Origin of the sequence: Amycolatopsis sp. cmx-4-61 (genome assembly GCF_046548775.1) — a bacterium.
Classification (GTDB): Bacteria; Actinomycetota; Actinomycetes; order Mycobacteriales; family Pseudonocardiaceae; genus Amycolatopsis.
The window spans coordinates 505550-559901 of sequence record NZ_JAEBEI010000002.1; the positions used below are offsets into that span (position 1 = coordinate 505550).

Here is a 54352-nt window from a genome sequence, read left to right on the forward strand (position 1 = left end):
GAGGCCCGCGACCTCGCCGGCACCGACGCCGAACGCACCTACCTCACCCGGAGGATCTCCGAACTCGTGTCGGTCCCGGGCGAGCCCGTTCGTCGGGCCGGGGAAGCCCGACCACCGGAGGAACACCCATGACCACCCTCGCCGTCCCCGGCGCCACCCTCACCTACGACGTCGACGGCCGCGGCCCGGTGCTGCTACTGATCCCCGGCGGCCCCGCCGACTCGGCCGTGTTCACCCCCATCCGGCCCCTGCTGGCCGAAGACCACACCGTCGTCACCTACGACCCGCGCGGCCTGTCCCGCAGCCCCCTCGACGGCACCCCGGGCGACGACCCCATCGGCGACCACGCCGACGACGTCCACCGGCTGCTCACCGTGCTCGGCCCCGCCGACGTCCTGGCCAGCAGCGGCGGCGCGCTCACCCTGCTCGAGCACCTGCGCCGCCACCCCGGCGACGTCCGCACGGCCGTGCTGCACGAGCCGCCGGTCACCCGCTACCTGCCCGACGGCGCGCTCGACGGCCCCGACATCCCCGCCCTGTTCCGCGACCAGGGCCTCGAAGCCGCCTACGCCGCGTTCATGAAAGTCGTCGGCGTCGACCCCGCCCCGCCGCTCGACCCGCGCGCGGAAGGCAACTTCGCGTACTTCTTCGGCCACCTCATGCCCGCCGTCGGCGCCTACGAGCCCGACCTCGGGGCACTCCGGGCGAGCCCGGCCCGGCTGGTGGTCGCCGTCGGCGCGCAGTCCGCGCACCTGCCGGTCCACCAAGCCGCCCACGGGCTGGCCGCGGCCCTCGGCGTCGCCATCGAGACGTTCCCCGGCGGCCACGGCGGGTTCGCCACCGATGCCCCCGCCTTCGCCCAGCGCCTGCGCGAAGTCCTGGAAGGATGCTGACATGCAGTACCTGCTGATGATCGCCGGCGACGAAACCGCCGAAGAACACCGCACCGACGGCTGCGGCGGCTGGAGCGAGGACATGGCCCGCCGCGGCAAGGTCCGCGGCGGCGGCGGCCTGCGTCCGCCGTCGGAAGCCACCACCATCCGCGTCCGCGACGGTGAAGTGCTGCTCACCGACGGCCCGTTCACCGAGGCCAAGGAACAGATCGGCGGGTTCGTCATCCTCGACTGCGCCGACCTCGACGAAGCCCTCGAACTCGCCGCCCGCCACCCGGCCGCGACCTACGGCAGCATCGAAGTCCGCCCGATGCTCGGACCGGAGGACTTCGCCTGATGCCCGTGGCCGTTCAGCGGCCCGCCCACGGCACCCTGTTGTTGCGGCTGCGGGACTAACCACGCCGGGTGAGCACGGCGGCGACCAGGCACCCGAAGCCCGCCGTGCTCACCAGCGCGCGCACGACGTTCCACCGCACCCACACCGCCTCGAACGCCGCCCGCGCCGCCGCGTAGTCGTCGCCCGCGCCGTCGAGGGCGTTGTTCAGCGGAACGTTGACCACCCCGGTGATCACCACCATCGCCACCAGGCACCCGAACCCCGCGAGCACCCACGCCCGCGGCCCCGGGGAGACGAACACCGCCACCCCCGCCAGCAGCGGCGCACCCAGGAACGTCGACAGGAACACGGGGTTCACGATCGCGACGTTGATCCCGCGCATGCCCTCGACGAACGTCCTGTCGTCCCCGCGCGCCAGGCCCGGCAGCACCGAACACGCGTAGGCGTAGAACAGCCCCGCGACCAGCCCCGCCGCGACCACCGCGGCCACCAGCACCACCGTCGACATCGGTTTCCCCTTCACCGCGGCCGGACCCCGGACGCCACCAGCCATGTTCGTCGTCACGCCGTTCAGTCAAGCGGGCCGACGTGAGACTCTCCATGGTCGACGGCCTCGATCGCATGTTCCAGCGTCTACAGTCGACCGCATGGACCCGCTCGCCGCGCTCCTCGACGGCCCCCGCGCGCACGGCGCGTTCCTGCTGCGTTCGGTGCTCACGCCGCCGTGGTCACTGCGGATCGAGGACCGGGCGCCGCTGACCGTGGTGTCGGTGGTGCGGGGCGACGCGTGGATCGTGCCCGAAGGCGGCGAAGGCGTCCCAATGGGCGAAGGGGACGTCGCGATCGTGCGCGGCCCGGACCCGTACCTGGTCGCCGACCACCCCGCGACCCCGCCGCAGGCGCTGATCCTGCCCGGCCAGGAGTGCCGCACCCCCGACGGCGGTCACCTGACCGAGCTCGCCGACGTCGGGATCCGCACCTGGGGCCACGGCACCGACGGCCCGGTCGTGCTGCTCACCGGCACCTACGGCACGGCGGGCGAGTTGAGCAAACGGCTGCTGGCCGCCCTGCCGCCGGTGCTCGTCCTGCGCGCCGCCGACTGGCCCACCCCGCTGATCGGCCTGCTGGCCACCGAGATCGGCAAGGACGTCCCCGGCCAGGAAGCCGTCCTCGACCGGCTGCTGGACCTGCTGCTGATCGCCGCCCTGCGCGCCTGGTTCGACCGGCCGGACACCGGCACACCGGCCTGGTACCGCGCCCACGAAGACCCGGTCGCCGGCCAGGCCCTGCGGCTGCTGCAGCACCAGCCGGCCGAGCCGTGGACGGTCGCCAAGCTCGCCGCCGACGTCGGGGTGTCCCGCGCGGCGCTGGCCCGCCGGTTCGCGGCCGCGGTGGGCGAGACCCCGATGGCCTACCTCACCGGGTGGCGGCTCGCGCTGGCCGCGGACCTGCTGCGCCAGCACCCGGACACGACGATCGCCGCGATCGCCCGCCAGGTCGGTTACGGCAGCGCGTTCGCGCTCAGTGCGGCGTTCAAGCGCGCGTTCGGCCTCAGCCCGCAGCACTACCGGGCCGGGTAGGCGTTACTTCAGTTCCTCGCCCAGCCGGTCGAGCCAGTCGCCGGTGCCCTGCTCGCGCCACTCCGGCTTCTCGGCGCCGTCGAGGAAGGTGTCCTGCTCGGTGAGCACCAGCCGCGTGCCGTCCCCTTCGGCGAACAGCTCCACGGTCGTGGTCGAGACGGTCGCGAGCGCGCCGTCGCCGGTGAGCGTGCCGGAGAAGACGATCCGCTGCTCGGGGACGATGTCGTGGTAGGTGGCGGCGAAGGTCAGCACGCCGCCGCTCGGGCTGCGGCCTTCGACGGCTTCCCGGCCACCGGCGCGGAAGTCCAGCTCGTGCGTGCCCGCGGAGACGAACCAGCGTTTCTTCGCCTCCGGGTCCGCCCAGGCGGCGAAGACCCGCGCCGGCGGCACCGGGTAGGTGCGTTCCAGGCTGAACGTGCTGTGCAGGACGGTCATGACGTGCTCCCTTCCGGAGTGTCCGGCCCGGCGAGGAAGTCGCCGAGCCGGTCGAGCCTGCTCTCCCACGTGGTGCGCTGACGTCCCAGCCACTGCTCGCCCGCGCGCAGCATCGCCGGTTCGATCCGGCAGGTGCGGACGCGGCCGGTCTTCTCCGACCGCACGAGCCCGGCCGTCTCCAGCACCTGCAGGTGCTGGACGACCGCGGCGAGCGACATGGGCAGCGGCTCGGCCAGCTCACTGACCGACGCCGGGCCCCGCACGAGCCGCTCCACCAGCGCCCGCCGCGTCCGGTCGCCCAGGGCGCGGAACACCAGGTCCAGCGACTCCTCATGGTTAAGCATGTACTTAAGTTAGCTCGGCTCCGGCAGACGGTCAAGTAGTTGCTTAAGTATTTCCGGCAGGTCCGGCGTCTGCCGCAAGGTCGCAAGCACCTGGGCGAGTTCGCGCTCCGCGACGTCGGCCCGGCTCTGCGCGGCCCGCAGTTCGGCCCCGAGAGCCGTCGTGGTTTCGTGCATCGACCGGACGGTCTGCTCGTGTGCCGACTGCAGTTCCGCGAGCCGCCGGTCGGACCCGGCGCGCGCCGCCTCCATCGCCTTGGCGTGGTCGGCGCGGAGGGCGGCGAGCGCGTCCTCTTGCGCCGCCATGGCCTCGGCGTGCTCCTTGCGTGCCGCGTCGAGCCGTTCCCGGACGGTCTCGGCGCGGGTTTCGGCCGCCTCCGCCCGCGCGGTGGCAGCGTGGCCACGGCCCCGCTCGTCCTCGAGCGCGCTACGGGTGGCGGCCAGTTCGGCGGTCAAGGTGGCGATCACCGCGGCGCGTTCACCGGCGAGAGCCGCCGACGCGTCGGCGCGATCGGCGACGCGGGCGAGTTCGTCACGGACCGCGGCCAGCTGCCCCTCGGCCCGCTGCTGCTCTTGCACGGCCGCGCGCCGGGCGGCGAGTTCCTCATCCCGCTCCCTGAGCGCAGCCGCTTTCGCCTTCTCGGCCGATTCCGCCGCCGCGAGGGCGGTTTCGACCGTGTCCCGCGCCTGGGCGGTCTCGGCTTCCGCGCGGCCGCGCTGCAGGCGGTGTTCGTCGGCTTCGGCCAGGGCGGCGTCCCGTTCGGCCAGCGCCGTGGCCGTGGTCGCCTCGAGCTGGTGGCGCAGCGTCGTGAGGGTGTCGACGAGCCCGCGGGCCGGTTCGAGCACGCGGTCGACCTGGTCCGCGAGGGCGGTGACGGCGGTGTCGTCGAGTTCGGTGTCGCTCTCCCGCAGGGACTCGGCGTCCGAGAGCACCGCCTCGGCGTCACGGCAACTGAGGTTGCGCCGCCCCCAGGTCTTGCCGTCCTGGCAGAACCGCGCCCGGCTGCCCCGACCCACCGCCGGCGGCAGCGGCGCCCCGCACCTCCGGTACTCGCACACCCGCACGTGACCAGCGTCTTCCGTCATGAGGCGGACCCTATCAAAGCTTCTGATTAGAACTAGAAATACCTGTTCTAAATCTAAAGATTGAAGATGAGTCGCTTGAGTTTGGATAAGGTCACATATCGCAACTCAGATGGAGACAGAAGAGCCAGGCGCGCAGCGCGCGGCTCAGCGTGCGCGCGGAGCCGCGTAACGCAGGCCGTCGAAGAGCAGGGCGGTGATCTGCCTGGCCTCGTCGAGCCATCCCTCCGTCACGCGCATGGCGCAGATGCCACCCAGGGCCCGCAGCAGGGTCGGTCCGGTGACGTCGCCCCGGATGGCGCCCGCCGCGCTGCCGGCGTCGAGCAGCCGGGTGAGGGCTTCGCCCATGCGGGTGCGGGCGTCGCGGAAGACCGGGGAGTCGGTCGCCATGATGCTCTCCAGCACGACGGACATCCCCTTGCCGACGGCGGCGTGGTCCACGAGCAGCAGCAGGAACCGCCGCAGGGCCTCCTCCGGGGCGTGCTGGTCCAGCAGGTCCGCAGGCGCGGCGCAGAGGCTGTCGACCTCGGCGCGGTACACCTCCTCGATCAACGCCTCCCGGGTCTCGAAGTGGCGATAGAGCGTGCCCACGGCGACGCCGGCGCTGCGGGCGATGTCCTCCACGTGCGCGTCGGTGTCACCGCCGAGGAAGGCCTGACGGGCGGCGGACAGCAGTGCCTCGCGGTTGCGGCGCGCGTCGGCGCGCAGCGGACGTGCTGACGGCAAGGAAACCTCCGTAAGGTGAGTCCGGTTCAGCTTACGGTAGGGTATCCGGAGTCTGGTTCACCTTACGAAGGAGACGTGCCATGCCGAACATCGACGAGGGCCTCGAGGGCCTGCGCGTACTGGTCACCGGCGGCAGCCGGGGTCTGGGCGCGGCCACCGTGCGCCGCTTCGTCGCCGCGGGCGCGACCGTGCTGACCGCCTCCCGCACGCGGCCCGAGGAGAACAGCGGTGCCGCTTTCCTGCCGGCGGACCTCTCGACCCAGCAGGGTGTCGCCGAGCTCGGCCGGCGTGTCGTCGACCAGGTGGGCGGAGTGGACGTGCTCGTGAACAACGCCGGCGCGGCCAGCGCCCCGGCGCCGACGCTGAGCCGGTCCGACGAGTCCTGGCGCGCGGACCTGGAGATGAACCTCCTCAGCGCCGTGCGCCTGGACCGGGCCCTGGTGCCGGGCATGGTCGAGCGTGGCTCCGGCGTCGTCGTGCACGTCTCCTCGATCGCCAGCCGGCTGCCCCAGCGCGCCGACGCGTCCTACGCCGCCGCCAAGGCCGCGCTCAACACCTACAGCCGCGAACTGGCCACCGAGGTCGGCGCGCACGGGGTGCGGGTGGTCTGCGTCCTTCCCGGCTTCGTCGTCACTGACGGCGCCGACGCCCACCTCCGGCGCATGGCCGAGGAGCAGGGCGTCACCGCCGAGGAGGTCACGCAGCAGCTCCTGGACCACCTCGACGTTCCCCTGGGCCGCCCCGGGGCCCCGGAGGACGTCGCCGAGATGATCGCCTTTCTCGCCTCCAGCCGGGCCAAGTGGCTCACCGGGGCGCAGTTCCGCGTCGACGGCGGCATCATCCCGACCGTCTGAGCACACCGGCAGTCGCGGGTACGCCGGCCCGGCCGGGCTGAGGTCCTCGACGCCCGTGCGGCCCGAAACCGAGTCAACGCAGAATGGACGAGCGCTTCCGCTCCAGCAGAGCGCGCTCCGCGGCATTGCCGGTGAGCGCGATGGCCGCCGTGTAGGCCGCGGCTGCCTCCGCCGGCCGGCCCACCCGGTGCAGGAGATCCGCCCGGATCGCGTGGAACAGCGGGAACCGGGCGAGGTCGAGGTCCTCGACCAGGGCCAGCGCGACCCCGGGGCCGTCGACCTCCGCGACCGCGACTGCCCGGTTCAACTCCACCACCGGTGTCGGCGTGACCGCCAGCAGCTGGTCGTACAGCGCCTTGACCTGGGCCCAATCCGTCGGTGCGTCACTGTGGACCGCCTGGATCGCCGCCTGGATCTGGTACGGGCCCGGCTGGTTGCGGCGCAGGCAGCGGCGGACGACCTCCTGTCCCTCGGCGATCAGGTCCGCGTCCCAGCGCGCCCGGTCCTGCTCGGCCAGCAGCACCACGTCGCCGGAAGGGCTCGTGCGGGCTTCGCGGCGGGCGTCGATCAGCAGCATCAGCGCCAGCAGGCCCCAGACCTCGGGCTCGTCCGGCATCAGCCCCGCCAGCACCCGGGCGAGCCGGATCGCTTCGCGGCAGAGGTCGGCGCGGACGAGCTCCTCCCCCGCGCTGGCCGCGTACCCCTCGTTGAAGATCAGGTAGAGCACGGCGAGCACCGCGGCCAGCCGGGCGGGCAGGTCGGCGTCGCGCGGGACGCGGTACGGGATGCCCGCGTCGCGGATCTTGTTCTTCGCCCGCACGATCCGCTGGGCCATCGTCGGCTCGGCGACCAGGAACGCCGCCGCGATCTGGGCGGTGGTCAGGCCGCCGAGCAGCCGCAGCGTCAACGCCACCTGGGCGGGGCGGCCCAGCGCCGGGTGGCAGCAGGTGAAGATCAGCCGGAGCCGTTCGTCGGGCACGGCGCCCTCCTCCACGAGCTCGGTCTCCGCGTGCAGCAACGCCGCTTCGGCGTGTTTGCCCGCCCGGGCGGCCTCGCGGCGCAGCCGGTCGATCGCCCGGTTGCGGGCGGTGGTGATGATCCAGCCGGCCGGGCTCGGCGGGAGCCCGGCCGACGGCCACCGCCGGACGGCTTCGGCGAACGCGTCCTGCACGGCTTCCTCGGCGATGTCGATGTCGCCGAACACCCGCACGAGCACGGACACGGCCCGGCCGTATTCCGCGGCGAAGACGTCCTCGACCCTCATTCGCGGAACGGCCGCACCTCGACCGGCAGCGGGGCGACGACGTCGGCGAGCCGGCCACCCCAGGCGAGCGCGGCGTCCAGATCGGGGGCGGTGATGATCGTGAACCCGCCGAGGTGTTCCTTTCCTTCGGCGTAGGGCCCGTCGGTGACGAGGGTCTCGCCGTCACCGGCCCGCAGCACGGTGGCGCTCGACGGCGGGTGCAGCCCGCCGGCGAACACCCACGCCCCGGCCGCCTTCAGGTCGGCGTTCAGGGTGTCGAGCTCGCGCGCGATGCCGTCCAGCACTTCCGGCGGCGGGGTCGGGCCGTCGGGCTGGTAGACGCTGAGCAGGTACTGCTTCACGGTGGTCCTCCTCGGATCGGGTGTTCTCACCGCTGACACGAACGGGCCTGGCGCGGATCGACACCGTCTCGGGACGGATTTTCCGTGGACCCGGCCGGACGGATCAAGTCGTCCGGATTCGCGCGTCCGACACGCGACGACCGTCACCGTCCGCGGTACCCGGCCCGATGAGGTGGCCGACGCCCTGGACGGGTTCCTGCCCGGGGAGATCGACATCCCGTAACCTCGGCGCGTGCCCGACCTGGAACCGGTGATCGACTCCGCGCTCGGCCCGCAGGACCGGCTGGCGCTGCTGGACGAAGCCGCCGCCCGGCACGTCGACGAGCAGCGGCCGCCCAACACGCTCAAGGCCTACGCCCAGGACTGGCAGGTCTGGCAGGACTACACCGCCGAAGCCGGGATCCCGCCGCTGTCGGCCACGATCGGCGCGCTGACCGGGTTCGTGGTGTGGCTGGAACGCGGCCGCACGCTGCGGCCGGGCGAACGGGCCGTGCCCGAAGTCCCCGAACGGGCCGCCCCGGCGGCGCCCTCGACGATCGAACGGCGGCTCACCGGGGCGCTCGCCGGGCTGCGGCACCACAAGGTGATCGTCGACCCCGAAGCCAGCCGCGCCGCGTGGCGGGCGCTGAAGGGCTACCGGCAGCGGCTGGCCCGCGAGGGCATCCGACGCGGTCGCGGCAAGGCCACCATGGTCACCCTCGCCGACCTGCGGGCGATGTCGCGGGCCTGCCCGGACACCCTCGCCGGCGCGCGTGACCGGGCGATGCTGCTGATCGGTTTCCCGATCGCCGCCCGCTGCTCCGACCTGGCGAACCTGCTGGTCACCGACGTGCAGCCGGTCGACGACCGCGGGCTTTCGGTGACCGTGCGGCACGGCAAGAGCACCGGCGACATGGTCGTCCCGCGGCGCGAAAGCCCCGACACCGACCCCGTGCGGGCCTGGCACGCCTGGCGCTCCGGCGCGGGGATCACGGACGGGCCGGCGTTCCGCCGCGTCGACCGGCACGGCAACGTCGGCGAGCCCGCGCTGAGCACGACCGGCGTCAACCAGATCCTCACCCGGGCCGGTGTCCGCGCGGGCCTGCCGTACCCGGTGACGGGGCACTCCCTGCGGTCCGGGTTCGCCACGGAGGCCCGCCGCGCCGGCGCCGACGACCTCGCGATCGCCGACCAGGGCCGCTGGGTGCGCGGCAGCCGGGCGCTCTACGAGTACATCCGCCGCGTCGACCAGTGGAACGACAACGCGGCGGGCGCACTCGACCTGTGATTCACGGTGCGGACCGGGTGGCGCCGACGACTTCGCCGTCCAGGCGGGCCAGCCAGCTGCCGCAGACGCAGCGCACGTAGTCGAGGCGGTGGGTGACGGGCTGCGCCGCGGCCGCCGGGAGTTCGGCGAGCGGCCAGCCGCAGCGGGGGCAACGGTTCCGGTCCATGCCCCGATCGTGCTGTAATGAGTCAGTGCACTTCAACCCTTACGGCGGGCCGGCCGCGCTGGTGGCCGCCGACCTGGTCAACGCCGGTTCCGCGAGCGAGCTCCTCGGCGGGATGGTCCGCAACGGCATGGCCATCACGGCACTGACCGACGGCGAAGCGGCCCGGATCGGGGCGTGGGCCGCCCGCCTGCGGCCGGTGTTCGCCGCGGACGCCGCGGCCCGCCCGGACCTGGTCAACGAGCTGCTGGCCGAAGCGGCGTGCCGCCCGCACATCACCACCCACGACGGCAAGCCACCCCACCTGCACTACTCGGCGGAGGACGCCGGCCCGGTCGGCCGGGTCCGCGCCTACACCGCGGGCGGCCTGGCCCACCTGGTCTGCGAAGCGCCGGATCGCCTGGGCATCTGCAGCCGCGAAGGCTGCGAAACGGCGTACGTCGACACCTCCCGCAACGGCCGCCGCCGTTTCTGCTCGACCCGGTGCTCGACGCGCGTCCACGTCGCCGAGCACCGGGCGCGGCAGGTCAGCGCCTGAGCTTGCGGGCGCGCCAGGCGAAGACCGTCGGCGTGGGTGCACCGCCTTCGGCGAACCGCTCGAACACCAGGCCCGCCTCGAGGACGGCGCCCAGCAGCTCGGGCAGCGGCCAGTGCGTGGCACCGACCTTGTCCCGCAGGCCCTGGTCGCTCCACGACTCCGTCGTCCAGCCGGTTTCCCGGTAGCCGGGCCGGATGACGACGGCGCGGCTGTCGGTCCGGTCGGCGAAGCCGCCGCAGAAACACGGGTGCACCCCGACGTGCACGAACACCCCGCCGGGCGCCAGCACCCGAGCCGCTTCCCGCAGCACCGCCGGGTAGGCGGGCATGTCGGTGTGCACCATGATCGCGACGACCGCGGGCACCGCACCGGTCGCGATCGGCAGCGCGGTCGCGTCGCCCCGCACGACCGGCAGGCGCCCCGCGGCGTGCCGCAGCATCCCGGCGGAGACGTCGACGCCGAGCGGGGTCCGGCCCAGCTGCCGGAGCCGCTCGGCGTGGGCACCGGTACCCACGCCGAGCTCGAGGCACGCTCCGGTGCCCGGCCCGAGCAGCTCCCGCAGCACCGGCCCGAACTCCAGCGGGTCCGCCCGCCAGCCGGGGACGAGCGTGGTTTCGTACCAGTCCGCGATGGCGTCGTAGGAGCTCACCCTTCCCGTCGTACCGGCCGGTCGCGGTCCGGTCCACGGATTTCGCGGCCGGTGGACACGGCCGAGCCGGCGGCTCAGTCGAGCCAGGTGCCGGCGTCGGCGTCGAACTTGCGGTCGGGGTGCGAAGGATCCGGGACCACCGAGACGTCCAGGTCCCAGCTCGGCAGCGACTGGGTGCCGCCGCCGGGCAATTGCACGCTGATCGAGGCCAGTCCCTGGATCCACTGCCAGGCCGTCGCGGCGGGGAAGCCGGACTGGCCGATGTCCGGTTTGCGGAACACCCCCGGGTCCGTCAGGGCCTGGTCGTGGTGGTGCAGGAACTGGTTGATGTTGAACACCCAGCAGACCAGGTCCGGGTTGTCCCGCTGCAGCTGCGCGGCGGTGTCCTTGAACGAGCAGTAGACCCCGGGCAGGTACGACGTCTGGTCGGACCGGATGGTCGCGCACCAGGCGTTGACGTAGGCCAGGTCCTCCGGGGGCAGGGTGCCGCCGATCTCGATGTCGAGGTAGATCCGGGGCGCCCCGCTCAGGTCGGCCTCCGCGCCGCTGGTGAAGCCTGCCTGGTCGGCGAGCTGCGCCGCGAGCAAGGCGTCCCGGCGGCCCTGTTCGGCGGTCCGGACGTGCGACACCCCGGCGGTGGTGATGCTGGGGTGCTGCTGGCCGACGAAGATCGGCGCGATGCCCCACCCCGGCGCCATCGCGCGGAGGTCGGCGAGGTGGGTCATCCAGCTGCGGTTGCCCTGTGAAGGCGCCGGGGCGAGGTAGAACCCGGTCCACAGCAGGTTGGTGTTCTGCATCAGGCCGTTCATGAAATCGTTCCCCGGGTACTGGAGACGATCGATACCGGCGAAGGACATGGAAGACCTCACAATCGTGAAGGGCAGGCCCGACCGTCGCGGATCGGGCGGAGAAGGGGTGCCGGATCTCCCGGGTGAGCCCCGTAGACGAGGTCGACGGGGCTGCCGTCGGGATCCGGGATCGTGAACGGGCTGATCGGCAGCGAACGGTTCACCGACGCCTGTACGGGCAGTCTCAGCGGCATTCTCCCGATCCTTTCCACCGAAACCGGTACGGACTAGTCGAACAGGCCGCTGAAGAAGTCGCCGATGCCGCTGACGACGTCGCCGATGGTGTCCTGCACCGGTTGGGTGGTCAGCAGCGAGGACAGCAGGCCGCCGAGCAGCACCGGGAGGATGGCGGGTTCCACCCCGCTGTCGCCGGCGAGTGCGGCGGTGGCCCGGCCGTGGCGGTCGATTCCCGCCGACTGGCGCGGCATCCGCAACGCCGGGGTGGACGGAAGTGTGGGGTGCGACATGAGTTTTCCTTTCCTGGTCAATAGAGCACGAACGGGTCCTTCGAGGACTGGCAGGCGAGCCAGTCCTCGAACGTCTCGGCGTCGCCGCAGGGATCGGTGATCGCCGCGCGGACGCCCGGCGGGTTCGCGGCGTGGCCCGGCGGCCGGGTGCGGTGGACCCCGCCGGCCGGCCGCGGGAGCCGGAGTTCCGGTGCCGGTGTCACGGCCGCTTCGCCGCGGCGAGGGCCTTGAAGCACATGTCCCTCGCGGGACCGCGCAGCTTGCGGCAGTCGGCGCGGGCGGCGTCGAGGCCGGGGCCGTCGCGCAGGCTCGCCGGTGCCGCGGTGCCGTCGCGGTCGATCCCGCGCGCGATTCTGGGCAGGGCCAGGGTGGGGTGCATCATCTTCTCCTAACTCCCGACGAGGAACTGGTGCGAAGGCGCCAGGCTCACCGGAGGACTGGTGCTGACGTCGAAGGTCTGCAGGTAGGCCACCCGGGACCGGCGGTCGTTCTCCGGGTCGAAGTAGGTGATCTTGACGTCCCAGGCGTCGGCGTCCGGCCGCGCGTAACGGCTCTTGGTGACCGTGATGTCGTCGAGGGCGTAGAGCACCTCGGGCTCGTCCGCCCGGCGCGGCGTGAGCCTGCCGGACAGGAAGCCGTTGGCCAGCTCGCGCGTGAGCTCGAAGGCGTTGGTCGCGGCGTAGTTGAGCGCCCGGTCGGGCGAGCTCTGGCCGAGGTTGCGGAACTGGTAGTAGACCTTGTCGAGGAAGGCCCGCACGAGGAGCCGGACGGTCTGTTCGTCCGGGCGGCCGGCGTTGCGCGCGTCGTAGTCGTGGTTGATCGTGTCGATCAGGTTGTCCAGCAGCACGGCTTCGTTCCAGGTGTAGAGGCCCTGGGCGTGCACCTCGACGACCGGCACGACCTGCCCGGAGAACAGCCGGACCGTGCGGCCGGTCAGCGTGCCCGGCACGGACACCCGCGCGACGTAGCTCGGGTTGTCCGGGCCCAGCGACTGGCCGACGATCGCCTCGCGGAACGTCTTGTGCACCACGGAAACGGGCGGGTAGCCGGCGCCGTCTTCGCCCCCTTCGGTCCGCGGGCCGCCCCAGGCCATGCCGAACGGCGTTTCGGCCTCCAGCGCGTAGATCGGCATCCGGCCGTCCAGGTTGCACGTCCAGATCAGCTTGTCCGAGGCCCACGGGTTTTCCGCGAGGTAGCGGAACAGCTGCGCCGGGTCGTACGGGTTGCCGGGAACCAGGTGGTCGCCGACCGGGGTGACGTCCATCTGCTGGATGAAACCGTCGCGCCGGGCTTCGGAACCGAAGTCCCAGCCGATCGTGCCGATGGCGTAGACGTGGGCCGGGCCGGGGCGGCACTCGCAGGCGTCCGGTCCGCCCGGGGTGTCGGCGCAGGCGGCGCGCACGCCGCCGTCCTGCGGTGGCGGGGTTGCTTCGGGCTGTTCCACGGTCGTCTCGCTTTCCATCGGAGGGGTGAAGGCCGCCGGCGCGTCGATGACGCCGGCGAAGTGCCGGGGCGTGTCGCCGCCGGCGGCGGTGCGCACGAGGAGGTCGCGGAGCGCGGCCGGGGTGAGGTCTTCGCCCCGGCTCCGGGCCTGCGTGCGCAGCAGACCCGCGATCCCGGCCACGATCGGCGTGGCGAAGCTGCTTCCGGACAGCCGCACGGTGCCGCCGCCCGGCCGGGCGCCTTCGATGCCGTGGCCGGGCGCCAGGACGCCGGTCCGCCGGTACGGCGCGCCCCAGTTGTTCGTCGGGAGCGGGACGCCGCCGTCGGTGCAGGCGCCGACCGCGAGCACGCCGTCGTCGGCGGCCGGGACTTGCACGGAGTCGTCACCGTCGTTGCCGACGGCGGCGACCACGAGCACGTCGTGGGCGTCGCACAACCGCAACGCGTTCGCCAGCAGCGCGTCGGGCTCGCCGTCCGGGGTGCGTTCGCCGCCGCTGACGGTGATGATGTCGGCGCCCGCGGCGACGGCCGCTTCGATCGCCCGGGCGAGGTCGAGCTGGGACAGGCGGCCGCCGTCGTCGCGGAACACCGGCACGATCAGCCCGCGGCACTCCGGGGCGATCCCCGCCACCGGCGAGCCCGGCTGCCCGAAGACCAGGCTGGCGACGTGGGTGCCGTGCACCGACATCGCGCCCTGGCTCGCGGGGTCTTGGACCAGCGTGTCGAGCACCTCGAGGTCGGCGCCGGCGAAGCAGGGGTGGGACAGGTCGACCGGGCCGTCGAGGACGGCGATGCAGACGCTCCCGGCCGAGCCGGGCGGCATCGCGGGCAGCGGGCCCACGGCGTTCCGCACGTTCATCGCCACTCCTTCCGCTGGGGTCTCACCGGGCAGAGCCGTCCACGGTGGACGCTGATACGTCGGATTTCCGGCGGAGTCGCGGCGGTTCCCCGGGCACGGGCGGGCGACGGGGCCGGGCTGCCTACACTGGACACATGAGCAAGCGCTTAGTGACCCTGGGGGACTCGTTCACCGAAGGCGTCGGCGACGACGATCCCGCCGCCCCGCACGGCGTGCGCGGCTGGGCCGACCGCGTCGCCGAGCAGCTCGCCGCGGGCGAGCCGGACTTCCGGTACGCCAACCTCGCCATCCGCGGCAAGCTGATGGCGCAGGTCCTTGGCGAACAGCTCGAGCCGGCGCTGGCCATGGCGCCCGACCTCGTCACCCTCTACGCCGGCGGCAACGACCTGATGCGGCCCAAGGTCGACATCGACGCGCTGATGGTCGACTACGAGGCCGCCGTGGCGAAGATCCGCGCGACCGGGGCCCGGCTGGTCCTGTTCACCGGGGTCGACGGCGTCGAGGACGCGCTGTTCCGCAAGATGCGCGGCCGGGTCGCCATCTACAACGAGTTCGTCCGCGCGATCGCCGCCCGCCACGACGCCCTGCTGGTGGACATGTGGGCCATGCGGCAGCTGCGCGACCGGCGGCTGTGGGCGCCCGATCGCCTGCACCTCAACGCCTACGGCCACACCGAGGTCGCCATCGCCGTCCTCGCCGCCCTCGGCGTCGAACACCCGCTGTCCGGCACCGAGCTGGGCCCGCGCGAGGTGCTCAGCCCGGCGGCGCGCCGCAGCCAGAACCTCAAGTGGGCGCAGGAGCACGCGCTGCCGTGGGTGCGGCGCCGCCTGCGGGGCGAGTCCTCCGGCGACACGCTCACCGCGAAGCGCCCGGTGCTCGCGCCGGTCGGCTCAGCCCCGGTCGCCCGCTGACGGGCGGAGGCCGTCGAAGAGGATCGCCACGGCCCGGTCGCGCAGGGTGGCGTCCGGGCCGGCGTACTCGGCCGCCCGCGCGACGCCGATGGTCACCGGGATCAGCTCGCCGACGACGAGGTCCGGCCGGACCGCGCCCGCCTGCTGCGCGCGGGAAAGCAGCACGCCGAGGGCCGACAGCAGCCGCCCGCCGATGTCGGACTTGCCCACCGGCACCGTGACACCGGCCGCGGAGAGGGCCTCGAAGTAGGCGTTCTTCGCGCTCGACATCTCGACCCAGCTGGTGAGGAACGCGAAGAACGCGCCGCCCGGGTCGGCGGACTCCGCGGCGACGGCCGTCTCGGCCTCGTCGACGAACCGGCTCAGCCGGGCGTGGAGCACCGCTTCGAGCAGCGCCTCCTTCGTCGGGAAGTGCCGGAACACCGTGCCGATCCCGACTCCGGCCACCCGGGCGACCTCCTCGGTCGGCGCGCCGGTGCCCTTGGCGGCGAACACGTTCTCGGCCGCCTCCAGCACGCGCGCCCGGTTGCGCCGGGCATCGGCGCGCAACGGTTTCGGCTCGGCGGGATCGACGGCGGCGGGGCTCACCAGCCGATGGTACTGCGCTGCTGGTGAGCGGCCCGGCCGCGCGGCCACGGTCGCGTACCGGACGGGGCCCGTCTCCTCCCCGCCGGGCCGGGTGGTGACCGGCGGCCCCGCGACCGCAGTCGGCCGCCCAGGTCACCGAGCCTGATGGTCACCGGCCCGGGCCGCGGCCGCGCGACCGGTGGCCTACCGCGCGGGGTTCGGCCTCCGTCCCGCCGGGTCGGTCACGGGGCCGGATCGGGCAGCGTGTCCAGCAGGCGGGCCAGCGCCCGCGGTACGTGGGAACGCCAGCCGCCGCCCATGATGCGGCGGGAGATGCGCTGGAACTCGTCGTCCGGGTCGAACCCCTCGTGGCTGAGGAACAGCCGCGTGCCGGTGCCCTCGGGTTCCAGCCGCCACGTCACCGTCCACTGCGGACCCCAGCGGATGCTGAGCCGGCGTTCGGGCTCGACCGCCAGGACCTCGCACGCCACCGGGCCGCCGGCGAACCCGGCCGCGGGCACCGGCTCGGCCAGCAGCTCGAACCGGTGCCCCACCACGGGTTTGATGTCGTTGGGCATGTTGATCCAGCGTTCGAGCAGGTCCGGTTCGGTCAGTGCGCGCCACACCTTGCGGGCCGGGTGGGCGAGGAACTGGTCGACGTGGATGGCGGTCGGGTCGTCCTCGCTCACAGGTCTTCCTCTTCGTCCAGCAGGTCGCGCAGGTTGGCGAGCTTGGTGCGCCAGAAGCGCTCGTACGGGGTCAGCCAGTCCGCGACTTCCGCCAGCGGAGCCGCGTCGAGGCGGTAGACGCGGTTGCGGCCCTGGCGCTGTTCGGTGACCAGACCGGCCTCCCGGAGCACCCGCAGGTGTTCGGACAGGCTCGGGCGGGCCATGTCGAAGCGTTCGGCGATCGCGCCGGCCGGCATCGGGCCGTCCAGCAGCAGCCGCAGCACCTCCCGGCGCGCCGGGCTGGCGAGCGCGGCGAACACGTCGTCGTTGACCGGCATCAGCTCGGCACGTTGCCGAAGTCCGACGGCTGGAGCAGGCCGAGGACGTGACCGTCGAGGTCGGTGAACGAGGTCGCCCGCCCCCAGGGCTGCTCCCGGGGTTCGGCGACCTCGACGCCGGCCGCCCGCAGCGCGGCGACGTCGGCGTCGAGGTCGGTGGTCTGCAGCTGGAAGTGCCGCGGCCCCGGTGCGACCCCGGTGACCTGCTGGTCGGTCAGGACGACGCCGGTCTTCGCGCCCTTCGGCGCGACCAGCACGAACCGGCCGCCTTCGGGCGTGCGCCGGTCGACGAGCGCTTCGAAGCCGAGCTTGCCGACGTAGAAGTCCCGGGCCCGGGCGTGGTCGGCGACGGGCAGGGTCAGGAACTGCAGGTGGGTGATCGTCATGCCGCCGACAATAGGTAGGAAATCTCCTACACGTCAAGGGGGCGGCCGAACCACCGTTCGAGGGCCACGCGCAGGGTCTTGCGTTCGGTGTCGTCCGGTTCGGCAGAACTGCTTGCCCAGGCGACGTAGCCGTCGGGACGGATCAGCAACGCGGTCGCGTCACCGTCCGCCTGGCCGGGCACCAGGTCAATCCGGTCGCGCCAGCCGGACAGCTCATCGCCGAGTGAGCCGGTGAAGTCCAGCAGCAGCGGCCGGGCCGTCGCGGTCAGCTGCGCGAGCCGGGTGCCGTCGGCCAGCACCAGGTCGGGCGCCCAGCGGCCGTCCAGCGGGTGGTCGGTGCCCGGCTCGTAGCGGACGTCGGCGCCGGACATCAGGTCGGCGATGTGCTGCACCGTGCTCGGCAGCCGCAGCAGCTCGCCGAACAGCTCGCGCAGCGCCGTGACGTCTCCGCCCGGGCTGATCAGCGCGGACTGGGCCTGGGTGTGCATGACGACGCGCTCGGCGACCGGGCGGCGTTCGCTCTCGTAGGTGTCGAGCAGGCCGTCGGGCGCCCAGCCGTGCAGCGTGGCGGCCAGCTTCCAGCCGAGGCCGGCGGCGTCCTGGAGGCCGAGGTTGAGCCCGGGACCGCCGATCGCGGAGTGGACGTGGGCGGCGTCGCCGACCAGCAGGACGCGCCCTTCGCGGAACTTCTCGGCCAGCCGCGTGTTGCGCCCGCGCAGCCGCCGCAGCAGGTGTGGCCCGTCGCCCTCGGGCTCGCCGAGCGGCAGGTCGAACCGGAGGACGCGCCGGACGCTCGCGCGCACGTCGTCGAGGGATACCGACGGTTCGTCTTCGGCCCCTTCGTCGTCGGTCCACTCCATCGCGGTGACGAGGGTGCCCGCGGGGAACGGCGCGTAGGCGAACAGGCCGGCTTCGGTGCGGTAGTGGAAGAACGGCGGGATGACACCGCGGCCCGGAATCCGCAGGCCGCCCGATTCCGGGTCGGCGAACTCCGCGGGCACGGTCGCGTTCGCGGTGTGGGACACGGTGCGGTCCTCGGTGACGCCGGGGAAATCGATGCCGGCGAGCTTGCGGGTGACACTGCGGCCGCCGTCCGCGCCGACGTGGTACCGGCTCTGCAGCCGGTAAGGCCCGTCGGGGCCGGTGACGTCGAGGGTGACCGCGTCGGCGTCCTGCGTGAGAGCGGTGAGCTCGTGGCCGCGGCGGATTTCGACGCCGAGTTCGATGGCGCGTTCCTCCAGCATCGCGGCGATGCGGCGTTGCGGCACGCCCAGGACGTTCAGGGAATTGCGCTCGACGAGGGTGAGGTCCAGGCGCAGCGCGCCGAAGACGAAGCCCGGCACGGGTGGCCCGATCGGCCCGGCGAGCCGCTCGTGCAGGCCGCGGCGGTCGAGGAGGCGCACGACCTGGCCGACGAGGCCGTTGGCGCGGTTCTCGGTGGTGGGCTCGGGCAGCCGTTCCAGGACCAGCGGGCGGATTCCGGCGAGGGCGAGCTCGCAGGCGAGCATCAGGCCGTTGGGCCCGGCACCGGCGATGACGACGTCTTCCATTGGTGAGACTCCCTTTTTTCGGGCACGGCGAAGCAGCCCGGCGAGCGGGCGCTTCGGGGTGAGGTGGTGTTACCGGGGTTCGGGCAGGCCGGACGCCAGCCGGCCGAAAACGTCCCGCAGGACGTCCGCCACGGACGGCCGCGGCTCGGCGATGAGCCACTGCTGGGTGACGACGTTGAGCGCGGCGCCGACGACGCCCGCGACGAGCCGCGGGTAGACGTCCCGGGAAGCGTCGGTGCCGGTCCGTTCGGCGACGGCGAGCGCGAATTCGGCTTCGGCGGCCGCGCCGGCCTTCTGGAACTCGCCCTGCAGGCTGGGTTCGGCGACCATCAGCCGCAGCCCTTCGACCCACGCCGGGGTGGCGCCCGACCCGTCGGGCACCGGTTCACCGAGGGCGAACCCGGCGAGCGCGGCCTGGGTGATGGCGTCCCAGATCGGCTCGTCGGCCGGCCGTTCCCGCAGGGCGGCGGCGATGGCGCGGGCCCGGTCGTGGTGCCGGGCGACGATGGCTTCGCCCTTGCTGCCGAAGTAGTTGCTGAAGGTCCGGGTGGACACCCCGGCTTCGGCGGCGATGTCTTCGATCCGCACGTTGTCGTACCCGCGTTCGACGGTCAGCCGGATCGCCGCCCAGCTCAGCGCGATCCGCGTTTGCTGCTTCTTGCGGTCGCGAAGACCGGCGCGGTCGGTGTCCATGGCTCCACCGTACCGAACTTTGCAGATTCTGCAAAGTTTCCTAGTCGGCAAGTTTTGTGGCGGGTCCACCGGCGAGGAAGGCGGCGTAGGGCGTGGCCGCGTCGCGTTCCACGACCGGCCGGGCGTTGCTGTAGCGGCCGTCGGACCGGTCCCGTTTCGGTCCGGACAGCCAGAACTCCTCGCCGGTTTCGACGTCGACGAAGTTGGCGTCGTAGCGGCCCGGCCACCGGCGCAGGGTCCGGCCGTGCACGTAGGCGGTCCGCCACGTCTTGGTGAACCGGACCCAGGCGATCCACGACGGGCCGCGGTCGGTGTCGTAGCCCGTCTTGAGCTGGAGGTACATGATCCGGCGCGGCATGGCCCGAGCATAGGCGCGGGCGCGCGCGGCGCGCGTCCGATTTTCCCGGGACTCCGTCACGCACCGGACGACAACGGCGTCATCGATCGCCTAACGCCGCCTCGCGCGTCACACTGTTGTGTGACATCGGTCACCGGAGGTGTTGCGAGATGGTCCTGGGCGACAACAGCGTCACTCACACGGCGGCGACGGACAACAGAGTGCAAGTACGGCGGGCCGCGCTGGCGAGCGCGATCGGCACGACCATCGAGTGGTACGACTTCTTCCTCTACAACACCGCGGCGGCCTTGGTCTTCCCGCACCTGTTCTTCCCCGCCTCGAGCGCCTACGCCGGCGCGATGCAGTCCTTCGCCACCTACGCGGTCGGGTTCGCCGCGCGGCCGGTCGGGGCCGCGATCTTCGGGCACTGGGGTGACCGGATCGGGCGGAAGGCGACGCTGATCGTCACGCTGCTGCTGATGGGCATCTCCTCCGGCGTCGTCGGGCTGCTACCCGGGACCTCGGCGATCGGCGTGGCCGCCCCGCTGATCCTGGTGCTGCTGCGGCTGGTGCAGGGCATCGCCATCGGCGGTGAGTGGAGCGGCTCGGTCCTGCTCGCCATGGAATGGGGTGACCAGCGCAAACGCGGGCTGCTCGGCAGTTTCGCGCAGATCGGCGTCCCGGTCGGGCTGGTGCTCGGCACCGGCGGGATGACGCTGCTGTCGGCGACGCTGTCCCCCGCCGCGTTCGACTCGTGGGGCTGGCGGGTCCCGTTCCTGCTCAGCCTGGTGCTGGTCGCGGTCGGCCTGGTGATCCGGCTGAAGATCCTCGAGACGCCGATGTTCGCCAAACTCGTCGAAAACCGGCGGACGTCCCGCACACCGGTGCTCGACGCGATCCGCCACCACTGGCGGGAGATACTGCTGTCGGCCGGGGTCCGGTTCAGCGAGCAGATGCCGTTCTACCTGTTCACCAGCTACGTGCTGATCTACGTCGTGGCGCGGCACGAGTTCAGCAAGACGTTCGTGCTCAACGCGGTCCTCGTCGGCGCCGCGTGCGAACTGGCACTGATCCCGCTGTTCTCGGCGCTGTCGGACACCTTCGGCCGCAAACGGGTCTACCTCAGCGGGGCCGTGCTGACCGGGTTGATCGCGTTCCCGTACTTCACGGTCCTCGCCCACGGCAGCCACGCGCTGGTGTTCGTGGCGGTCGTCGTGTCGTTCGTCCCGCACGCGCTGCAGTACGGCCCGCAGGCGGCGTTGATCGGCGAGAGCTTCCCGACGCACCTGCGCTACGGCGGCGCGGGGCTCGGCTACCAGCTGGCGTCGGTGTTCGCCGGCGGGCCGGCGCCGCTGCTGGCGACGTGGCTGCTGCACACGACCGGGACGCCGTACGCGATCTCCGGCTACATCGTCCTGTCCGCGGTGGTCACGGTCCTGTGCGTGATCTTCCTGAAGGACCGGTCCAAGGCGGACATCGAGGACGTCAGCGTGTACCAGCGGTAAACGCCCCAATGTGGCCTTCGGTGCGTGAGACGCAACCAAGGCGGCCTTCGGTGCGTCAGACGCACCGAAGGCCGCCTTGGGGCGCTCGGGTCAGCGGCGCGGGCCGCCGAACGGGGGCTGCTGCGGGAACGGGCCGCTGCCCGGGTTCTGCTGCTGCGGGCCGCCGAACTGGCCCGGCGGCGGAGCCTGCGGCGGCGGGCCCTGGTACTGGCCGCCCGGGGGCGGGCCGGCCGGGGCCTGCGGCTGCGGCAGCGCGGGCTGGCCGCTCTGCGGCGTCGGCGGCTGCTGCTGCGGGGCCGGCGTGACCTCGGTGCCGCGGTCGTCGTCGGCCTGCGGCTCGGGCTGCTGCTGGGCGGGGCGCGGGATCGACGGCCGTGCCGGCGGCGAGGACGGCGCCCCGATCGCCGGGACCTCCTTGCGCGCCACCGCTTCCGCGGCCGCGACGGCCTCGGCGACCTTCGGGTCGCTCTTGGTCTCGAACCAGCTGGAGACCTCGTCGTCCTCGAGGTCGGGCTTGTCCGGGACGTCGTCTTCCTTCGGCGGCTCGTACCGGAAGACGCCGTCGTCGCCCGGGGCGCCGAGCGCGCGGGCGAAGCCTTCGAGGGCCTTGCCGTAGTCGCTGGGGATCATCCAGACCTTGTTCGCGTCGCCCTGGGCCATCTGCGGCAGCGTCTGCAGGTACTGGTAGGCCAGCACCTCCGGCGTCGGGCGGCCGGCCTTGATCGCGGCGAACACCTTTTCGATCGCCTTCGCCTGGCCCTGGGCCTGCAGGTAGCGCGCGGCCCGCTCACCCTGGGCCCGCAGGATGCGGGACTGCCGCTCGGCCTCGGCGGCGAGGATGGTCGCCTGCCGGGCACCTTCGGCGGCGAGGATCTGGCTCTGCTTCTGGCCTTCCGCGGTCTTGATCGCCGATTCCCGCTGCCCCTCGGCGGTGAGGATCATCGCGCGCTTCTCGCGGTCGGCACGCATCTGCTTCTCCATCGAGTCCTGGATGGAGGGCGGCGGGTCGATCGCCTTGAGCTCGACCCGGCTCACGCGGATGCCCCACCGGCCGGTCGCCTCGTCGAGCACGCCTCGCAGCTGGGTGTTGATGGAGTCGCGGGAGGTCAGGGTCTGCTCGAGGCTCATGCCACCGACCACGTTGCGCAGCGTGGTGGTGGTCAGCTGCTCGACACCGACGATGTAGTTCGAGATCTCGTACACCGCCGCGCGCGAGTCGGTGACCTGGAAGTACACGACCGTGTCGATCGACACCGTCAGGTTGTCCTCGGTGATCACCGGCTGCGGCGGGAAGGAGACGACCTGCTCGCGCAGGTCGATCCGGGCGCGCACCTTGTCCAGGAACGGCACGAGGATGTTGAGGCCGGGCGAGGCGACCGTGCGGAACCGGCCGAGCCGCTCGATCACGGCCGACTGCGCCTGCGGCACCACCATGACCGCCTTGGCTATCGTGATGATCACGAGCAGGACCAAGGCGATGACCAGGCCGATCGCGAATCCGGTCAAGACATTTTCCCCTTACCTAGTACCATTCTTGCGCGGTTGACGGCGTTCCGGGTGCCGCGGGCGGGTGCACCGCGAGCTGCAGGTCCTTCGCGGTGATGCCCCAGCGGCCGGTGGTGTCGTGCAGGACCGTCCACACTGTACGGTGCAGCTCCCCGGGCGCGGTGACGGCGCGCTCGGCGGTGGTCAGGCCGGCTTCCTGCCGCAGCGCGGTGCGGGTCAGCCGGTCGACCGCGAGCGCCGGGTTCGCGATTTCGTAGGTGGCCCGGCGTGGGTCGGTGACGGCGAAGACGACCTCGAACCCGATGAGGACTTCCTGCCCGTCGCCGGCCTCGACCGGGCGGGGCGGCGCGGAGAGGATCTGTTCGCCGAGGTCGAAGCGGGCGCGGACCCGGTCGGCGAACGGGACCACGAAGTGGCGGCCGGGGCCGAGCACGGTGCGGTAGCGGCCGCCGCGTTCGATCACCGCGGCGTGGCCCGCGCCGACGGTGACGAGTCCGAGGCTCACGGCTCGGCCGACACGACGGCGGTGGCGCCGGAGATCTCGACGACGGTGACCGCGGTGCCGGGCGCGATGGGGGGAAGGTGCTCGCCGAGGCTGCGCGCCGACCAGACGTCCCCGGCCAGCTTCACCTGCCCGGCTTCGGCATCCACTGTGGACACCACGACGGCACGGGCGCCGATCAGCGCGTCGACGCCGGTGTGGTGGATCGGCCCGGCCAGGAAGCGCCGCTTGAGCGCGGGGCGGACCAGCATGAGCATGCCGACCGAGGCGACGGCGAACACGGCGACGTCGATGACCAGGTTCCCGGTGAGGACCTCGGCGCCGGCGCCGAACAGCGCGGCGACACCCAGCATGATCAGCACGAAGTCGCCGGAGACGACTTCGGCGATCATCAGGGCGATGCCGACGATCAACCAGACCAGTGCCCAAGCCATGGCTTCATGCTCTCAGATCGCGCCGGTTCGCACCGGCGCAGTGACGGGCCGTAACCTTCGCGTGACCTTGGACAAATCAGACATTCAGTCCTCTTCCGTCGGCTCGGTGACGAAGTCGATGAGCCGTTCCACGGCCCCGATGAGCGGGGTCTCGAGGTCGCGGAAACTGCTCACCCCGCTCAGGACACGCTGCCAGCCTTCGAAAGGTTGCCCCCAGCCGAGGGCGGCGCAGATCCCCTGCTTCCACTCGGTGCCGCGCGGGATCTTGGGCCACGCCTCGATCCCGACGGCCGCCGGGCGCACGGCCTCCCAGACGTCGATGTAGGGGTGCCCGGTGACCAGCACGTTCTCGTCGCGGATCGCCTCGACCAGCCGCGATTCCTTGCTGCCGGGCACGAGGTGGTCGACCAGCACACCGAGCCGGCGGCCGGGGCCGGTGCCGAACTCGGCGATCCGGTCGGCGAGGACGTCGACGCCGTCGAGGGGTTCGACGACGACCCCTTCCACGCGCAGGTCGTGACCCCAGACGCGTTCGACGAGCTCGGCGTCGTGCTTGCCTTCGACCCAGATGCGCGAGTCGCGGGCGACGCGGGCTTTGAGGCCTTCGACCCGCACCGAGCCGGACGCCGAGACCTGCCGCGCCGGCGCCTTCGCGGGCGCCCGAAACGGCACCAGCGTGACCGGTTTGCCCTCGAGGAGGAAGCCGGCGGGGACGAGCGGGAACACGCGGTGGCGGCCCTTGGCGTCCTCGAGCACGACGTTCCCGTACTCGATCTTCACCACCGCGCCGCAGTAGCCGCTGGCCGGGTCCTCGACGACCAGGCCGGGTTCGGCGGGGACCTCGGGCACCTTCTTGCGGCGCGGGCCGGCGAGCACGTCGTCATACGAGTGGGAGCGCACGACCTGGGAACTTAGCGGCGGCGACGTCCCGGGCCGGTCATGCCACGCCGGTCAGCGCGCCATCTCCAGCAGCGCATCGGTGAACGGCGTCCGGTCGCCGCGGCGCAGGGGCGCGAGTGCGACCAGCGGAGCCATCGCGACGCACCAGGCGCGGACGCGGTCGGCATCGAAGCCGCTCACGTGCGGGGCGAGGGCGGCGATGCCGTCGTCGATGGTGCCGCCCGCGGCCATCGGGACGAACACGAAGTCGATGGCGTCGAGAGAGGGGTCGCCGAGCGCGGGCCGCGGGTCGATGGCGACCGCGCCCCGGGCACCGGCGTCGAGGACGTTGGCCGGGTGCAGGTCGCCGTGGACGAGCGTGACCGGCCCGCTGGTGGCGAGTTCGAGAGCACGCTCCCGCCCTTGGGCCAAGACCTCGGCGCTCATGTGCTCGGCGGCCGCGGACTCGCCACGACGGCGTTCGGAGAGGTCGAAGATGAACTCGATGCCGTCGGCCAGCCGCCGGAGCTCCCCGCGGGGCTCGGCGGCGTGCAGTTGGTCGAGCAGCTCGCCGATCTCCGCCCACGGCACGTCACGACCGGTCAGCTCGGTGCCCGGGACCAGGCCTTCGAGCAGGATGGCGTTGGCGTCGAGGTCGGCGTCGACGATCTGGACGACGCGGGAGCACCCGGCCCAGGCGCTCAGCCCGGAGAACTCCAGGCGGGCGACTTCCGGATCCGGGGTCAGTTTGAGGACCTGCAGGTCACCGCCGGGGCCGGTGCACAGCAGGGTGCGGCCGGTGTTGCCGGGCCGGGCCTCGCGGATGGTGAGCCCCCACTTCGCGCTCAGGCGGTCGACCAGGTCCGGCAGCGTGTCGCACCACGGCTCGGCCAGCTCGGGACCGAACCGGTCGGCAAGCCGGGCGCGCGCCGCGTCGCCGATCAGAACAGGGGCCACGGGATGGCGCGCCAGTCGTCGCCGGGCTCGGGGAAGATGCCCTCGGCGAGGAGCACGTCGGTGCGGTCGGCCAGGGCGCGGATCTCGAACTTGGTGATGTGCTCGGCGAGGGTCCGGCCGAGGCCGCCGTCGAGTTCCGAGCGCAGCTTGCGCAGCTTTTCGACGGTGTCCGGCGGCAGCGGCTCGCCGATCCAGCCCCACAGGACGGTCCGCAGCTTGGGGTCGGTGTGCAGGCAGATGCCGTGGTCGACGCCGTAGACGTGGCCGTCGACGCCGGGCAGGAGGTGCCCGCCCTTGCGGTCGGTGTTGTTGGCGACGATGTCGAGGACGGCGAGGTCGCGCAGCCCGGGGTGGTCGGCGTGGGCGAGCACCGCGGGCTCGCCGAGCCGGTCGTGGGCGTGCAGCACCGGGCGCCAGCCGTCGGGCACCTCGTCGGGGGGCAGGACCTCGACCAGGTCGTCTTCGGTGGTTTCGATCCAGAGCTGGACCATGCCGGGGCCGAACGGGCCGTCGCGCAGCACGGTCGGCGGGATGGCGCCGATGCCGGTGGTGTCGGCGATGATCGCGGTGGCGACCTCGCGCCCGGCCAGGGTGCCGTCGGGGAAGTCCCACAGCGGCCGCTCCCCCGACACCGGCTTGTAGACGACCCGGCCGGTGACGCCGTCGAGCTCGATGGCGCAGAACAGCGTGACGTTGGAGGCGTCGACCAGCCGGCCTTCGACGTCGATGCGGCCGTGGGTGACGAGGTCGCGGGCAGCGGGATCGGCCGGGGCAGGCGTCATGGTCAGTCTTCGTCCGGCTCGGTTTCGCGCCGGTAGCCGTTCTGCCGGGGGCAGATGTGGCCGGTCGGGTCGAGCGGCTCGCCGCACAGCGGGCAGGGCTTGCGGCCGGCGTTGACGACGCGGTCGGCCCGCTCGGCGAAGGCGCGGGCGGCGGCCGGGGTGAGGAAGACGCGGACGGCGTCCGGGCCTTCCTCGGTGTCGTCGAGCACGACCGTTTCGTCGACCTCGCCCTCGGTGATGGCGAGCAGCTCGATGACGACCGCGCTGCTGTCGGCGTCCCAGCCCAGGCCCATGGTGCCGACGCGGAACTCCTCCTCGACGGGCACGGTGAGGGGGTCGAGGTCGACGAGGTCGTCGGGGGCGTCGTCGGGGACGTCGGCGCCGAACCGGCTGGCGACCTCCTCCAGCAGCGAGCTCAGGCGTTCGGCGAGCACGACGACCTGCTGTTTTTCGATGGTGACGCTGATCGTGCGCACGTCCTCCGACGCCTGGAGGTAGAACGTGCGATCGCCGGGCTCGCCGACGGTGCCGGCGACGAACCGATCCGGCTGGCGGAAGACGTGGATTACGCGAGACATAGCACTGACGACCCTAGGCCACGGGCGCATGATCGGCATCCGCCGCCCCACCGTAGGCGGCCCGCTAGCCTCGGGGGGTGTCTCGGATCTCCCCGTACGGAACGTGGTCTTCGCCCATCACCGCCGCCGAAGTGGCCGCCGCCGGCGGCGGGCCGCAGTGGCTCGACGTCGTCGACGGCGAGGTGTGGTGGGCCGAGGCGCGACCTGGTGAACAGGGCAGAGTCGCCCTGGTGAAGGCCGTTCCCGGCGGGACGGAGGACGTGCTGCCGTCGCCGTGGAACGTCCGCAACCGGCTGCACGAATACGGCGGGCGGCCGTGGGCGGTCGCCGGGGGTGTGGTGGTCTTCACGCACTGGGCCGATCAGCGCGTGTACGCGCAGAGCGAAACCGGCGTGGTGGCGCTTACCCCCGAGCCCCCGGAGCCGCAGGGCGTCCGCTACGGCGATCTGCGGGTCGGCCGGCCGAGTGAGGTCTGGGCGGTCCGGGAGCGCAGCACCGGGCCGCGGCCGGCGGACATCGAGCGCGAGCTGGTGGCGATCGCGGTGGACGGCGGCGGCGAGCGGGTGCTGGCCGCGAGCCACCGGTTCCTGACGGTGCCGAAGCCGGCCCCGGACGGGCGGCACGCGGCCTGGTTCGGCTGGGACCACCCGCTGATGCCGTGGGACGGCACCGAGCTGTGCGTGGCGCCCGTCGGCGAGGACGGCACGTTCGGGCCGCACCGGGTGCTGGCCGGCGGCCCGGACGTCTCGGTGTGCCAGGTGGAGTGGGAGACGCCGGCGTCGCTGCTGGCGGTGCTGGACCCGGGCGGCTGGTGGAACCTGCACCGGATCGGCCTGGACGGTTCGGCGGTGAACCTGGCGCCGGTGGAGCAGGAGCTCGGCGGGCCGCTGTGGAAGCCGGGGTCGCGGTGGTTCGCCGCACTGGGCGGCGGGCGGTACGCGGTGCTGTCTTCGGGGCGGCTGGTGGTGCTCGACGAGACGGACGGCTCGGTGACGCCGCTGGCCGGCGAGCTCACGGCGTGGTCGTCGACCGCCTTCGCGGTCGCCGGGGACGACGTGGTGGGCGTCGCCGGCGGGCCGGAGCGGGAGGCCGCCGTCGTGCGGGTCTCCCCCGACGGCGCGGTGGCGGACCTGACGCCGCAGCCGGCCCTGCCGCACGCGTACCTGCCGGTGCCGCAGGAGCGGGTGTTCGGCACGACCGACGGCGAGGCCGTGCCCGTGGTCCTGTACCCGCCGCGGAACCCGGAGTTCACCGCGCCCGAGGGTGAGCGGCCGCCGCTGCTGGTGTACGTCCACGGCGGCCCGACCGGGCAGCACCTGCCGCAGCTGGATCTGGAGATCGCGTACTTCACCAGCCGCGGCATCGGCGTGGCGGCGGTCAACTACGGCGGGTCGACGGGCTTCGGGCGCGCCTACCGGGAGCGGCTGCGGGAGCAGTGGGGCGTGGTGGACGTCGCCGACTGCGTCGCGGTGGCCGAGGCGCTGGTGGCGGCCGGGCTGGCCGACGGGGACCGGCTGGGCATCCGCGGGGGCAGCGCGGGCGGGTTCACCGCGGCCGCGTCGCTGACGACGACGAAGACCTACCGCGCCGGGACGGTGATGTACCCGGTGCTGGACCTGGCCGGGTGGACCGGGACCGAGGGCGACACGCACGACTTCGAGTCGCGGTACCTGGACGGGCTGGTCGGTCCGCTGCCGGAGACGCGGCCGCGGTACGTCGAACGTTCGCCGCTGGCGAATGTCGGCGGCCTGGCCGGGCCGGTGCTGTTCCAGCAGGGCCTGGAGGACCGGATCTGCCCGCCGGAGCAGGCGGATCGGTTCGTGGCGCGGCTGGCCGGGCGCGGGATCCCGTACGCCTACCAGCGGTTCGCCGGTGAGCAGCACGGGTTCCGGCAGGCGGCCACGATCGTGGCGGCGCTGGAGGCGGAGCTGTCCTTCTACGGTCAGGTGTTCGGGTTCGGGACGCCGGGCGTGGCGCGGCTGGAGCTGTCGCGGTGAGGCCGCCGCGGTTGCGGGCCGGCGACACGCTGGCGCTGGTGGCGCCGGCCGGGCCGGTGCCGGCGGACCTGCTGGAGAAGGCGCTGCCGGTGCTGCGGGGCTGGGGCGTGGAGGTGCAGGTGGGGCCGTGCGTACGGGCTTCGCCCGGGTCGCCGCCGTACCTGTCCGCCCCGGACGCGGCGCGGGCGGCGGAGTTCACCGAGGCGTGGCGGGACCCCGGGGTGCGGTGCGTGCTGGCGGCCCGCGGCGGCTACGGCGTTCAGCGGATGCTGGACCTGGTGGACTGGCCGGCGCTGCGGGCGGCGGGCCCGAAGGTGCTGGCCGGGTCGTCGGACATCACGGCGCTGCACCGGGCCGTGGATGTCCACCTTGGACTGTCCACATTGTTCTCGCCGATGCCGGCGAGCGTGCTGTTCGACGACTTCGCGGTCGAGCACCTGCGGCGGTCGCTGTTCGAGCCGGAGCGGAACCTGGTGGTGCGGGGCGGGTCGGCGCTGGTGCCGGGCCGGGCGTCGGGGGTGCTGGTGGGCGGAAACCTGTCGCTGCTGGCGGCGGGGATCGGGACGCCGGAGCACGGGTCGGCGCGGGACGCGATCGTGCTGCTGGAGGACGTGACGGAGAGCGTGTACCGGCTGGACCGGATGCTGACGCAGCTGCTGCGCGGCGGCTGGTTTTCCGGGGTGCGCGGGATCGTGCTGGGTTCGTGGGCCGCGTGCGGCGACGCGGCGGACATCCGGGCGCTGGTGGTGGACCGGCTGGTGCCGCTGGGGGTGCCGCTGGTCGAGGAGTTCGGGTTCGGGCACGTGGCGTCGTCGCCGACGTTGCCGCTGGGGGTGCCGGTCACGCTGGACGCGGACCTGGGGACGTTGACCTTCGACTCCCCCGCGTTGACGTGAAGCTCTCGTCGTCGGAAGCCCGCGCCCGGTTCGCCGCGGCGCGGGTGGCCCGGCTGGCGACGGTGTCGGCCGCGGGGACGCCGCACTTGGTGCCGGTGACGTTCGCGGTGCGCGACGACGTGGTGGTGTTCGCGGTGGACCACAAGCCGAAGTCTTCGACGGCGTTGCGGCGGCTGGCGAACATCGAGGCGAACCCGGCGGTCTGCTTCCTGGCCGACGGTTACGACGAGGACTGGTCGCGGCTGTGGTGGGCCCGCGCGGACGGCACGGCTCGGGTGCTGCCGCCAGGCTCGGAGCCGGTGTCGTGGCTGGTGGCGAAGTACGAGCAGTACGCGGCGCGGCCGCCGGAACACGCGGTGGTGGTCACGCAGGTGCGGCGGTGGAGCGGCTGGACAGGCTCCTAGTCGCGGAGGAACTTCTCCGGGCGGCGCCAGGCGTCGATGATGCCCAGGGGGTCCGGGCGCAGCAGGGACGCCGCCGAGTACAGGCTGGCCACCACGACTCCGGCGATGAACCACCAGTCGTAGAGGGCCTGCTCGCCCGTCGGGTAGTACACCAGTGTCACGAACACCGACACCGCCACCACGAGCGCCAGGTGCCGCGGCTGCCACTTGAACGCCGACAGGAGCACGAAACCCCAGGTCAGGTACCACGGGAGGGTCGGGGGCATGAGGATCGCCACGGCCAGGAGCGAAATTCCGGCCCGGTAGACCGACTCGGTGCCGCCGCCGCGGGCGAGCCACCACTGGCGGATGCCGAAGGCGATCAGCACGAGCATGCCGGCCGCGCGGGCGACCGTCACGAACGGCGATACCTGGACGTCCACGACCAGGTGGACCAGGTTGTAGAACACCTCGCCGATGCCGGTCGGGATGTTCAGCCAGTTCGCGATGAGCTGGGGGGCCTTGAGCCCGGACCACCAGCCCAGGTTGAGCGAGCCCAGCGAGATCCAGGTGCCGGCGACGAACACCGGCAGGAACAGGCCGACCGACGCGGCGCCGGCGCGCAGGAAGTTGCGGACCTTCGACTCGCCGGCGAGGTGGTTGGCCCACATCCAGACGATGAACGGCAGCGCGATCGCCGCGGTGGGCTTGATCAGCATGCCGATGGTGACCAGGACGACCGCGACGACGTGCTTGCGTTCCAGGGCGGCGAGGACGCCGATGGTGAGGAACGCGAGCATCATCAGGTCGTTGTGCGGGCCGCCGAAGAGGTGGATGACCATCATCGGGCTGGCCACCGCCAGCCACAGCGCGACCGGGAGCTTGCCGCCGAGGTGCTTGACCAGCCGCGGCAGCGCCCACAGCGTCCCCGCCAGGCCCACCAGGAGCACGACGCGCATGAGGATGACGCCGAGGATCATGTTGTCGCCGGTGGTGGCGACCACGCCCTTGGAGATGAGCAGGAACAGCGGCCCGTACGGGGCCGGGGTGGTCTGCCAGAGCGGGTGGACGTTCTGCACGACGTTCGGCAGCACGTCGAGCTCGGCGGGGCCGTTGGCGTACGGGTCGAGCCCGTAGAGCAGCTGGGCGCCCTGGCCGAGGTAGGAGAAGACGTCGCGGGTGAACAGCGGCGGCGACACCAGCAGCGGGGCCATCCAGCAGCCGGCGGCGACGAGGATCGGGCGGCTGCCGATGCGGCCGGCGAGCACGTAGCGGCCGAGGCGGACCCAGGCCCAGACGACCATGCCGAAGCCGGTGTAGAGCACGGCGTTGGCGAGCATGCGCCCGTGGCCGTAGCGGACCCAGGACAGCGGGCCGTGCCCGAGCACGGGGTCGGAGATGAGGATGCCGCCGGCCCCGAGGGCGGCGATCATCAGCAGGGTGCTGCCGACGGTGCCCATCGCGATCGTGCGGTAGGGGAATCGCGAGGGCACGCGGAGCCGCTCGGCCAGTCCGGTCGAGGGTGTCTGCGCGGGGTCGGTGGTGGTCGCCATTTCCGTTCGGAGATTACACACCGCGCTCGTCCGGGGTTCCCGCAGTATCAGGTTCCCACGGTGCGGCGCTGGGCGGTGCCGCCGGGGAGGGCGGCCAGCAAGGACTTCGTGTACTCGTGCTGCGGGTCGAGCAGGACCTGTTCGACGGTACCGGTCTCGACGAGCTGGCCGCGGTACATCACGGCGACGCGGTCGGCGATGTTCCAGGCCAGGCCGAGGTCGTGGGTGATCACCAGAGCCGCGAGGCCGAGTTCGCGCCGCAGCCGCAGCAGCAGACCGAGGATTTCGCCGCGCACGGACGCGTCGAGCGAGGCGACCGGTTCGTCGGCCACCACCACCGACGGTTCGAGCGCCAGCGCTCCGGCGATGACGACGCGCTGGCGCTGGCCGCCGGAGAGCTGGTGCGGGAGCCGGTCGGCGTACTTCTCCGCCGGCCGCAGTTCCGCGGCTTCCAAAGCCCGGTGGACGACGGCGCGCTCGTCGGCGAGCTTGTGGATCCGCGGGCCTTCGGCGACGGCTTCGTACACGGTGTGGGCCGGGTTGAGCGCGCTGGCCGGGTCCTGCAGGACCAGCTGGACCTGGCGGCGGTAGGCCTTGAGGCCGGCGCCGGAGGCCGGGACCGGTTTCCCGGCGTAGCGGACCACGCCGGAGTCGGGCTTCTGCAGGCCGAGCAGGGTGCGGGCGAGGGTGGTCTTGCCGGAGCCGGACTGGCCGACCAGCGCGACGATCTCGTCGCGGGACACCGTGAGGTCGACGCCGGCGACGGCGTCGATGCGCTTGCCGGTGCGGTCGCGGAAGGACACCCGCAGGTTCTCCGCGGCCAGCAGCGGCTCTCCCCCCGCTCGTTCCGGCGGTTCGGGGGGCAGCGGGTTGGTGGTGGCCGGGGCGAAGCGGGACGCCGGGTCGCCGACGGTGGGGAACGCCGCGGCCAGCGCTCGCGTGTGCTCGTGTTTCGGCGAGCTCATGACCTCGGCGCCGGGGCCTTCTTCGACGATCTGCCCGTCGTACATGACGGCGATGCGTTCGCAGGTGGCGGCGAGCACGGACAGGTCGTGGCTGATCATGATCAGCCCGATCCGCTGTTCGGCGACCAGCCGGGAGAGCAGGGCGAGGACCTGGGCCTGGACGATGACGTCGAGGGCGGTGGTGGGTTCGTCGGCGATGATCAGCCGGGGCGAGCAGGCCAGGGCCATGGCGATCATGACGCGCTGCTTCTGGCCGCCGGACAGTTCGTGGGGGTAGGCGCCGGCCCGGCCGGGCGGCAGGTCGACCTGGGTGAGCAGTTCGGCGACGCGGGCGTCGACCGCGGCGTCGGACAGGGCCTTCCCGGCGGGCGGGTGCAGCCGCAGCGGTTCAGCGATCTGCTCGCCGATCTTGCGGACCGGGTTGAGGGCGTGCATGGCGCCCTGGAACACCACCGACGCCTCGGCCCAGCGGACCGCGCGCAGCCGTCCCCACTTCATGGCGGTGACGTCTTCGCCGTCGAGCCGGATTTCGCCGGTGATCTTCGCGGTGCGCGGCAGCAGGCGCAGCACGCTCATGGCGACGGTGGACTTGCCGGAGCCGGATTCGCCGGCGACGCCGAGGGTGCCGCCGGGGGCGAGGGTGAGGTCGACGCCGCGGACGGCGGGGACGTCGGTGTCCCCCACCGCGTAGGTGACGGTGAGGTCGGTGAGCTGCAGCAGCGGGGTGGTCACTTCTTCAACCTCGGGTTGAACACGGTCTCCAGGCCCCGGCCGACCAGGGTGAAGAAGAGGACGACGAGGACGATGGCGATGCCGGGCGGGAGCACGTTCCACCAGGCGCCGCGGCTGATGGCGCCGTTGTTGAGCGCGTTCTCCAGCACCAGGCCCCAGGTGATGGAGTTGGGGTCGCCGACGCCGAGGAAGGACAGGGTCGCGTCGGCGATGACGGCGTTGCCCACGACGAGGGTGGTGTTGGCCAGCACCAGGGGCATCACGCCGGGCAGAACGTGCCGGCCGATGATGTGCAGGTGGCCGCCGCCGAGGGCGTGGGCGCGCTCGATGTAGGGGCGGCTTTCGATGGTGAGGGTCTGGGCGCGGACGAGCCGGGCGGTGCTGGGCCAGGCGGTGAGGCCGATGGCGATGATGATCGTGCCGACGCCCTTGGGCAGCACCGCCGAGAGGGCGATGGCGAGGATCAGCGAGGGCAGGACCAGGAAGAAGTCGGTGAACCGCAGCAGCGTCGCCGACACCCAGCCGCCGAAGTGGGCGGCGGTGATGCCGATCAGGGTGCCGATGACGACCGACAGCAGGGCGGCGGAGAACCCGACGAGCAGGGAGATCCTGGTGCCCCAGACGGTCATGAGCAGCACCGAGCGGCCGAAGTTTTCGGTGCCGAGCCAGAAGTCGGCGTTCGGCGGGGACAGCGGCTGGCCGGTGGCCTTGGTGACGTCGAGGCCGGTTTCGTCGCTGATCAGCGGCAGGAGCAGGGCGACGAGCACGGTGACGCCGAGCAGGACGAGCCCGGTGAGGGCGGCCCGCTGGGCGGCGAATTCCCGCCAGGTCCTCCGCAGCGACGCGCGGCGGCGGGCCCAGGCGATCTGCCGGGGTGTCTCGGCGGTGGTCATGAGGTACGCACCCTGGGGTCGAGCACGCGGTAGAGCAGTTCCGCGAGCAGGTTCATCAGCACCACGGCGCTGGCCAGCACGGTGAAGACGCCTTGGAGCACCGGCAGGTCGGGTCCGTGCAGGGCGTCGTAGGTCAGCTGGCCGAGGCCGGGCCAGCTGAACACGGCCTCGACGGTGACCGCGCCGGCCAGCACCGAGCCGAACTGCATGAACACCAGCGTGGTGGTGGGCAGCAGGGCGTTGGGGACGGCGTGGCGGCGGCGGACGAGGTCGTCGCGCAGGCCCTTGGCGCGGGCGGTGGTGAGGTAGTCGGCGTTCATCTCCCCCAGCAGCGACGACCGCATGATCAGCATGTACTGGGCGTAGAACACCGCCAGCAGCGTCACGCACGGCAGCACCAGGTGGTGCAGGACGTCGAGGGTCTGGGACAGGAAGTCCGGGGCGGCGTCGGGTGAGTGCATGCCGCGGCTGGGGAACAGGCCGTTGGTCACCACGAGCAGCATCAGGCCGAGCCAGAACTGCGGGACCGACCACAGCGTCAGCGCGATGCCGGTCTGGCTGCGGTCGAAGAAGCTGTCGCGGCGCCAGGCGGCGCGGATGCCCAGCCACAGACCGAGCAGGACGGCGAGCAGGGTGGCGCTGCCGACGAGCAGGATGGTCGGCCAGAGGCGTTCGCCGATCATGTCGGCGACCGGGCGGCCGTTGTTGAGCAGCCGGGATTCGCCGAGGTCGCCGTGCAGCAGGTCCCGGAAGTAGGTGCCGAACTGGACGAGGAGGGGCTTGTCGAGGCCCATCTTCTCGCGCAGTTCGGCGATCTGCTGGGGGCTGGTGACGCGCTCGCGGGTCATCGCCGCGGCCGGGTCGCCGGGCAGCATCCGGAAGAGGAAGAAGAACAGCACGATCACCAGCAGGATGCTGATGACGGCTTCGAGGAGCTTCTTGAGCACGAACCGGGCCGTGCCGGTCCCGCCGCGGTGCTCGTCGGGGTCGGCGAGCACCGCGGCTTGTTCGGGGGCGGTCATGTTCTACTCGCGGTCTTCCGATGTCTTGGTGCGGCGGCCGAGCATGATGCCGCCGCCGACGAGGACGACCACGACGACCGCGCCGATGACGATCCACAGCACGGTGTTGCCGCTGCCGGAGTCGGCGGTGTTCGTGGTGCCGGCCGGGGTGGCGCCGTAGACGCCCCAGTAGCCGGTCTGCTCGAGGATGGCGCCCTTGGGCTGCGGCTGGGTGGTGAAGCCGGAGAACTTGTCGGAGCGGTAGGCCTCGAGGGCGTTCTGGTAGTCCAGGACGATGGTCGGGACCTGGCTGTAGAGCCGGGCCTGGGCCTGCTTGACGTAGTCGGCGCGCTTGGCGTCGTCGGTTTCGGTGAGCTGCTTCTTGTAGAGGTCGTCGTAGGCGGCGTCGCAGAAGAACGTGTCGGTGCTGCCGCCCTTCGCCTCCGGGCTCGGGCGCGCGGCGCAAGTGTGCAGCGAGAGCGCGTAGTCCGGGTCGGGGTTGGTGCCGTAGCCGCCGATGGCGAGGTCGTACTTGCCGGTCTCGGTGCGGTCGGACAGCTCGTCGTCGGAGACGAGGTCCTGCTTGACGGTGATGCCGATGTCCTTGAGCCAGCCGGTGACGTACTGGGCGACGCCCTGGTCGTAGCTGCGGTTGGCGTGGCCGGTCAGGCGCAGTTCGAGCTTGGCGCCGCCGGGGGCGGTGCGGACGCCGTCCGGGCCCTTCCGGTAGCCGGCCTGCTCCAGGGTGGCGTTGGCGGCGGCGAGGTCGAACTTGATGCGTTCGGTGTCGCTGGGGTCCCAGTGGTAGGCGGAGTAGACGGCGGGCACGACACCGCCGCCGACCTGGCCGAGGCCCTTGAGGACCTTGTCGACGATGGTCTTGGTGTCGACGGCCTGGGCGATGGCCTTGCGGAGGTTGAGGTCCTTGAGCACCGGGTTGCCGTCACCGATCGGGTTGTTGGCGTTGTCGGTGACGCCGAAGTTGAGCGCCAGTTCGTCGTAGCGGCGGCCGGGGGCGGCGTTGGTGGTGATGCCCTGCTGGCCCTGGAGCGCGGCGAACTGGTTGGGGTTGAGCCGGTTGATGACGTCGACTTCGCCCTGCTTGAGCGCGTTGACCGCGGCTTCGGTGTCCTTGAACTGCAGCAGCTGCAGTTCGTCGATCTTGGGCGCGCCGCGCCAGTAGTCCTTGTTGGCCTTGAACTTGACGTACTCGTTCGGCTTGTACTCGGTGAGCTGGAACGGGCCGTCGGAGACGCCGGCGACGGCGAGGGTGTCGGTCTGGGGGGACTTGAGGTCCTTGACCGGCTCCCAGATGTGCTGCGGCACGATCGGGACGTCGAGCAGGTTCATGTTGACCTGCACGGTCTTCGTCTTGATGACGAGCGTGGCGTCGTCGGGGGCGGTGACCGTCTCGAAGTTGGCCACGTAGTTGCCGTTGGCGGTGCGGGCGTTCTCGTCGGTGAGCATCCGGTTGAAGGTGAACGCCGCGTCCTTGGCGGTGACCGGCTGCCCGTCGCTCCACTTGACGCCGGTGCGGATCTTGAACGTCCAGGTCAGCTTGTCCGGTGACGGGGTCCACGACTCGGCGAGCGCGGGCGAGGCTTCGGCCTTCGCCGCGTCCGGGACGGTCAGGAACTCGTAGGTGAACCGGCCGATCTGGGTGGACGCCGAGAGGACGGCGGTGAAGGGGTTGAGGTGGTCGATGCCGGTGGTGAGCGCGACCCGCAGCACCTTGGCCTGCTGGGCCTGCTGGGCGTGGGCGGGGACGGCGAGCGGGATCGCCGCCAGTGTCGCGGCGGCGACGACCGCGCCCACGCGGGCGAATCGCCCGGTTCTGCGTTGGAACTGCACCGAAAACCACCCCATCGTTCGCTTGTGAGCCTCCCCAAGGACGAGAAGTAACCACATATCGGGACAACCGCGCAATATGTTGCCACCTCGGCAGGTGCCCGATCGTTATCGACCGCCGATCGTCACGCTGGGTGACCGCCGGGGGTGGGGGGCGTTCGGCGTTCGGGGGCCGGGCGCGCTGGCTAGAGTGCCCGGCATGCGCATCCTGATCTCGGCGGACATGGAGGGCGCCACCGGCGTCACCTGGACCGACGACGTCGTGCCCGGTTCGCCGCAGTGGGACCGCTTCCGGCGGTTGTTCACCGGCGACGTCAACGCGGTGCTGGCCGGGCTGTTCGAGGCCGGGGCCAGTGATGTCCTGGTCAACGAAGCCCATTCCTCGCAACGGAACCTGCTGCTGGAGGACCTCGACCCGCGGGCGCGGATGCTCACCGGGCGGCACAAGCCGCTGTCGATGATGCAGGGCATCGATGCCGGGGTGGACGGGGTGGTGTTCCTCGGCTACCACGCCGGGGCCGGGTTCGACGGGGTGCTTTCCCACACCTACCTGGAGAACCAGATCACCGGGGTGTGGCTGGACGACGTCCCGGCGAGCGAGGGGCGGCTGAACGCGGGCATGGCTGCCGAGTACGGCGTCCCTGTCCTGCTCGTTTCGGGTGACGACAAAACGTGCGAGGACGCCCGTGATTACGCTCCGGAGGCGGAGCTGGTCCAGGTGAAGGAGTGCGTGAGCCGGTACGCGGCGATCTGCCTGCCGCCGTCGCGCACGGCGGAGCTGCTGACCGGCGCGGCGGCCGAGGCGATGGCGCGGGCCGGCCGGGAGGAGCGGCGGGTCCGGCCGCACCGGATCGAGGTCGAGTTCGACGCGAGCCACCTGGCGCAGTCGACGGCGGTGATCCCGACGGTGGAGCAGATCGGGACGCGGCGGGTCGGCTTCGACGCGCCGGACATGACCGAGGCGATGAAGTGCTTCAAGGTCGTCACGGCGATCGCGGCGGGGGCGGTGCAGGGCATCTATGGCTGACCGGGCCGACGTCGTGGAGCTGTGCGCGGACCTGATCCGGTTCGACACGACCAACCGCGGGAACAACGACGCCCGCCCGGAGCGCCCGGCCGCGGAGTACGTGGCCGCGTTCCTCGACGGCCTCGGCATCCGGTCGCGGATCCTCGAAGCGGCGCCGGGGCGGGCGAGCGTGATCGCCCGCGTGCCCGGTACCGACCCGGCGCTGCCGTCGCTGCTGGTGCAGGGGCACCTGGACGTCGTCCCGGCGGACGCCGCGGACTGGTCGGTGCCGCCGTTCGCCGGCGAGGTGCGCGACGGGTACCTGTGGGGCCGGGGGGCGACCGACATGAAGGACTTCGTCGCGATGGTGCTGGCCGCGCTGGCGGGCGGGGTGCGGCCGCGGCGGGAGCTGGTGCTGGCGTTCGTCGCGGACGAGGAGGATCGCGGCGAGTGGGGCGCGCACTGGCTGGTCTCCTCCCATCCCGAGCTGTTCGAGGGGTGCGTGGCGGCGATCAGCGAGTCGGGCGGCTACACCTACCACGTGCCCGCGGCCGACGGCCGGGACGTGCACCTGTACCCGGTCGGGACGGCCGAGCGCGGGACGGCGCACCTGCGGCTGACCGCGCGGGGCCGGGCCGGGCACGGGTCGCGCCCGAACGAGGAGAACGCCGTCGTCCGGCTGGTGGGTGCGCTGCACCGGATCGCCGCGCACCGCTGGCCGGTGTCGCTGACGCCGGCGGTGCGGGCGTTCCTGGAGCGGACCGGCGCGGCGCTGGGCGTGCCGGTCGATCTGTCCTCTTCGGACGGTGTGGACGCGGCGGTGGCGGCGTTGGGGCCGGCGGGTTCGCTGGTGGTGCCGACCGTGCGCAACAGCACGACCCCGACGATGCTGGACGCGGGCTACAAGGTGAACGTGATCCCGTCGACGGCGACCGCGCAGGTGGACGTGCGGGTGCTGCCCGGCACGGAGGAGGCGCTGTTCGCCACGCTGGACGAGCTGCTCGGCGCGGGCGTGACGCGGGAGTTCGTGGCGCACCAGCCGCCGGTGCAGGCGCCGGTGGAGTCCCCGTGGTTTTCGGCGATGGAGTCGGCGTTGCGGGCGGAGGACCCCGAAGCCGTCGTGGTGCCGTACTGCCTGGGCGGCGGGACGGACGCGAAGGCGTTCGCGCAGCTGGGGATCGACTGTTACGGCTTCGCGCCGTTGTGGCTGCCGAAGGGGTTCCCGTACCGGGCGATGGCGCACGGGGTGGACGAGCGGGTGCCGGTGGCGGGGCTGCACTTCGGCACCCGCGTCCTGGCCCGGTTCCTCGAGACCTGTTAGCGGGCGGGGCCGAGGAGCGCGAGCAGGTTCTCCCAGTGCCGCCGCAGCGCGGCCGGGTCGAAGGCGTCGGTGTCGGCCATGGTGAAGCCGTGGACGGTCCCGGGGTAGACCTCGGAGGTGTACTCGAGTCCCGCGGAGTCGAGGGTCCGGTTGAGCTCGCCCAGCGCCTCGGGTGTCAGGTCGCTTTCGGCGTGGCCGAAGTGGACCCGCGCGGTGAGCCGGCGGAGGGTGTCGGGCCCGGCCGCGGACACGGGGGCGTGGAACGCGGCGAGGGCGGCCACCCGGCCGGGGTGGGCCGCGGCGGTGTGTGTCGCGAGGAGACCGCCGATGCAGTAGCCGGTCACCGCGACCGGTCCGGGACCGGCCTCGGGCCGGGCGGTGAGGAACTGGAGGTAGGCGTCGGCGTCACGCAGGATCCGGTCGGTGGTGTGCGCCTGGATCATCGGCATCAGCCGGGCGAAGATGCCTGGCCGGGCTTCCTCGCCGATGTGCTCGGGGAGTTCGAGCACCGGTGCCGGGCCGTGCCGGTAGAAGGGGTTGGGGACGAGCACGTAGTAGCCGTGACCGGCCAGTTCCTCCGCCATCTCCCGCAGGACGGGCCGGATGCCGAAGCCGTCCGGGTACATCAGTACCGCGGGGTGGGGTTCGCCGTCGGCGGGGAACGCGGCGAAGGCGTCGGCTTGGCCGTCGGCGGTGGGGATCTGCAGTGGTGTGGTGGGCATGATCGCCGAGCCTAGCCAGCGGATCACGGCACGACGACGAGTTTTCCGGTGGCCCGGTCGGCTTCCATGTACCGGTGGGCGGCGGCGATGTCGTCGAGGGCGAAGACGCGGTCGATGTTCGGCCGGTACGTGCCCGCTTCCACTTCGGTGACGATCCGCTGCAGCACGCCGGTGGCGCCCTTGAGGTTGTCGCTGTGGAACGCTGTCAGTTTCGTGCCGGAGGGGATCTGCGCGATGGGTTCGAAGTCCGGGACGAGCCAGCCGCTGAGGGAGCCCGCCACGCAGACCGTGCCGCCGCGGCGGACCAGACGCAGGGAGTCCACCGCCGTGCGGGCGCCGACGAGGTCGAGCACCCAGTCCGGGCCTTCGGGCCACAGCCGGGTCACGCCGGTCAGCGGGGCGCCGTCGTCGATGAGGACGTGGCCGGTCAGTGCGGCCGCCTTTTCGGGGCGCCGGGTGGTGGCGGCGACCTCCAGGCCGTGGCCGGCCGCGATCGACGCGGCGGCGAGGCCGACCGAGGACGTGCCGCCGCGGATCAGCAGCCGTCCGCTGCTGCCCGGGCCGATGCCGAGCGCGTCGAGGGCGCCTTGCGCGGTCAGGTACGTCTCGGGCAAGGCGGCCAGGACGTCCCAGGGCAGCGTGGTGGACAGGGGCATCAGCAGCGCGTCGGGCAGCAGGGCGTATTCGGCGTAGCCGCCGTCGAAGGCCCGGCCCATCTCCCCCATCACCGCCGCGACGGTCGTCCCCTCGGGCAGGCGGGGGTCGGTCGAGGCGGCGACGGTGCCCACGCATTCGATGCCGAGCACGCGCGGGAAGACGACGGCCGGGGAGTGCCCTTGCCGGGTCCGCAGTTCCGACCGGTTCAGGCCGGTCCCTCCGACTCGCACCAGGCTCCAGCCGTCCCGGACCGCCGGGATCGGCAGCTCGCGGATCTCCAGCACCTCGGGGCCGCCGGCCCGGACACACACCGCTGCTCGCATCGTCTGCATGCGTCCCACTGTCACCGGCGCCGGTGGTGGCCGACCACCGGTAAAATGCCAAGCCATGCCCATTGGCCGCCAAGTCGAGCCCACGTCGCGGATCTGGCCGTCCGGCGGAGTCCACCTGTGGCCACCGGGCGGAATGAGCGACGCGGATTCCCACGATCGCGGGCACCTGGTCTACGCGGCGCGGGGCGTGCTGTCGGTGCACACCGAGCGGGGGACGTCGATCGTGCCCGCCAACCGGGTCGCGTGGACCCCGGCCGGGTTCGTCCACCGGCACCGCGCCCACGGCCACACCGACATGCGGATCGTGTTCCTGCCGGCGGCACTGGCCCGGCTCGTGCCCGCCCGGCCCGCGGTGTTCACCGCCTCGGGCCTGGCCCGCGAGGTGCTGCTGGCCCTCACCGGCCCGCGCGAGTACGACCGGGCCGCGAGCGCGCGCCTGCGCCGGGTGCTGGTCGACGAACTGCGCGAAGCGCCCGAGCAGCCGCTGCACCTGCCCGAACCGCGCGACGACCGGTTGCGGGCCGTGGCGCGGCGGCTGTACGAGCAGCCGGGGGACAACACCCCGCTGGCCGAGCTCGGGCAGGTCATCGGCGCCAGCTCGCGCACGTTGAGCCGGTTGTTCCGCGACGAGCTCGGCATGACGTTCCACGAGTGGCGCACCCAGGTGCGGATCGGGCACGCGCTGGTGCTGCTGGCCGACGGGCACGACACCGCCGCCACGGCCCGGGCGTGCGGCTGGGCGAACCCGAGCCACTTCATCGCGGCCTTCACCGCCGTCGTCGGGACGACACCGGGCCGTCACCGGGCTAACGGGTGAAGGTGGCCCAGTAGCGCGCGCCGTCGCGGACGGTGTCGAGGCTGACCAGCCGGACGCCGTCCTGGGCGACGGATTCGACCTCGGAGCGGCTGAACGGCCAGGGCGGGCTCTGCCAGTTCGCCATGTCCTGGTTCTCTTCGGCGACCTCGGACACGATCGCCGTGCCGCCCGGGGCGAGGAACGAGGCCAGCGACGTCAGGGCGGCGGGCCGGAAGTCGCGGGGCATGGCCTGGATGTTCATGATCTCCACGACGAGGTCGAACGCGCGGTGCCACGCGGACGGCGGGTTCAGCAGGTCCGCGACCACGTAGTCCACTGTGGACCGCGGGAAGCGGTCGCGGGCCGCGGCCACCGCGGTGGGGGCGACGTCGAAGCCCGTCACCGCCCAGCCGTGGGCCGACAGCAGTTCCGAGTCGTCGCCCAGCGCACTGCCCACGACCAGGGCCCGGCGGCCCTCACCGGGGCGGGCCCAGGCGGCCAGGTCGGGGTTGGGCCGGCCGCGGGTCCAGGGGACTTCGGCTTCGCCGCGGGCGGCGGCGGTGTAGAGCTGGTCGAACCAGCCGGTCGGGTCGCCCTCGGCGAGGGAGGCGCGGGCGAGGACGCGGTCGGCGGGTTCCGGTGTCGTCATGATCGCGACCTTAGCGACGGCACCGGAGCCCGCGGACCGGTTTTCACGGCGCGGCCGGCCCCGGAATCGGTGTGGAGCGGCTCCCCCGCCCAGTAGGCGCGGTCGCCGCCCTTCTCGACGATCAGGGCGCGGCGGCGCTCCACGTCGAGGTCGAGCCGAGGATCTCCTCGGCGCGGGCGCAGGTCTCGGCAGTGGTCAGCGGAGCAGGAGGTCCACGACGTGGTCGATGCGGTCGGCGCGCGATCCGGGCAGGAGGCCGGGGCCGGCGAGGTAGTCGGTCCACGCCTGCAGCTGGGCGGCGCCGCAGAAGAGCAGGGCGAGGGTGCCGGGGTCGGCGGCGGGGTCGAGGGCTCCGTGCCGCTGCCAGGCGGCGAGGTATGCGGTCATCTGCTGGACGGCGATCTGGGGGCCGGTGCCGTTGGCGGTGTTGGTCGCGCGGTAGGCCTCGAAGAGGGTGGCGTCGGAGACGGCTCCGGCGATCAAGGGCAGTGAAGCCGCGTAATAGTCGATGGCCGCGTCGGCGGCGCCGGTCAGCGCGGTCTTCAGGTCTTCAGCGTGTGGCGTGGGCGGAGTGAGGGCGTCGCGCCACGCCTTGAGTTCGGGCAGGTCGGTGGAGAGCAGGGTGGTGAGCAGGCCGAGCTTGCCGCCGAAGTTCTTGGTGATCGAGCCTTCAGCGGCGTCCGCGGCCTGGGCGATCTCGCGGGTGGTCAGCCGCGCGATGCCTTTCTCTCGCAGGAGCCGCGCGGCGGCGTCCAGGATCCGCTGCCGTGCGGGTGCAGCCATCGGGGGTCTCCGTTCGTGACCGGGGTCTCGGGCGACCCGTGGTTGACAAGTGAGGTGAGTGCGCACCATAGTAGCGCCATCGCCGCAAAGTGAGGTGAGCGCGCACCTCACTTTGCGATGCTGATCTCGTCACCGCACCTCCACTTGCACTCCTCACCCCTCGAAAGGACCCCGTCTCATGAGCAACTCCGTCCCCGAGACCCGGAACGACCAGCACATCACCGAGATCGTCCGCGCCTTCTACGAACCGTTCCGCACCGGCGACACCGCGATCTACGGCGAGATCCTCGCGGAGGACTGGATCGACGTCCCGTTGGCGCCGGGGCAGGAGCAGGGACCGGGAGGAATGGCTGCCCAGATCGCGTTGTTCCGCCACGCCATGCCCGATTACGACGTCAAGCACGAAGACCTCGTCGTCGGAGCGGACCGGGTTGCCGTCAGGAACACCGTCAGCGGCACCCACCAGGGCGCTTTCATGGGGCACCAGCCGACCGGCCGGCGCATCGAGATGCGCACCATGGACATCCACCAGGTCCGCGACAACCGCATCGTCACCACCTGGCACCTCGAAGACTTCGCCGGCCTGATGGCCCAGCTCACCGCACCGGCCGAAGCACCCACCCCTGGTGCCTGGAGGTAAGCCCGCCGGCGAAGGCAGCCGACGGCTCTCGCTCGGTGGGCGCCGGGCGCGGCCGGTGGCCGTCGGGGTCGAGCGAGTTCGCCGTCGATGTCGAACCCGCGGACCAGCCGGCGCAGGTGGTCACGGAGCCGGTCGGCGGCGGCGGTGCCTGCCGGGGAACGTGGTGGTGGCGAGGGTCGGTGCGGTGGTGGCGGCGAAGATCTCGAGTCGTCTCGGCGGTCCCCCGTTTTCGGCGTTGTCTGTTTTTGGCCAGGTTTGCCGGGCGGTCTTGACATCGATGTCACCCGCGCGTTTCCCTTCGGTGGCGCCGCCGGTCCCCGCCTGCGCGGCGCTGCTGAAGTCCGCCCTCCGAGCTTGGAGCAACGATGCCCCGAAGCGCCAGACCGCCGGTCGCTTTCCTGGTGACCGCCGCCGTGGTCGCCGCCGGCCTGGTCGCCCTTCCCGCCGCGGCGTCCGCCGCCGAAGACGCCCTGCCCGCCGATTTCTCCTCCTCCTTCGAGCCCGGTGACGTCCAGCCGACGTGGACCGACGCCGTCGACACCGACGCCGCGGGCAAGCCGCGCGCCTCGGGGGTGAACGGCGCGAACGGCACCGCGATCCCCGGCGACATCCGCGGCAAGGTGACCGAGACCAGCGCCAGCAGCGAGAACACCAGCGGCGGCGAGGTGGTGTCGAACCTCGTCGACGGCACCACGGACACGAAGTGGCTGTCTTGGGACCCGACGGCGTGGGCGCAGATCACGCTGTCGGAGCCGACCGCGATCACGCACTACGCGCTCTCCTCGGCCAACGACTTCGCCGAGCGCGACCCGAAGGACTGGACGCTGCAGGGCAGCAACGACGCGAGCACCTGGACGGACCTGGACAAGCAGGCCGACCAGTCGTTCGGCGCGCGGTTCCAGCAGAAGGACTACAAGCTGGCCGCCCCGAGCGCGGCGTACAAGTACTACCGGCTCGACATCACCCGCAACAACGGCGGGCCGATCCTGCAGCTGTCGGAGCTGCTGCTGGCCAACGACGAGCCGGCGCCGCCGCCGCTGCCGAACATGCGCAGCTTCACCGACTCGGGCCCGACCAGCGGGTACACGAACAAGAACCGCGCCGGCTTCACCGGGCTCAAGGCGTTCCGCTACTCGGGCAGCCAGACCGCGTCCGGGCACGGCTGGTCCTACAACAAGATCTTCGACGTGGACATCCCGGTCGTGGCCTCGACCGAGCTGTCGTACAAGGTGCAGCCGCAGTTCATCACCGGCGACCTGAAGTACCCGAGCACGAACGTCGCGATCGACCTGGCCTTCACCGACGGCACCCACCTGCGCGACCTGGGCGCGAGCGACCAGTACGGCTTCCCGCTGACCCCGGAGGGCCAGGGCGCGTCGAAGGTGCTCTACGCCAACCAGTGGAACCTGGTGCGCTCGGCGATCGGGCAGGTCGCCAAGGGCAAGACGATCGACCGGATCCTGGTCGGCTACGACAACCCGAACGGCCCGGGCACGTTCCAGGGCTGGCTCGACGACGTGAAGGTGTCGGCGACGCCGACGCCGCCGGCGAGCACCCGTCCCAGCGACAACGTGCTCACGACGCGGGGCACGATGGCCAACGGCACGTTCTCCCGGGGCAACAACTTCCCGGCCACGGCGGTGCCCCACGGGTTCAACTTCTGGACCCCGGTCACCGACGCCGGTGCCGACCAGGGTGGTTCGCCGCGGTGGCTGTACAACTACAGCACCCAGAACAACGACCGGAACCTGCCGGAACTGCAGGCGTTCAGCGTCAGCCACGAGCCGAGCCCGTGGATGGGTGACCGGCAGGTGTTCCAGGTGATGCCGTCGGCGGCCGCCGGGGTGCCGGATGCCGGCCGTGAGGCGCGGGCGCTGCCGTTCAAGCACACCGACGAGGTCGCGCGGGCGCACTACTACGGCGTGCAGTTCGAGAACGGGATCAAGACCGAAATCGCGCCGACCGACCACGCGGCGATGTTCCGGTTCTCCTTCCCGGGCACCGATGCCAGCCTGATCTTCGACAACGCCACGAACGCGGGCGGCCTGACCCTCGACCCCGCGGCGGGCACGCTGTCGGGCTACACCGACACCGGCAACTACGCCGGGGCGGGCCGGATGTTCGTCTACGCGGCGTTCGACAAGCCGGTCACGGCGGGCGGCAAGCTCACCGGGCAGGGCCGCGACAACGTCACCGGGTACCTGCGGTTCGACGCGGGTGCGGGCAAGACGGTGCACATGCGGATCGCGACGTCGCTGATCAGCGTCGAGCAGGCGAAGCAGAACCTCGCCCAGGAGATCGCGCCGGCCGCGACGTTCGATTCGGTGCGCGACGCGGCGCAGAAGGCGTGGGACGACCAGCTGAAGGTGATCGAGGTCGAGGGCGCGTCGAAGGACCAGCTCACGACCCTGTATTCGAACCTCTACCGGCTGTTCCTGTACCCGAACTCGCAGTTCGAGAACACCGGCACCGCGCAGAAGCCGGCGTACAAGTACGCGAGCCCGGTGGCACCGAAGACCGGCGCCGACACCGCGACCCAGACCGGGTCGAAGGTCGTCGACGGGCAGATGTACGTCAACAACGGCTTCTGGGACACCTACCGCACGACGTGGCCGGCGTACTCGCTGCTCACGCCGGACATGGCCGGGAAGATGGTCGACGGGTTCGTGCAGCAGTACCGCGACGGCGGGTGGATCGCGCGCTGGTCCTCCCCCGGTTACGCGGACCTGATGACGGGCACGAGCTCCGATGTCGCGTTCGCCGACGCCTACCTCAAGGGCGTGCGCAATTTCGACGTGAAGTCGGCTTACGACGCGGCGATCAAGAACGCGACGGTGACGCCGCCGAACTCCGCGGTCGGCCGCAAGGGCCTGGACCAGGGCATCTTCCTCGGCTACACGCCCAACACGGCCAGCGAGGGCTTCTCGTGGGCGATCGAGGGCTACGTCAACGACTTCGGCATCGCGAACCTGTCGAAGAAGCTGGCCGACGAAGCCGCGCCCGACGACCCGCGGAAGGCGGAGTACCAGGAGAACTACGAGTACTTCACCAGCCGCGCCCAGCAGTACGTCAACCTGTTCGACCCGAGCGTCGGGTTCTTCCAGGGGCGGGACGCGAACGGGAAGTTCACCAAGACGAAGGACCAGTACGACCCGCGGGTGTGGGGCGGGGACTACACCGAGACCGACGGCTGGGGCATGGCGTTCACCGTGCCGCAGGACGGCCAGGGCCTGGCGAACCTCTACGGCGGCAAGGCCGGCCTGGCGAACAAGCTGGACCAGTTCTTCGCCGACCAGGAGACCGCCACCTTCCCCGGTACCTACGGCGGGGTGATCCACGAGATGCGGGAGGCCCGCGACGTGCGGATGGGCCAGTACGGCCACTCCAACCAGCCAGCCCACCACATCCTCTACATGTACGACTACGCGGGTCAGCCCGCGAAGACGCAGGCGAAGGTCCGTGAAGCGCTGTCGCGGCTGTACAACGGCAGCGAGATCGGCCAGGGCTACCCCGGCGACGAGGACAACGGCGAGATGTCCGCCTGGTACATCTTCAGCTCGCTGGGCTTCTACCCGCTGCAGATGGGCAGCCCGAACTACGCGATCGGGTCGCCGCTGTTCAAGAAGGCCACCATCCACCTGGCCGGCGGCAGGAACCTGGTGATCAACGCGCCGAAGAACAGCGCGAAGAACGTCTACGTCCAGGGCGTGAAGGTCAACGGCAAGGCGTACTCCTCGACGTCGCTGCCGCAGGACCTGATCGCGCGCGGCGGGACGATCGACTTCGACATGGGCCCGAACCCCTCGTCGTGGGGCACCGGCCCGAACGACGCGCCGAAGTCGATCACCACCGGTGACGCGGTGCCGACGCCGCTGCACGACGAGACCGGCCCCGGCACGGGCACGCTGTCCACTTCGGACGGTTCGAACGCGGCCGCGCTGATCGACAACACCTCGCGCACCCAGGCCGCCGTCACCGGCGCCCTGCAGTACCAGCTGAACAACACCGACGAGGCCGTCACGCACTACACGCTGACGTCCCAGACCGGTGCGGGCGACCCGAAGAGCTGGGTGCTGAAGGGCTCCTACGACGGCAAGACCTGGGCCGTGGCCGACCGGCAGGAGAACCAGGCGTTCACCTGGCGGCAGCAGACCCGCGCGTTCAAGGTGGCCAACCCGGCGCACTACGCCTACTACCGGCTCGAAGTGACCGCGACCAGCACCGGCGCCCCGGCGCAGCTGGCCGAGTTCGAGCTGCTGGGCAAGCCGGACGCGGCCTGCACCCGCACGATCACGGGCGCGGTTTCCGGGCCGCTGCCGGTGTCGTCGGGCACGGTGTGCCTGCAGGACGCGACGGTGTCGGGCCCGGTGACGGTCACCGGCGGCGCGTCGCTGATCGTCCGCGGCGGGTCGATCAAGGGCCCGCTGGCGGCGACCGGCGCGGGCCAGGTGGTGCTGAACCGCACGAAGGTGGGCGGCCCGGTGGCGATCACCGGGGCGACCGGTCCGGTGTCGATCGAGCTGACCGAGATCGGCGGCCCGGTGGCCCTGACCGGCAACCACGCTCCGGTGCTGACGTCGAGCACGGTCGGCGGCCCGCTGGCGTGCGCGGTGAACGACCCGGCGCCCACGGACCACGACCTGCCGAACACGGTCCGCGGCCCGGTCGTCGGGCAGTGCACGAAGATCTAGTTCTGCGGTAAGTCCGGTGAAGGCCACCTCGAGTCGCTCGAGGTGGCCTTCACGGCGTTCGGGGGTGGCGGGGTCGCGCCGCGGTCGGCGGGCACGAGCAGGTAGCGCGGCGGCGGGCGCGATCAGAAGGGCAGGCGCCGATCCGCCGCGGCGGGCGGAGGCCCGGCCGGAACCGCTGGAAGCGCGAGGTCTGGCAGGTGCGGTCAATCGGGGTTCGCCGAGCCGGGGCGCAGGCAGCGACCGCAGGAAGCGCCGCGGGCGTCGGCGCCGACGGACGCGGCCAGGTGCGGTCAGGACGGGGTGCGGTAGCGGGCGGCGATGGCGGCGGCCCGGTCGTGCAGGGCCGTGCGCAGGGACGGAGGCTCGAGGGCTTCGGCGTCAGAGCCCAGCTGCCACAGGGCCCACTCGGCGTGCCAGGCGTCCTGGAAGGTGAGCTCCAGCCGGACGTCTCGGGTTCCTCCGCCCGGTGGTCGGCAGGGCCAGTGCCTCGTCGCGGTTCAGCCTGGGCAGCAGCGCGAACCCGCCGTGGCGGCCGCGTTCGGCGTAGACCGGGACACCCGCCGCCGACAGCGCCTCGATCTGCTCCCGCACTACGGCGTGCTCGCCGCCCGCCTGGGCGCCGCCGGCGTGGCCCCGGTCACCACGCTGCTCGGGGTGAGCCGGCTGGCCGTCCCCGGCCAGGTCGTCGAGCTCGAGGGAACCGCCGTCGCGTAGGCCGGCGCAGCCCGTGCCGCAGAGCGCGCGGGCTGCGCCATCCGGCGGATACGGTGTGCGCATGTCCGACGCCGTGTTCTTCTCGTCCTTCGAAACCGGTGACCCGCAGCCGGCGGATCCCGGCCTGCACGTCGGCCGCGGCCCGGACCGCTCTCCCACGGCCAAGACCGGCGCCGGCTTCACCGGCACGCGCGCCCTGCGCTACACCGCCCGGCCGCGCGCCGTCCTGTTCGAACTCGACGTCCAAGTGACCGCGCGGACCGAGCTGTCCTATGTGGTCTTCCCGGTCGCCGACGGCGACATCCCCGCCTACCACGCCACCCGGGTCAGCCTCGACGTCGAGTTCGCCGACGGCACCACCGCCGGGTTCGACCCGGTCGACGACAAGACGCTGTGGGTCGACCAGTGGAACCTCGTCCGCCGCCCCTTGGGGGCGTTCGCCGGGCGCCGGATCAGCCGGCTCGTGCTGCGCACCGCCTCCCCCGCCGGCGACATCGACGGCTGGCTCGACGACGTCCGGATCGCCGAGCGGCCCGAGCCGCCCCGCGACCCCGTCGACTGCGTACGCACGACCCGCGGCACGCACTCCAGCGGCGAGTTCTCCCGCGGCAACAACTTCCCCGCGACGGCGGTGCCGCACGGGTTCAACTTCTGGACCCCGGTCACCGACGCCGGCGTCACCAACTGGCTCTACTCCTACCACCGCCACAACGACGAGCGGAACCGCCCGGCGCTGCAGGCGTTCGCGCTGTCGCACCAGCCGAGCCCGTGGATGGGCGACCGGCACACCTTCCACGTCATGCCCGGCACCGGCCCGGTCGAGCCCGACCGCCGCCGGCGCGCCCTGCCCTTTTCCCACGCCGACGAGACCGACTCGCCGCACCACTACGGGGTCCGGTTCGCCAACGGGATGACCGCCGACCTCGCCCCGACGTCGCACGCGGCGATCATGCGGTTCACCTTCCCGGACAAGCACGGCTGGCTGCTGTTCGACAACGTCCGCAACCGCGGCCGCCTCCGGATCAACCCCGACACCGGCGTGATCACCGGCTACACCCGGGTCCGCAGCCGGCTGTCGGCCGGGGCGCGCCGGATGTTCGTCTACGGCGTGACCGACGCCCCGGCCACCCGCGGCGCCAAGGTCCACTTCCCGCCGTGGCGGCGGGTGTCGGGGTACTTCGAGTTCGACGGCCCCGAAGCCACGCTGCGGATCGCGACGTCGCTGATCAGCCTCGCCCAGGCCCAGCGCAACCTCGAGCTGGAGATCCCCGCCGGGACCACGGTCGAGCAGGTCGCGGCCCAGGCCCGGCGGCTGTGGCAGGAGGAGCTCGGCCGCGTCGAGGTCGAAGGCGCAACCGAAGACCAGCGCACGACGCTCTACTCCAGCCTCTACCGGCTGTTCCTGTACCCGAACGTCGCGCACGAGAACACGCCGAAAGGGATCCGCCACGCCAGCCCGGTCGTGCGCCGGTGGTGGCCGAGCACCCGGCGGCGGACCGGCGCCAAGGTCGTCGACGGCGAGCTCTACGTCAACAACGGCTTCTGGGACACCTACCGCACCACCTGGCCCGCCTACGCATTGCTCACCCCGAAGCGCTGCGCCCGGATGATCGACGGGTTCGTCCAGCAGTACCGCGAAGGCGGCTGGATCGCCCGCTGGTCCTCCCCCGGCTACGCGGACCTGATGACCGGCACCAGCTCCGACGTCGCCTTCGCCGACGCCTACCTCAAGGGCGTGCGGGACTTCGACGTCGAGGCCGCCTTCGACGCCGGGCTGAAGAACGCCACCGTCACCCCGCCGCGCCGCGCGGTCGGCCGCAAGGGCCTCGAGGAGTCCATCTTCCTGCACTACACCCCGGTTTCGGTCCACGAAGGACTGTCCTGGGCGCTGGAAGGCTGCATCAACGACTTCGGCCTCGCCAACCTCGCCGCGGAGCTTTCCCGGGAAAGCGACGGGCCGCGGGCCCGGAAGTACGCCGACTACGCGGCCTACTTCCGCGAGCGCGCGAAGCACTACGTCCACCACTTCGACCCCGAGATCGGCTTCTTCCAGGGCCGCCACCGCGACGGCCGCCGCAGGTTCGCCCCCGAAGGCTACGACCCGGCCGCGTGGGGCGGCGACTTCGTCGAAACCAACGCCTGGAACACCGCCTTCACCGCGCCGCACGACGGCCCCGGCCTCGCCGCCCTCCACGGCGGCACCGCGGGACTGGAAGCCAAGCTCGACACCTTCTTCGCCACCCCGGAGACCGGCCGGCGGCCCGGCGCCTACGGCGGCCTGATCCACGAGATGACCGAGGCCCGCGACGTCCGGATGGGCCAGTACGGCCACTCCAACCAGCCCTCCCACCACATCCCCTACGTCTATAACCACGCCGGCGCGCCCGCGAAGACCCAGGCCGTCGTGCGGGAGGTGCTGCGACGGCTCTACCTCGGCAGCGAAATCGGCCAAGGCTACCCCGGCGACGAGGACAACGGCGAGATGTCCGCCTGGTACGTCTTCAGCGCCCTCGGCTTCTACCCCCTCGCCGTCGGCAGCCCGCGCTACGCCCTCGGCTCACCGCTGTTCGAAAAGGCCACCGTGCACCTCGGCGACGGCAGGAAACTGGTCGTCCACGCCCCCGGCAACACCGAAGAGACCGTCTACGTCCGCGGGCTCACCGTCGACGGCCAACCGCACGAAAGCACGTCCATCGCCCACGCGACCCTCGCCGGCGGCGCCGAACTCGTCTTCGACCTGACCACCGAACCCACCGGCTGGGGCACCCCGCCGCCACCGGCCGAACCGCCCGCCCCGGTCACCGACCTGACCGGCACCGCGACCAGCTCCGACGGCACCAAGGTCGCCGCGCTGTTCGACGACACCACCGGCACCCAGGTCACCTTCCGCAGCGCCACCCCGGCCGTCGAGTTCACCGTCACCGGCGAACCCCGCGAAGTCACGATGTACACCCTGACCTCCGGCGCCCGCGGCGGCGACGCGACCGCGTGGGTGCTGGAAGGCTCCGACGACGGCACCGAATGGACCACGCTCGACGAACGCTCCGGCGAGCTGTTCCGCTGGCGCCGCCAGACCCGCCCGTTCGTCCTCGCCACCCCGGCCGCGCACGCCCGCTACCGGCTGCGGATCACCGCCACCCGCGGCCGCCGCGCCACCCTCGCCCAGTGGGAGCTCCTCGCCCGATGAACCAGTTCCGCACCGCCGCCCTCGACCGGCTCGCGGCGGCCGACCCCGGCCTGGTCCGGCTGCGCCTGGCCGGCTCCGCCGTGCTCGGCATCGTGCTCGCCGTGGCCGCGCTGCTGCCCGCGCACGTCCCGCTCACCGTCACCCTCGTCGGCGCCATCGCCGCGATGATGACGGCGTTCACCGTCAACGACCCCACCCCGGGCGGCCAGGCCGTCACCCTCGTCCTGGCCTTCCTCACCGGCGGCGCGTCGATCACCGTGGCCAGCCTCGGCTCCACGCTGCCGCCGACCGACAGCGTCGTGTTCGTCCTGCTGATCTTCGTCGCCGTCTACGCCCAGCGCTTCGGCCCCCGCGGCACCGCCCTCGGCTCGATCGCCTTCTTCCTGTTCTTCTTCCCGATGTTCCTGCAGGCCCACGTCAAGCAGGTGCCGCAGCTGCTGATGGCCCTCGGCGTGGGTGTCCTCGCCAACGCCCTCGTCCGGTTCGTCCTGCTGCGGCACAACCCCGAAGCCGAGTTCCTGCGGGTGCGCCGCGCCTTCCGCGCCCGCCTCGGCGCCGTCGTCCGCGCCACCGAGGCCTACCTCGCGGTGTCCGATGCCTCCGCGGGAAAAAGCACGTCGGCGGGCAACGGCAGCGAGCGCACCCGGCGGCAGCTGCGCTCGGCGCTGGCCCGGCTGCACGAGTGCGTCCTGCTCATCGAGGACGCCGCCCCCGACGTCGTCGACGCCCGCGCCGCCGACCGCCTGCGCCGCCGCGCCATCGAAGTCGAACTCGCCGTCGGCTGGCTCGCGATCACCGTCCAGCGCACCTGCTCGAACGAGCTCACCGAAGAGGTCCGCGACGACCTCATCGCCCGCTTGGCCCGCTTCCGCGCCCTGATGGAACGCGACCCGCGTGAGCTGCCGCTGATCAGCGAAACCGGCGAATACAGCCGCATGCTCGTCGAAGGCAGCCGCATCGACGAACACGCCGCCCCCGGTGACGGCGTCCGCAAGGCACTGGCCGAGCTGGCCCTGGCCGACGACCGCGCCCAGCGCGCCGCCACCCCCGAAGCCACCCCGGACCCGCTCCAGGAAGACGACGACGAGCCGACCCCGGCGTTCGCCTACGACAACCGCACCCGCAGCGCCATCCAGGCCGTCGTCGGCGGCGGGCTCGCCGTGCTCGGCGGCGAACTCGTCTCCCACCAGCGCTGGTACTGGGCCGTGCTCACCGTCTTCGTCGTGTTCATCGGCGCCTCCAGCGCCGGCGCCACCTTCGTCAAAGGCGTCCGCCGCCTCGGCGGCACCCTCATCGGCATCGTCGGCGGCGTCCTGCTGGCCCTGCTGGTCGGCGGCAACACCCCCGCCACCCTCGGCCTCATCCTCGTGTGCGTGTTCGGGATGGTCTACACCGCCCGCGTCTCCCAGGTCGTGATGGCCTTCTTCGTCACCAGCATGCTCGGCCTGCTCTACAGCCTGCTCGGCACGTTCAGCCTCGAAGTGCTCTGGATCCGCGTCGCCGAAACCGCCGTCGGCGCCGCCGCCGGCATCCTCGCCGCGGTCGTCATCGTCCCGGTCCGCACCCGCTCGGTCATGCTCGACGACGTCGGCGAGGTCCTCGACGACCTCGAAGAGTTCCTCGAACACACCTGCGGCCTCCTCGCCGGCGAGGAGAACGTCAACATCATCGAACTCTCCCGCGACCTCGACCGCAGCGTCGAACAGGTCCGCACCACCATCGAACCCCTCACCCACCCGGTCAACCTCCGCAGCGCCCGCCGCGACTACGGCTGGCACGTGCTCACCACCCTGGAAACCATCGCCTTCCGCGCCCGCCACGTCGCCGCCCGCGCCCAGCCCGGCCAGCTCGCCGGCGCCGACACCGACCGGCTCCGGCAGTTCACCGGACGGCTGCTGGCCAACA

The 54352-nt window shown here is 72.4% G+C and carries 56 protein-coding genes and 2 pseudogenes (2 of these 58 cut by a window edge); 20 read left to right on the plus strand and 38 right to left on the minus strand.

Annotation, left to right across the window (positions count from 1 at the left end; translation table 11 throughout):
- The 3 genes in view from ACLJOU_RS10755 to ACLJOU_RS10765 are tightly spaced (at most 1 nt apart) and all read left to right on the plus strand, a layout consistent with a single transcriptional unit that may run on beyond the window.
- Positions 1-132, plus strand: the 3' portion of a protein-coding gene (locus ACLJOU_RS10755) for an RNA polymerase sigma factor (protein ID WP_410565909.1). The gene continues 1158 nt to the left of window position 1, outside the view; the window shows 132 of its 1290 coding nt (coding positions 1159-1290); its start codon lies beyond the left edge, outside the window; the stop codon is at positions 130-132.
- Positions 129-893 (plus strand): alpha/beta fold hydrolase, encoded by a 765-nt coding sequence (locus tag ACLJOU_RS10760; RefSeq protein WP_410565912.1) that lies wholly within the window; start codon positions 129-131, stop codon positions 891-893. The genes ACLJOU_RS10755 and ACLJOU_RS10760 overlap by 4 nt, the downstream gene beginning before the upstream one ends.
- 1 nt (position 894) lies before the next feature.
- Positions 895-1230: a YciI family protein gene (locus tag ACLJOU_RS10765; RefSeq protein WP_410565915.1), complete on the plus strand. Its 336-nt coding sequence runs from the start codon at positions 895-897 to the stop codon at positions 1228-1230.
- 55 nt (positions 1231-1285) lie between these two features.
- On the opposite strand, the gene ACLJOU_RS10770 is transcribed toward ACLJOU_RS10765, so the two are convergent.
- Positions 1286-1738 carry a DUF1772 domain-containing protein gene (locus ACLJOU_RS10770; protein ID WP_410566692.1) on the minus strand — a complete coding sequence of 151 codons (453 nt, stop codon included), beginning with the start codon at positions 1736-1738 and terminating at the stop codon, positions 1286-1288.
- A gap of 139 nt (positions 1739-1877) precedes the next feature.
- Here ACLJOU_RS10770 and ACLJOU_RS10775 point away from each other — a divergent pair, with 139 nt between their 5' ends.
- Entirely contained in the window at positions 1878-2810 is a 933-nt protein-coding gene (locus tag ACLJOU_RS10775) for an AraC family transcriptional regulator (protein ID WP_410565917.1), read from the plus strand.
- A gap of 3 nt (positions 2811-2813) precedes the next feature.
- Here ACLJOU_RS10775 and ACLJOU_RS10780 read toward each other — a convergent pair whose 3' ends face one another.
- The 4 genes from ACLJOU_RS10780 to ACLJOU_RS10795 all read right to left on the minus strand — a co-directional run bounded on the left by ACLJOU_RS10780 (position 2814) and on the right by ACLJOU_RS10795 (position 5395).
- On the minus strand, positions 2814-3245 hold the full coding sequence (locus ACLJOU_RS10780; protein ID WP_410565920.1) for an SRPBCC family protein: 432 nt from the start codon (positions 3243-3245) through the stop codon (positions 2814-2816).
- Positions 3242-3589 carry an ArsR/SmtB family transcription factor gene (locus tag ACLJOU_RS10785; protein WP_410565922.1) on the minus strand — a complete coding sequence of 116 codons (348 nt, stop codon included), beginning with the start codon at positions 3587-3589 and terminating at the stop codon, positions 3242-3244. The genes ACLJOU_RS10780 and ACLJOU_RS10785 overlap by 4 nt, the downstream gene beginning before the upstream one ends.
- A 9-nt stretch (positions 3590-3598) precedes the next feature.
- On the minus strand, positions 3599-4672 hold the full coding sequence (locus ACLJOU_RS10790; RefSeq protein WP_410565925.1) for a hypothetical protein: 1074 nt from the start codon (positions 4670-4672) through the stop codon (positions 3599-3601).
- Between the two features lie 144 nt (positions 4673-4816).
- On the minus strand, positions 4817-5395 hold the full coding sequence (locus ACLJOU_RS10795; RefSeq protein WP_410565928.1) for a TetR/AcrR family transcriptional regulator: 579 nt from the start codon (positions 5393-5395) through the stop codon (positions 4817-4819).
- An 80-nt stretch (positions 5396-5475) separates the two neighbouring features.
- Here ACLJOU_RS10795 and ACLJOU_RS10800 point away from each other — a divergent pair, with 80 nt between their 5' ends.
- A complete protein-coding gene (locus ACLJOU_RS10800) occupies positions 5476-6249 on the plus strand; it encodes an oxidoreductase (RefSeq protein ID WP_410565931.1) in 774 nt (257 codons plus the stop codon).
- 73 nt (positions 6250-6322) lie between these two features.
- On the opposite strand, the gene ACLJOU_RS10805 is transcribed toward ACLJOU_RS10800, so the two are convergent.
- Both ACLJOU_RS10805 and ACLJOU_RS10810 read right to left on the minus strand, forming a co-directional pair.
- Positions 6323-7513, minus strand: a complete 1191-nt coding sequence (locus tag ACLJOU_RS10805) for an RNA polymerase sigma factor (protein WP_410565934.1) — start codon at positions 7511-7513, stop codon at positions 6323-6325.
- Positions 7510-7854, minus strand: coding sequence for a YciI family protein (locus ACLJOU_RS10810; RefSeq protein WP_410565937.1), 345 nt, complete (start codon positions 7852-7854; stop codon positions 7510-7512). The genes ACLJOU_RS10805 and ACLJOU_RS10810 overlap by 4 nt, the downstream gene beginning before the upstream one ends.
- A gap of 232 nt (positions 7855-8086) precedes the next feature.
- Here ACLJOU_RS10810 and ACLJOU_RS10815 point away from each other — a divergent pair, with 232 nt between their 5' ends.
- A complete protein-coding gene (locus ACLJOU_RS10815) occupies positions 8087-9121 on the plus strand; it encodes a site-specific integrase (protein WP_410565940.1) in 1035 nt (344 codons plus the stop codon).
- A gap of 1 nt (position 9122) precedes the next feature.
- On the opposite strand, the gene ACLJOU_RS10820 is transcribed toward ACLJOU_RS10815, so the two are convergent.
- Positions 9123-9287: a hypothetical protein gene (locus ACLJOU_RS10820; protein WP_206794992.1), complete on the minus strand. Its 165-nt coding sequence runs from the start codon at positions 9285-9287 to the stop codon at positions 9123-9125.
- A gap of 25 nt (positions 9288-9312) precedes the next feature.
- Here ACLJOU_RS10820 and ACLJOU_RS10825 point away from each other — a divergent pair, with 25 nt between their 5' ends.
- Complete coding sequence (locus ACLJOU_RS10825) at positions 9313-9822, plus strand: CGNR zinc finger domain-containing protein (protein WP_410565944.1); 510 nt, start codon at positions 9313-9315, stop codon at positions 9820-9822.
- On the opposite strand, the gene ACLJOU_RS10830 is transcribed toward ACLJOU_RS10825, so the two are convergent.
- The 6 genes from ACLJOU_RS10830 to ACLJOU_RS10855 form a co-directional block, all read right to left on the minus strand.
- Entirely contained in the window at positions 9812-10471 is a 660-nt protein-coding gene (locus ACLJOU_RS10830) for a class I SAM-dependent DNA methyltransferase (RefSeq protein ID WP_410565947.1), read from the minus strand. The two genes, ACLJOU_RS10825 and ACLJOU_RS10830, sit on opposite strands and share 11 nt — an antisense overlap.
- Positions 10472-10545: 74 nt before the next feature.
- Positions 10546-11280 (minus strand): glycoside hydrolase domain-containing protein, encoded by a 735-nt coding sequence (locus tag ACLJOU_RS10835; protein WP_410565950.1) that lies wholly within the window; start codon positions 11278-11280, stop codon positions 10546-10548.
- Positions 11281-11546: 266 nt separating this feature from the next.
- A complete protein-coding gene (locus tag ACLJOU_RS10840; RefSeq protein ID WP_410565952.1) occupies positions 11547-11786 on the minus strand; it encodes a hypothetical protein in 240 nt (79 codons plus the stop codon).
- A 17-nt stretch (positions 11787-11803) separates the two neighbouring features.
- Entirely contained in the window at positions 11804-11989 is a 186-nt protein-coding gene (locus ACLJOU_RS10845) for a hypothetical protein (protein WP_410565955.1), read from the minus strand.
- Positions 11986-12165 carry a hypothetical protein gene (locus ACLJOU_RS10850; protein WP_410565958.1) on the minus strand — a complete coding sequence of 60 codons (180 nt, stop codon included), beginning with the start codon at positions 12163-12165 and terminating at the stop codon, positions 11986-11988. Before ACLJOU_RS10850 ends, ACLJOU_RS10845 begins: the two co-directional genes overlap by 4 nt.
- Positions 12166-12174: 9 nt before the next feature.
- On the minus strand, positions 12175-14088 hold the full coding sequence (locus ACLJOU_RS10855; protein ID WP_410565961.1) for a S8 family serine peptidase: 1914 nt from the start codon (positions 14086-14088) through the stop codon (positions 12175-12177).
- A 134-nt stretch (positions 14089-14222) separates the two neighbouring features.
- On the opposite strand from ACLJOU_RS10855, the gene ACLJOU_RS10860 reads away from it, so the two are divergent.
- Positions 14223-14999 (plus strand): SGNH/GDSL hydrolase family protein, encoded by a 777-nt coding sequence (locus ACLJOU_RS10860; protein WP_410565964.1) that lies wholly within the window; start codon positions 14223-14225, stop codon positions 14997-14999.
- Here ACLJOU_RS10860 and ACLJOU_RS10865 read toward each other — a convergent pair.
- From ACLJOU_RS10865 to ACLJOU_RS10895, 7 genes are all read right to left on the minus strand, one after another.
- Entirely contained in the window at positions 14979-15587 is a 609-nt protein-coding gene (locus ACLJOU_RS10865; protein WP_410565967.1) for a TetR/AcrR family transcriptional regulator, read from the minus strand. The two genes, ACLJOU_RS10860 and ACLJOU_RS10865, sit on opposite strands and share 21 nt — an antisense overlap.
- A 221-nt stretch (positions 15588-15808) precedes the next feature.
- Positions 15809-16255, minus strand: a complete 447-nt coding sequence (locus tag ACLJOU_RS10870) for an SRPBCC family protein (protein ID WP_410565970.1) — start codon at positions 16253-16255, stop codon at positions 15809-15811.
- Positions 16252-16572 (minus strand): metalloregulator ArsR/SmtB family transcription factor, encoded by a 321-nt coding sequence (locus ACLJOU_RS10875; RefSeq protein WP_410565973.1) that lies wholly within the window; start codon positions 16570-16572, stop codon positions 16252-16254. The genes ACLJOU_RS10870 and ACLJOU_RS10875 overlap by 4 nt, the downstream gene beginning before the upstream one ends.
- Positions 16572-16958, minus strand: a complete 387-nt coding sequence (locus tag ACLJOU_RS10880; protein ID WP_410565976.1) for a VOC family protein — start codon at positions 16956-16958, stop codon at positions 16572-16574. The genes ACLJOU_RS10875 and ACLJOU_RS10880 overlap by 1 nt, the downstream gene beginning before the upstream one ends.
- 26 nt (positions 16959-16984) lie before the next feature.
- Positions 16985-18508 carry an FAD-dependent monooxygenase gene (locus ACLJOU_RS10885; RefSeq protein WP_410565979.1) on the minus strand — a complete coding sequence of 508 codons (1524 nt, stop codon included), beginning with the start codon at positions 18506-18508 and terminating at the stop codon, positions 16985-16987.
- 69 nt (positions 18509-18577) lie between these two features.
- Positions 18578-19201, minus strand: coding sequence for a TetR family transcriptional regulator (locus ACLJOU_RS10890; RefSeq protein WP_410565982.1), 624 nt, complete (start codon positions 19199-19201; stop codon positions 18578-18580).
- 40 nt (positions 19202-19241) lie between these two features.
- The gene (locus ACLJOU_RS10895) at positions 19242-19559 is read right to left on the minus strand and encodes a hypothetical protein (protein ID WP_410565985.1); all 318 of its coding nucleotides are present in this window, start codon (positions 19557-19559) and stop codon (positions 19242-19244) included.
- A gap of 149 nt (positions 19560-19708) precedes the next feature.
- On the opposite strand from ACLJOU_RS10895, the gene ACLJOU_RS10900 reads away from it, so the two are divergent.
- Positions 19709-21043 carry an MFS transporter gene (locus ACLJOU_RS10900; RefSeq protein ID WP_410565987.1) on the plus strand — a complete coding sequence of 445 codons (1335 nt, stop codon included), beginning with the start codon at positions 19709-19711 and terminating at the stop codon, positions 21041-21043.
- 90 nt (positions 21044-21133) lie between these two features.
- On the opposite strand, the gene ACLJOU_RS10905 is transcribed toward ACLJOU_RS10900, so the two are convergent.
- The 7 genes from ACLJOU_RS10905 to ACLJOU_RS10935 form a co-directional block, all read right to left on the minus strand.
- Positions 21134-22477, minus strand: a complete 1344-nt coding sequence (locus tag ACLJOU_RS10905) for an SPFH domain-containing protein (RefSeq protein WP_410566694.1) — start codon at positions 22475-22477, stop codon at positions 21134-21136.
- 88 nt (positions 22478-22565) lie between these two features.
- Entirely contained in the window at positions 22566-23054 is a 489-nt protein-coding gene (locus tag ACLJOU_RS10910; RefSeq protein ID WP_410565990.1) for an SPFH domain-containing protein, read from the minus strand.
- On the minus strand, positions 23051-23485 hold the full coding sequence (locus ACLJOU_RS10915) for an NfeD family protein (RefSeq protein ID WP_410565993.1): 435 nt from the start codon (positions 23483-23485) through the stop codon (positions 23051-23053). The genes ACLJOU_RS10910 and ACLJOU_RS10915 overlap by 4 nt, the downstream gene beginning before the upstream one ends.
- Positions 23486-23569: 84 nt before the next feature.
- Positions 23570-24385: a DUF3097 domain-containing protein gene (locus ACLJOU_RS10920; RefSeq protein ID WP_410565996.1), complete on the minus strand. Its 816-nt coding sequence runs from the start codon at positions 24383-24385 to the stop codon at positions 23570-23572.
- Between the two features lie 51 nt (positions 24386-24436).
- On the minus strand, positions 24437-25321 hold the full coding sequence (locus ACLJOU_RS10925) for an aminoglycoside phosphotransferase family protein (protein WP_410565998.1): 885 nt from the start codon (positions 25319-25321) through the stop codon (positions 24437-24439).
- Positions 25306-26103: an SCO1664 family protein gene (locus ACLJOU_RS10930; protein ID WP_410566001.1), complete on the minus strand. Its 798-nt coding sequence runs from the start codon at positions 26101-26103 to the stop codon at positions 25306-25308. Before ACLJOU_RS10930 ends, ACLJOU_RS10925 begins: the two co-directional genes overlap by 16 nt.
- A 2-nt stretch (positions 26104-26105) precedes the next feature.
- Positions 26106-26681, minus strand: a complete 576-nt coding sequence (locus ACLJOU_RS10935; RefSeq protein WP_410566004.1) for a DUF3090 domain-containing protein — start codon at positions 26679-26681, stop codon at positions 26106-26108.
- Between the two features lie 77 nt (positions 26682-26758).
- On the opposite strand from ACLJOU_RS10935, the gene ACLJOU_RS10940 reads away from it, so the two are divergent.
- Genes ACLJOU_RS10940 through ACLJOU_RS10950 form a run of 3 tightly spaced genes read left to right on the plus strand, consistent with a single transcriptional unit; the run spans position 26759 to position 29978 of the window.
- Positions 26759-28678 (plus strand): prolyl oligopeptidase family serine peptidase, encoded by a 1920-nt coding sequence (locus ACLJOU_RS10940; protein WP_410566007.1) that lies wholly within the window; start codon positions 26759-26761, stop codon positions 28676-28678.
- Positions 28675-29574, plus strand: a complete 900-nt coding sequence (locus tag ACLJOU_RS10945) for an LD-carboxypeptidase (protein ID WP_410566010.1) — start codon at positions 28675-28677, stop codon at positions 29572-29574. The genes ACLJOU_RS10940 and ACLJOU_RS10945 overlap by 4 nt, the downstream gene beginning before the upstream one ends.
- Positions 29571-29978: a TIGR03668 family PPOX class F420-dependent oxidoreductase gene (locus ACLJOU_RS10950; protein WP_410566013.1), complete on the plus strand. Its 408-nt coding sequence runs from the start codon at positions 29571-29573 to the stop codon at positions 29976-29978. Before ACLJOU_RS10945 ends, ACLJOU_RS10950 begins: the two co-directional genes overlap by 4 nt.
- Here ACLJOU_RS10950 and mptB read toward each other — a convergent pair.
- The 5 genes from mptB to ACLJOU_RS10975 are packed head-to-tail and all read right to left on the minus strand — an operon-like array spanning position 29975 to position 36967.
- Positions 29975-31510 (minus strand): polyprenol phosphomannose-dependent alpha 1,6 mannosyltransferase MptB, encoded by a 1536-nt coding sequence (gene mptB / locus ACLJOU_RS10955; protein WP_410566016.1) that lies wholly within the window; start codon positions 31508-31510, stop codon positions 29975-29977. The two genes, ACLJOU_RS10950 and mptB, sit on opposite strands and share 4 nt — an antisense overlap.
- A 47-nt stretch (positions 31511-31557) precedes the next feature.
- Positions 31558-33207, minus strand: coding sequence for a nickel ABC transporter ATP-binding protein NikE (gene nikE / locus ACLJOU_RS10960; RefSeq protein WP_410566019.1), 1650 nt, complete (start codon positions 33205-33207; stop codon positions 31558-31560).
- Positions 33204-34100 carry an ABC transporter permease gene (locus ACLJOU_RS10965; RefSeq protein ID WP_410566022.1) on the minus strand — a complete coding sequence of 299 codons (897 nt, stop codon included), beginning with the start codon at positions 34098-34100 and terminating at the stop codon, positions 33204-33206. The genes nikE and ACLJOU_RS10965 overlap by 4 nt, the downstream gene beginning before the upstream one ends.
- Entirely contained in the window at positions 34097-35122 is a 1026-nt protein-coding gene (locus tag ACLJOU_RS10970; protein ID WP_410566024.1) for an ABC transporter permease, read from the minus strand. The genes ACLJOU_RS10965 and ACLJOU_RS10970 overlap by 4 nt, the downstream gene beginning before the upstream one ends.
- Positions 35123-35125: 3 nt before the next feature.
- Positions 35126-36967, minus strand: coding sequence for an ABC transporter substrate-binding protein (locus tag ACLJOU_RS10975; protein ID WP_410566026.1), 1842 nt, complete (start codon positions 36965-36967; stop codon positions 35126-35128).
- A 181-nt stretch (positions 36968-37148) separates the two neighbouring features.
- Here ACLJOU_RS10975 and ACLJOU_RS10980 point away from each other — a divergent pair, with 181 nt between their 5' ends.
- On the plus strand, positions 37149-37976 hold the full coding sequence (locus tag ACLJOU_RS10980) for a M55 family metallopeptidase (RefSeq protein WP_410566029.1): 828 nt from the start codon (positions 37149-37151) through the stop codon (positions 37974-37976).
- Positions 37969-39276 (plus strand): M20/M25/M40 family metallo-hydrolase, encoded by a 1308-nt coding sequence (locus tag ACLJOU_RS10985; RefSeq protein WP_410566031.1) that lies wholly within the window; start codon positions 37969-37971, stop codon positions 39274-39276. The genes ACLJOU_RS10980 and ACLJOU_RS10985 overlap by 8 nt, the downstream gene beginning before the upstream one ends.
- On the opposite strand, the gene ACLJOU_RS10990 is transcribed toward ACLJOU_RS10985, so the two are convergent.
- Both ACLJOU_RS10990 and ACLJOU_RS10995 read right to left on the minus strand, forming a co-directional pair.
- Positions 39273-39998, minus strand: coding sequence for a dienelactone hydrolase family protein (locus tag ACLJOU_RS10990; protein WP_410566034.1), 726 nt, complete (start codon positions 39996-39998; stop codon positions 39273-39275). The two genes, ACLJOU_RS10985 and ACLJOU_RS10990, sit on opposite strands and share 4 nt — an antisense overlap.
- Before the next feature lie 23 nt (positions 39999-40021).
- Positions 40022-40987, minus strand: coding sequence for a zinc-binding dehydrogenase (locus ACLJOU_RS10995; RefSeq protein ID WP_410566037.1), 966 nt, complete (start codon positions 40985-40987; stop codon positions 40022-40024).
- Positions 40988-41042: 55 nt separating this feature from the next.
- Here ACLJOU_RS10995 and ACLJOU_RS11000 point away from each other — a divergent pair, with 55 nt between their 5' ends.
- Positions 41043-41804 carry a helix-turn-helix domain-containing protein gene (locus ACLJOU_RS11000; protein ID WP_410566040.1) on the plus strand — a complete coding sequence of 254 codons (762 nt, stop codon included), beginning with the start codon at positions 41043-41045 and terminating at the stop codon, positions 41802-41804.
- Here ACLJOU_RS11000 and ACLJOU_RS11005 read toward each other — a convergent pair.
- Together ACLJOU_RS11005 and ACLJOU_RS11010 are read right to left on the minus strand one after the other, a co-directional pair.
- Positions 41794-42432 (minus strand): class I SAM-dependent methyltransferase, encoded by a 639-nt coding sequence (locus tag ACLJOU_RS11005; protein ID WP_410566043.1) that lies wholly within the window; start codon positions 42430-42432, stop codon positions 41794-41796. The genes ACLJOU_RS11000 and ACLJOU_RS11005 overlap by 11 nt on opposite strands.
- Positions 42433-42627: 195 nt before the next feature.
- Positions 42628-43215 (minus strand): TetR/AcrR family transcriptional regulator, encoded by a 588-nt coding sequence (locus ACLJOU_RS11010; RefSeq protein WP_410566046.1) that lies wholly within the window; start codon positions 43213-43215, stop codon positions 42628-42630.
- Between the two features lie 178 nt (positions 43216-43393).
- Between ACLJOU_RS11010 and ACLJOU_RS11015 the strand changes: the two genes are divergently transcribed.
- Both ACLJOU_RS11015 and ACLJOU_RS11020 read left to right on the plus strand, forming a co-directional pair.
- Complete coding sequence (locus tag ACLJOU_RS11015) at positions 43394-43855, plus strand: ester cyclase (RefSeq protein ID WP_410566049.1); 462 nt, start codon at positions 43394-43396, stop codon at positions 43853-43855.
- Between the two features lie 365 nt (positions 43856-44220).
- On the plus strand, positions 44221-48546 hold the full coding sequence (locus ACLJOU_RS11020; RefSeq protein ID WP_410566052.1) for a GH92 family glycosyl hydrolase: 4326 nt from the start codon (positions 44221-44223) through the stop codon (positions 48544-48546).
- Positions 48547-48836: 290 nt separating this feature from the next.
- Here ACLJOU_RS11020 and ACLJOU_RS11025 read toward each other — a convergent pair.
- Positions 48837-48992, minus strand: a pseudogene (locus tag ACLJOU_RS11025) (WYL domain-containing protein); the annotation flags it as partial.
- Between the two features lie 133 nt (positions 48993-49125).
- On the opposite strand from ACLJOU_RS11025, the pseudogene ACLJOU_RS11030 reads away from it, so the two are divergent.
- From ACLJOU_RS11030 to ACLJOU_RS11040, 3 genes and pseudogenes are all read left to right on the plus strand, one after another.
- Positions 49126-49260, plus strand: a pseudogene (locus tag ACLJOU_RS11030) (RidA family protein); the annotation flags it as partial.
- Between the two features lie 61 nt (positions 49261-49321).
- A complete protein-coding gene (locus tag ACLJOU_RS11035; protein WP_410566055.1) occupies positions 49322-52447 on the plus strand; it encodes a GH92 family glycosyl hydrolase in 3126 nt (1041 codons plus the stop codon).
- Positions 52444-54352, plus strand: the 5' portion of a protein-coding gene (locus ACLJOU_RS11040; RefSeq protein WP_410566058.1) for an FUSC family protein. The gene runs 212 nt beyond the window's last position; the window shows 1909 of its 2121 coding nt (coding positions 1-1909); it begins with the start codon at positions 52444-52446; its stop codon lies off the right edge, out of view. The genes ACLJOU_RS11035 and ACLJOU_RS11040 overlap by 4 nt, the downstream gene beginning before the upstream one ends.

Bases quoted from the DNA above. Each gene is read 5' to 3' on its own strand.
- ACLJOU_RS10760 (WP_410565912.1), top strand. From the start codon at position 129: ATGACCACCCTCGCCGTCCCCGGCGCCACCCTCACCTACGACGTCGAC.
- ACLJOU_RS10765 (WP_410565915.1), top strand. From the start codon at position 895: ATGCAGTACCTGCTGATGATCGCCGGCGACGAAACCGCCGAAGAACAC.
- ACLJOU_RS10770 (WP_410566692.1), bottom strand. From the start codon at position 1,738: ATGTCGACGGTGGTGCTGGTGGCCGCGGTGGTCGCGGCGGGGCTGGTC.
- ACLJOU_RS10775 (WP_410565917.1), top strand. From the start codon at position 1,878: ATGGACCCGCTCGCCGCGCTCCTCGACGGCCCCCGCGCGCACGGCGCG.
- ACLJOU_RS10780 (WP_410565920.1), bottom strand. From the start codon at position 3,245: ATGACCGTCCTGCACAGCACGTTCAGCCTGGAACGCACCTACCCGGTG.
- ACLJOU_RS10785 (WP_410565922.1), bottom strand. From the start codon at position 3,589: ATGCTTAACCATGAGGAGTCGCTGGACCTGGTGTTCCGCGCCCTGGGC.
- ACLJOU_RS10790 (WP_410565925.1), bottom strand. From the start codon at position 4,672: ATGACGGAAGACGCTGGTCACGTGCGGGTGTGCGAGTACCGGAGGTGC.
- ACLJOU_RS10800 (WP_410565931.1), top strand. From the start codon at position 5,476: ATGCCGAACATCGACGAGGGCCTCGAGGGCCTGCGCGTACTGGTCACC.
- ACLJOU_RS10805 (WP_410565934.1), bottom strand. From the start codon at position 7,513: ATGAGGGTCGAGGACGTCTTCGCCGCGGAATACGGCCGGGCCGTGTCC.
- ACLJOU_RS10820 (WP_206794992.1), bottom strand. From the start codon at position 9,287: ATGGACCGGAACCGTTGCCCCCGCTGCGGCTGGCCGCTCGCCGAACTC.
- ACLJOU_RS10835 (WP_410565950.1), bottom strand. From the start codon at position 11,280: ATGAACGGCCTGATGCAGAACACCAACCTGCTGTGGACCGGGTTCTAC.
- ACLJOU_RS10840 (WP_410565952.1), bottom strand. From the start codon at position 11,786: ATGTCGCACCCCACACTTCCGTCCACCCCGGCGTTGCGGATGCCGCGC.
- ACLJOU_RS10850 (WP_410565958.1), bottom strand. From the start codon at position 12,165: ATGCACCCCACCCTGGCCCTGCCCAGAATCGCGCGCGGGATCGACCGC.
- ACLJOU_RS10855 (WP_410565961.1), bottom strand. From the start codon at position 14,088: ATGAACGTGCGGAACGCCGTGGGCCCGCTGCCCGCGATGCCGCCCGGC.
- ACLJOU_RS10860 (WP_410565964.1), top strand. From the start codon at position 14,223: ATGAGCAAGCGCTTAGTGACCCTGGGGGACTCGTTCACCGAAGGCGTC.
- ACLJOU_RS10875 (WP_410565973.1), bottom strand. From the start codon at position 16,572: ATGCCGGTCAACGACGACGTGTTCGCCGCGCTCGCCAGCCCGGCGCGC.
- ACLJOU_RS10880 (WP_410565976.1), bottom strand. From the start codon at position 16,958: ATGACGATCACCCACCTGCAGTTCCTGACCCTGCCCGTCGCCGACCAC.
- ACLJOU_RS10885 (WP_410565979.1), bottom strand. From the start codon at position 18,508: ATGGAAGACGTCGTCATCGCCGGTGCCGGGCCCAACGGCCTGATGCTC.
- ACLJOU_RS10890 (WP_410565982.1), bottom strand. From the start codon at position 19,201: ATGGACACCGACCGCGCCGGTCTTCGCGACCGCAAGAAGCAGCAAACG.
- ACLJOU_RS10895 (WP_410565985.1), bottom strand. From the start codon at position 19,559: ATGCCGCGCCGGATCATGTACCTCCAGCTCAAGACGGGCTACGACACC.
- ACLJOU_RS10900 (WP_410565987.1), top strand. From the start codon at position 19,709: ATGGTCCTGGGCGACAACAGCGTCACTCACACGGCGGCGACGGACAAC.
- ACLJOU_RS10905 (WP_410566694.1), bottom strand. From the start codon at position 22,477: ATGGTGGTGCCGCAGGCGCAGTCGGCCGTGATCGAGCGGCTCGGCCGG.
- ACLJOU_RS10915 (WP_410565993.1), bottom strand. From the start codon at position 23,485: ATGGCTTGGGCACTGGTCTGGTTGATCGTCGGCATCGCCCTGATGATC.
- ACLJOU_RS10930 (WP_410566001.1), bottom strand. From the start codon at position 26,103: ATGACGCCTGCCCCGGCCGATCCCGCTGCCCGCGACCTCGTCACCCAC.
- ACLJOU_RS10935 (WP_410566004.1), bottom strand. From the start codon at position 26,681: ATGTCTCGCGTAATCCACGTCTTCCGCCAGCCGGATCGGTTCGTCGCC.
- mptB (WP_410566016.1), bottom strand. From the start codon at position 31,510: ATGGCGACCACCACCGACCCCGCGCAGACACCCTCGACCGGACTGGCC.
- ACLJOU_RS10965 (WP_410566022.1), bottom strand. From the start codon at position 34,100: ATGACCACCGCCGAGACACCCCGGCAGATCGCCTGGGCCCGCCGCCGC.
- ACLJOU_RS10970 (WP_410566024.1), bottom strand. From the start codon at position 35,122: ATGACCGCCCCCGAACAAGCCGCGGTGCTCGCCGACCCCGACGAGCAC.
- ACLJOU_RS10975 (WP_410566026.1), bottom strand. From the start codon at position 36,967: ATGGGGTGGTTTTCGGTGCAGTTCCAACGCAGAACCGGGCGATTCGCC.
- ACLJOU_RS10980 (WP_410566029.1), top strand. From the start codon at position 37,149: ATGCGCATCCTGATCTCGGCGGACATGGAGGGCGCCACCGGCGTCACC.
- ACLJOU_RS10985 (WP_410566031.1), top strand. From the start codon at position 37,969: ATGGCTGACCGGGCCGACGTCGTGGAGCTGTGCGCGGACCTGATCCGG.
- ACLJOU_RS10990 (WP_410566034.1), bottom strand. From the start codon at position 39,998: ATGCCCACCACACCACTGCAGATCCCCACCGCCGACGGCCAAGCCGAC.
- ACLJOU_RS10995 (WP_410566037.1), bottom strand. From the start codon at position 40,987: ATGCAGACGATGCGAGCAGCGGTGTGTGTCCGGGCCGGCGGCCCCGAG.
- ACLJOU_RS11000 (WP_410566040.1), top strand. From the start codon at position 41,043: ATGCCCATTGGCCGCCAAGTCGAGCCCACGTCGCGGATCTGGCCGTCC.
- ACLJOU_RS11005 (WP_410566043.1), bottom strand. From the start codon at position 42,432: ATGACGACACCGGAACCCGCCGACCGCGTCCTCGCCCGCGCCTCCCTC.
- ACLJOU_RS11010 (WP_410566046.1), bottom strand. From the start codon at position 43,215: ATGGCTGCACCCGCACGGCAGCGGATCCTGGACGCCGCCGCGCGGCTC.
- ACLJOU_RS11015 (WP_410566049.1), top strand. From the start codon at position 43,394: ATGAGCAACTCCGTCCCCGAGACCCGGAACGACCAGCACATCACCGAG.
- ACLJOU_RS11020 (WP_410566052.1), top strand. From the start codon at position 44,221: ATGCCCCGAAGCGCCAGACCGCCGGTCGCTTTCCTGGTGACCGCCGCC.
- ACLJOU_RS11035 (WP_410566055.1), top strand. From the start codon at position 49,322: ATGTCCGACGCCGTGTTCTTCTCGTCCTTCGAAACCGGTGACCCGCAG.